The following is a 40,610-nucleotide window of genomic DNA, read 5'->3' on the forward strand; positions in this document are numbered from 1 at the left end:
CTCTGGGAGGGAAGCCCCGCCGTTCACGGCGGGGAGGATGTCACTTTGAGCTGGTAGCGGCCTGTGAGGAGTGAGGGTCGGTGTCGTTGATATATTAACCCGCCAATATTTGCTCGGCATAGATGTATACTGTAGTGGCATGGCAAGGAAGCACATATCCCGCCGCCAAGCGCTGCGTCTCCTTGGCACGACCGGGATCACTGGTCTTGCGGGCTGCACGGGCGGGGACTCCGAACGGGCAGACTCGGGCAGCGGGGGATCGTCCTCGGGAACAGTTAGCATCGGCGTCCTGCAGCCGATATCGGGCGATCTTAAATACTACGGCGAGCAGGCACTGTGGGGCTTTTACTCCGGGCTCGCTTACAAGGGAGAGACAGATCCCATCGAGAAAGCCAGCACAGGAACGCGGAGTGTAACGATCGGAGACACCACCTACGAGTTGCACGTTCGAGACACGCAGTTCGACACCGACACGGCCCAAACGTTAGCGACGAACCTCGTGCAAAATGAGGACGTGGATCTTCTGTTTGGGTGTGCCTCATCGGGGGCAGCAACGCGCGTCATCAAGACAGTCTCAAAGCAGACGGGGATTCCGACGCTCATCGGTCCCGCAGCCTCAGCGTCAATCACTGCAGACTCAGAAACCTGTGCGGCGAACGTCTTCCGAGCGAGCGAGAACACAGCGATGGACGCCCGCAGCGGCGGAACGTACGTTGCCCAACAGACAGACGTCGACTCGGTGTATCTGTTCGGTGCCGACTACAGCTTTGGCAAGGCCGTCGTGAACAACTACCGGGCTGTTCTTGAAGCAGAAGGGATCGAAATCCTCGGTGAGAAGTTCGTTCCACAGGGCTATTCGGAGTGGGAGGGACTGCTCAAGAACGCAGAAGACGCCGGTGCTGCGGGCATCGTCGGTGGATTCACCGTTTCCACGCTCCCACAACTGTTCACGGCGTTTCTCAACGGCGACTACTCTTATCGGGTTTTCGGTGGATTCGCCACCCGGATCACGAACGCAGCCATGGGCCAGACGCTACAAAAGGAACTCGGAAGCCTCACCAAAAACGCGGTGAAGAAGACGAAACTCGGCCCGTTCACCACGCGCTACCACTGGAACCAGTACGACAACGAGATCAACAACGAATTCGTCAATATGTACACCAAGACGTACGGAGTGGTTCCCGATCTGTTCACCGCCGGAACGTTCACCGCCGCGTCAGCGATCGTACAAGCCGTCGAAGAGGCCGGTTCGACAGACGGATCCGATATTGGGGCGGCACTGGGGGGGATGACCGTCGTTGACACGCCCAAAGGACCGGACGGCTACACGTTTCAGGGATACAACAACCAGGCCCGCTCGGAAATGACCGTCGCGGCTCCTGTTCCAACCGGTGATGCATGGACGGACAGTTGGGACGCCCCTGTTCGGCCGAGCGACCCTGTTGCCCGCATTGACGCTGACACTGTAACGATTCCAAAGGGAGCCGACAGCATGGCCTGTACCCTCTGAATGATGATGCTTCGTACACGGGGACTGACCAAGCAGTTCGGTGGCCTGACTGCGGTCGATGGCGTGGACATAGATCTCGCGGCCGACGAATGCTGCTCGCTCATCGGTCCCAACGGTGCGGGCAAGACGACGTTTTTCGATCTGCTAACTGGGAAGCTGACACCCACCGCTGGCACGGTTGAGTTGTGGGGAGAGGATGACTGGATCGATATTACTCACACACCACCCCATCGGACGGCAGAAGTCGGTCTCCACCGATCCTACCAGATAACGAACCTCTTTAACAAGAACACAGTTCGCGAGAACGTCCGAATCGCGGCCCAAGCAGCCGGTGATGACGCGATGAACTGTTGGCACAACACCGGTGCATTCGAAGAGTACATTACGGAGGCAGAGGCGATACTCGACCGGGTCGGACTGGCCGAAGACGCCGACGAGTCCGCTGGATCGCTGAGCCACGGCGCAAAGCGCCAGCTGGAAATCGCCGTCGCACTGGCTGGCGATCCGGACGTGCTCCTGCTGGACGAACCGAACGCGGGTGTTTCCTCGGAGTCGGTGGAGGACATCGTGGCACTCATCGAGGACGTCGCAACCGATCACGCTGTGTTGCTAGTCGAACACAACATGGACATCGTGATGACCGTCTCAGACCGGATCGTCGTGCTGAATCAGGGTGCAGTGATTGCCGACGACGAACCGGCGGCTGTTCGGTCCGACGAGACGGTCCAGCAGGCATATCTCGGCGGGTATGAGCGCGGCGATGTCGATGACGATCGCACGGGAGAAACAGCGGGAGGGAGGGCGTGAGTCTCCTCTCACTCGAAGCGGTCCACACGTACTACGGCGACAGCCACATCCTCGAAGGCGTTTCTCTCGAAGTCGACCGGGGGGAAGTCGTCGCACTCGTCGGTCGCAACGGCGTCGGCAAGACGACCACTCTTCGGACGATCCTGCAGCTGACGCCGCCAAGCGAGGGACAGGTGTGGCTTCGTGGCGAGGATATCACGGGAGCCGACACCCACGAGGTCGCGGATGCTGGTGTCGGTTGGATCCCCGAGAACCGACGGATCTTCTCACGACTCACCGTCGAGGAGAACATCCATGTCGCCGTTCCGGAGGGACGCAACATCGATGCAGCCCGAGAACGCGCCTACGAGACGTTCCCTGATCTGCGCGAGCACCGTCACCGCGATGCTGGCACCCTCTCGGGAGGACAACAGCAGATGCTCGCCATCGTGCGCGGATTGGTCGGTGACAACGATCTCCTGCTGGTCGACGAACCGTCCGAGGGGCTAGCCCCGCTCATCGTTTCAGCTGTCGCCGACGCATTGGCGGCCACAGCGACCGAAACGACCGTGCTCCTCGTCGAGCAGAACCTCCCGCTTGCGCTCGATCTGGCCGATCGGTTTTATGTTCTCGATGATGGGCAGGTCGTCGATTCGGGCGACACGAACGAGGTTGATGACGATGATGAACGGTTCCGGAGGTATCTGTCCGCATGAGTGGTGTCCTCGCGCTGTCGCCGTTTGCGGATAGTGTTCCGCTGTTTGTCGACACGCTCGGCGCGTTTTTCCGGCCCCGTACGCTGTTTGGCGTGCTCGTCGACGGAGTGGCAAAAGCAGCGCTGTACATCATGATCGCAAGCGGACTCACCCTCATCTTCGGACTGATGGGCGTGTTGAACTTCGCCCACGGGTCGATGACGATGGTGGGTGCGTATCTGGGTGGTCTCCTCATGGTGTTGGTAGTGGGTCAGGAAACCGGTGATCCGACGCGTTTGCTCGTGTTCGGCCTTGGCGTTGTCGTCGTGTTCGCAGTGCTGGCCGCGTTCGGCGGCCTGCTCGAAATTGGTCTTATCCGACCGATCTACGACCGGCCGCCGCTCTCTCAGATCCTGCTGACGTTCGGCCTGACGCTGATACTCGACGAGCTCGCGCGAATCGTCGTCTCGTTCTATGGCCTTCAGCCGATCTCCGAGTGGCAGGCAGCGATGGCGACTAAACCCGACGTATTGGGTCAGCAACACGATCTTGTGGTAGCGTCGGTATCGGGACTGAAACTGTTCGAGATCGCGTGTGGCATCCTCGCCGTGGTCGTCATCTGGGTGTTTCTCACTCGAACGCGCTACGGTCTGTACGTCCGCGCTGGCAGCGAGGACTCGGAGATGGCGGCGGCGCTCGGCGTCGACGTTCGTCGGGTGTTCACTGTCGTCTTCGCGCTCGGGACCGGGCTTGGGGGTGTCGCGGGGATCCTGCTTGCATGGGACCCGTCGTGGGGTGCGAGCGTTCCCCTTGCCGTCGAGACGCTGTTGCCCGCGTTCGTCGTCGTCATCATCGGCGGACTCGGCACGTTTCGCGGAACCGTCGCTGCCGGTCTCCTCGTTGGGCTCATCGACGCGACGATGACGTGGTGGTTTCAGAACGCCATCGCGTTCACTGGTCTCCCCGAGATGACGATCTTCCTCATCCTTGTAATCGTACTAGTGGTCAGGCCACAGGGCCTGTTCGGCGTCGAGGAGGTGGGTGGCCATTAGCCCCTCCGATTCCGCCGACCTAACAGCCTCGCTGCTCCTCAGCTACGCCCGCGACCACGTCGTCCACCTGCTCGTCATCGCGGTGCTCGCGGCCTACCCGGGCATCTACGCTATCGCGGTGAACTCACCACTATCTGCACAAGCAGTAGCGGTGTTACCGCGAGTTGAAACCATGGTCGCCGTCCTCTATTTCGGACTCTTTGCCATCTCCTTTGACTTCGTCTCGGGCTACACCGGCTACCTGTCGTTCGGCCATACCATGTTTTACGGCGCAGGTGCCTATCTCGTCGTCCTCACGGCGAACGGAAAGATACCATTTCTCTCGGCATCGACGCCGTTCGTCCTTCTGCTCGTGCTCTGTGGCCTTCTCGCGGTTATTCTCGCGTTGCTCGTCGGCGTTGTCTCCTTTCGGCTTTCGGGCGTCTACTTTGCGATGATTACGCTCGGTTTTTCTCAGGTGCTGTACGTCTTCGTTCGCGACTGGAACTATCTCGGATCGAACCCCCGCGACGGTGTCGCTGTCACTGGACGGACTGCAGGGTTCGAGATCGGCATCCCCGGCGTCGACTCAGCGTCGCTCGCCATCGGTCAGCTGACCGGCGACACTGCCGAACTGCTCGGCGTCGTCACCCTCACAACCGCGGAGGTGTCCTACTACATGGTCGGGCTAGTCGTGCTCATCTGTTATTTTGCAATGCAACGCGTCATCCACTCGCCCTTCGGACGGACGCTAATCGCCATTCGGGAAAACGAGGAACGCGCTCGCGCGATCGGCTACAACACCTTCTACTACAAGCTCGGAGCGTTCGCTATCTCGGCGTTCTTCGCGGGGACCGCTGGGGGACTCTTCGCGGGATATCGTCGCTCGGTGACGCCCGAAAGCGGGTTCTATTTCCTCACCACGGGGGATGCCCTCCTGGCGAGCATCATTGGTGGCTTTGGTACACTCGCCGGGCCGCTGTACGGTCACCTCTTCGATGAGAGTGTGCGTGAATTCCTCTCAAAGGCAGGAAGCGGAGGCGGACTCCTGCCGTATCTCCGGTCGAATCTCGGCCAAGGAACACTGGAAACGGTTATCTACAACGGAATGACGATCGGCGAGTCCATCGACGTCTTCCTCAACGGGCGGGCGGCGCTGTACGTCGGCATCGTTTTCGTCCTGTTCGTGCTGTACGTGCCAAACGGACTGCTCGGGACCGTCCGCGGCCGCCTGAACGGTACGGTCGCAAAAGGATTTCCGATGTGGTTCAGACAACGACTACCAGACCGCGACAGCGATCAGTCCCGGTGAGCGTCGACGTGGCTCTGTCCGACAGTATCAGATCCCCTGTCCCATCAGGTGGCTCCGGAGTAGATCCGCGTCTTTCTCCGCGCTCGCAGTGTTGATGAGAACGACCGTATCGTCTTCGTCGAACCGTTCGCGCAACTCCCACGCCGCGCTCGCGGCGGCACCCGTCGCAACACTCACACCGATCCCTTCGTGGCTGGCAACGGTGACCGCGCTTTCGAGAAGGGTGTCATCGCTGCTGGCGACCGCACCGCCACCGGTTTCACGCAGCGCATCAAGAACGAGCGCGCTGCCGTTGGGATCCGGTCGTTCGAGCGCACCACAGACAGTGTCGGGCACGTCCCACGGTTCGTGTGCGTCGGCTCCGGACTCAAACGCCTCGACGATCGGTGCACACGCCGTCGATTGGGCGGCGTACACCGCTGGCAGTGAGTCGGTCACGCCCAACTCCCGGAGTTCCCGAGCGGCCTTTGCCATACCGACGATCGGCCCACCCCCAACAAACGGACAGAACACGGCGTCTGGCACCTGCCACTCCAACTGTTCGAGGAGTTCGTACACCACTGGTTTCATTCCTTCGTGGCGATATGGTGTTTCGAACGGCTGGAGGGAATACCAGTCTTCGTCGCTCGCGTGAAACGCTTCGTTCGCGTCGTCCAATCGCCCACCAACAACGTTCATATCGCCGCCGTGGACGTTTATCATCGCTTTCGTGAGAAACGACGCCCGGGAGGGAACGAAGACGTGGCTCGTGATTCCGGCACGGGCGGCGTAGGCGGCAACCGACTGGCCGCTGTCGCCCGGCGTTGAGAGGGCCACGTCGTTCGCACCGTGCTGACGGGCCGCAGAAACAGCGAGCGCGCTCGCTCGATCCGCGATCGTTCCCGTCGGATTCGCGCTTTCGTCTTTAATCACCACGCGACCAACACCGAGTTCCTCAGCCAGTGACGGACAATCGACGAGCGGCGTGCCGCCTTCACCTAGTGACACCCGTGCGTCGGCCGGGATCGGGAGAAGTTCTTCGTACTTGCCCGGGCCGAACTGCCGGCGTTCGATCTCCGCTCTGGACAACTCGATCGCGTCGTATTCGTACGCCGAGTCGAGCGGTTTGCCATCCGGATGGTGGCTCGTCGTCGCGTCGAATCGTTCATCGGTTTCAGGACACCGCAGCCCCGCGAACGTTGGCGTCGTCTTCATGCGTTGGCTATCTAGGCCCGCGACTAAGCACTGTTGGGTCTGATCAGCCGATGTACCGGAGGTCGTCGTCGGTCGGCGCTGCACTTTGTTCCATCTCGCGAATCTTCGTGACGACTTCTTCCATCTCCTCGGCCCGCTCTTCCAAGGAGTCGTATCCAACTTCGAAATCGAGAATCGTTTCGAGGGCTTCGAGAACGGCACGAGCGCTTTTCGGATCCACAAGATAGCCGCTCGTTTCACCCATGAGACAGGCTGCGCGTAGTCCTCGCCGGCCACCCAATCCGAGTAGAAGTCCGCTCACTCCGACGATCCCCCCGGCTGGCTCGTTCTCACGGAATTCGATGATGTCCGATAGTTCCTCGACAAGCGACGCTGAGGACGCCGCACCGATGACGCTGTACTCCTCGATCAGTTCGCCAGTCGGAACGCCGCCCAGAGTGAACACGCGCTCAACGCCGTATCCCTCCGCAACGTCGAGGATGGTGTCCGTCAGTTGGTAGTGGCCGGACGGATCCTGTGCCTGGTGATCGCCGGTCAAAACGATCAGATCGTTGGATGGATCCTGATCAGCCGGAGCTTCCTCGGCGTCGGTGGGCGCGGAGAGATCCACTTTGTGGAATTCGAGGCAAGCTAGTTGAGAGGTTCCCTCGTCGATGGTCACCTGTGGCGGGAAGTGCTCGGAGTACAACCGACAGAGAAGCGTCGTCTCGAATTCTTCGAGAAGGTGCTCGGCAGCGAGCTTCCCGACGTGCCCGACGCCGGGAAGCCCTTCGATGAGAATCGGAGCGTGGAGATCAGGTTCTGCAACCGTCTCGATATCGAACTCGTCCATGCAGCCTACTCCTGTGCTCGCTGCTTAAGTGCACGTCGGTACTCGCCGTATCGGTCCGTCGGGTCGTACGGGGCTGGGGCGCTGTTGACGGCGTTACCGCCGCATTCCGGACAGCGAGTGGTAAGCGTGTACACCGGTCGATCGTGGCGGTCGGACCACGATTCACACACGCGGATGTCAGAATGCATCGAACGGTCGTTAGCTGTTCTCGCCTTCAGTCTGCTGTTCGCGGTGGAACTGTGCGGTTCCGCCTCGGTCCTCGATGGCCGACCGCGCGCGGTCGACGGTTGCGGTGAGTTCGTCCTCTGCGAGTTTGTACGACGGCGCGCGGACTTTGATCCGGTATTCGGGTGCACCCACGTAAGTCACATCGAGATCCGTCTCGTCCCCGATCTCTCCGTTACCGGCTGCCGTTTCGAGAGCCGCTCGAACGTCGTCGACGCCGTTGGGGTTGGGTGATTCGAGGTGAATGTACCCCGTAACGGTAACGTAGGGCACCGAAACGTTTGCGCGAGCGGTTTCGACAATCGCGTCGACCTCCTCGTCGGTTAGATCAGTCTCAGAAAGCGCCTCCGTTCCACGGATCGCCGCCTGCTCGAAGCCCTCATACAGCGTGCCGAACGCTCCGAGCAGTTCGTTTGCGACCGTACCGTACTGTTCGTCGGACACGTCCTCACCGAACGCCAGCGTCATCCACTTGTCGGCTTTCTGTTCGTTTTTCCACTCTTGGATCTTCTCAGATCGCTGGTGATCGTTGACATCCTTGAGCGAGAGATCGATTTGTTGGGTGCTTTGATCAACGTCGAGGACCTTACAAACGACCGTCTCACCCGTCCCTACGTGGTCACGGATGTTTTTAATCCACCCGCTTGCAACCTCGCTGATGTGCACTAGTCCGCGTCGGTCGGTGTACTCCAGAAGATCCACGAACACCCCGAAATCCTCAATCTCATCGATCCGGCCGACAACGAGATCTCCCGGGTCAGGCCAGCCTGTGTATTTCATGCTCGTCAGTTGTGGACTGACGGGAATAAAGGCACCGTATACCGGATGCACTCCCAGAATGGAGCGTCACCGACTACTCAGGCGTGATTTTGACGAGTGATCGTTTCGGTAACGTCACCCTCAAAGACGGCCTTGCCGCCCGTCGGACGGGCGAGGACGTGGCCACAGACCGCACACGCAACATCACTCGCGGCTTTTCCGTAAATGAGCTGTTCGTTTTCACAGTCCGGGCATGTCACCCGGTAGAACTGTCCCGCCATGATTACTCCTGAAACTCCAATCGACCGGCTCGCCATCCCTCACGGAGGTGAGCGTTACCGCACTCGCTACACCTGTAGGTCAGGTTGGTCTTTTTCGTCGGCTTGTTCCCCGCCGGTACTTTCGAGAACTTTCCGGCGTTCCCGATACCGGATTTCTGGCGCTCGCGCTGGCGGCCCTGTACCTCTGTCATTCCCGAAGGACGACCTGAACGAACTTTCTCGACCTCGTGCTCCTCATGGGAGTCACAGTTCGGACAGTACGTCCTGAATCGGCGTGGCATCTGCATGGTTACTGAGTCTATCTTATCGACGCCGCATTAAAACCCGTTTGGTTCGGACCAGAACGGTCTGAGGACACGCGAATGCTGCATCCTCACTCCATAGACCCTGCTGTCGGAAGTTTCGATCGTGCTCGTGGCGTCAGTTCGTACCCTAACACGGGGTCGGAGGTGGACGCGACGAGACCCCCAACTCGAAGTTCGGTGAGCAGTCCGTTGAGATCGCTCTCACACAGTTCCGTACATTCAATCAGATCGATGGCTGCGATCGGCTCAGTGCGTGCGAGCACAACCAACAGCCCGAGGGCGCGATCGTCCTGGACACCGATATCCGCGCCAGTGTCTGCAGACACTGTCGTCCCGATCGTTTCTAAGGGTGCGGTCTCCGCTTGGAGTTCAAGCCGATCGGGATCGATATATCGCTCCTCGCCGGTGACCGGATCAGCCACGAGCCACGCGTCCGAAGCGCGTTTCCGGAGAAGATACCGAGAGCCATCGTCAGCCCGAACGGTGCGCATACCGTCGGTACTGGCCGACAGCAGTTATCCATTCCGGTGGTTTCGGTATCGGAGGTAGCCAATCAACAACGCAGCCACACCGATCACGGTAAGGCTCCCTCCAAACTGGAGTCGGCCCCGAAACACCACGAACAGCACCCCGAGACTGAGAGCGAACAGCCCGACGTTGGCCATCAGAACCAGCAACCAAAACGTGCGTTGGAGTTCGGGCGGAGCGTTGGTGTCGCTCGGACCGGGAGCCTCAGGAATATCGATTTGAGGCCCGACTGCGTCGGGATCAAACTCCTCTGGCTCAACGGACATGGGATCGAACCCATCCGGTTCTGTCGGCCACGAACTGTCGTCCTCTCGGGATGGAGCCACACTGACTGTTCTCCAGTCAGCCACAAAAGATTCTCGTTGCTGTGTGGCTACTGTTGGATCAGTTCGCTCCGGATCAAACGGCGTCGTCAAGCCTGATAGCGCGACAGGCCTGAATCCAGGCCAAGGGGTTGCCAGCGTCGTAGAACACGACACCCTCTTCAACCTCATACGCCTCCGTCGTCTCGATAGCGTCGGAACCTGGTGACTCGGCGCGTTGTGCGTCCATCGACACTAGGGTGTCATTGTCTGACATACCGTACTCCACGGTGATGGCTGTCACGACATAGGCTTTCGGAACCCACCCAAAGATTGCCGGATCGATTGTTGGGAGCGAGGGATGGCGCGATGATTGGCAGGGACGGGATCAGGAGACTGCGTGTGAACTCACAGCCAGCCTTGTTTGTGGAGGAGTTCGCCGTTCAGAACGCTCGCACCGGCCGCTCCACGAATGGTGTTATGGGCCAAACAGTTGTACTGGACGCCATCCGTGGTCTCTTGGAAACCGCCTGCAGTCACAGCCATTCCATCACCACGGAGCCGATCGAGTCGGGGCTGGGGCCGATCCGGTTCATCGTCGAACACGTGGATGAGTGGGTCGGGGGAGCTGTAGAGATCGATCGAGGAGTACGACTGCATTGCAGCCCGAGCGTCTGCTGGGGTGATCGACTCGCGGGTGTCGGCCCAGACGTTTTCGAGGTGTCCATCAAGCGTCGGGATGCGATTACACGACGCCGCCACGTCGACACCGTGCCAATCGATTTCTGCCCCATCAAACGTGCCGAGGAGCTTGCACGCTTCTTGTTCCATCTTGCGTTCCTCGCCGCCGATGTGGGGGATGGCGTTGTCGATGATCTCCATTGAACTCACTCCCGAGTAGCCTGCTCCCGACACCGCCTGAAGCGTGGAGACAGTGACTCGTTCGAGACCGAACGAGTCGAGCGCTGCGAGTGTCGGAACCATCGTGATCGTTGAACAGTTTGGATTTTTCACCAGCGCCCCATCCCAACCGCGTTCGTCTTGTTGGACTTCGAGTACGCCGAGATGGTCGGGATTCACTTCGGGTATCGTGAGCGGAACATCGGGCGCAGTCCGGTGGTTCGAGGAGTTCGAGGAGACGACGTAGCCCGCCTCACAGAACGCCGGCTCGACGCGCTCACCGACGCTAGAGGGCAACGAGGAAAACAATAGATCGATGTCATCGGGTACCGCGTCGGGTTCAGTTCGACGGACGGTCGTTTCTGCGACCGATTCTGGAATCGGCGCGTCGATTCGCCATTTCGCAACGTCGCGGTAGGGATGGCCTGCGCTCGCGTTGCTCGCAGTGAGCGCAGCCAGTTCGAAATCAGGGTGTGGTTCGAGCAGTTGAATGAGTCGTTGACCGACAGCTCCGGTCGCACCGAGGATTCCAGCAGTGACAGTCATTACCGAAGATGGGCCGTGACGCACAAAAACGATTGTGATACGCACAATTGACGCGCTGTCGCGTCGTGCACCGTTTAACTAGCGCTTTCGAGGGTTATACACGAACAGAATGTAAAATAAAATACTTTTTTCTTAGATCACGACGGGTTCCGTCCACTGCGATCGGTAGAGGTGACAGGGTCATCCAATCGCCTCGTTGGCACAGCGATTCGATCGATTCGGTTCCGAGCGGTGGTTACTGCGCGGGACTGCCTTGCTTTCGCGTGATGTAGCCAGCGATCCGGTTGCGGACGGATTTCGACTCGATGTTGGTGAGTTCCATGACGAGATCCTTGTTCCGATCGAAGTCGTCGTCGAACGCCTCGGAGTATCGGTCTAGCAGCACTGTCGCCGTTTTCTTGACGTAGGCGGGTTTGATGGCCATGCGGTGATTTTCCGACGGCGAGGCTAAAAGGATTCGTTTCATGGTCCACGACGAAACCGACGTCACTCCACCAGTTCCTCAAACCGCTCCCATGCCGCTCGTTCCCGTTTCCCGCCACAGCGGTCGACCACGGTTCCGGCTCGATCGATCCGCGCCCGGAGTTTGTCGGTGTCGTACTCGGGCACGTCGAGGCGCGAGGCGGCGACAGTAGCCTCGATGATCGCGTAGTAGCCCCGGTTCGTCGTTGGTACCACGCGTTGTTCGATAGCCGATTCGACGGGCGTGAGCACCCACTCCTCCCAGTGGCCTTCATTACCTGTTCCGATCGATTCGACGGCGACCCGAACCCACGCGTCGGCGCTGTCGAGGATCGGCGTTTCTTCTTCGCGGATCGAACACGCGGCTTCAACGAAATCCACGGGATCACGGGTGAACTGGACGTACCCCTCGGCGCGCTCGTGGAGATTATGACGTGTGCGCGTACGCCCCCACGTCCGGGCGGTGATCACCGCTTCATCCCCACCAGCGAACAGGCCGAGCACGGCGACGTTCCACCGATCGTTCGGCCCCAGCGTCGTGATGATTGATTCGGTGACACCCGACAGTTCGAGAGGCCAGTCGGATTCTGTCACACCGACACCCCCTGTTCGAGTGCGAGAAACAGCGCGGCCGCAGTGATGTCTGCGGTCGTTCCGGGGTTGATCTCGCGGCGAATGAACTCCGTTGCGAGGTCATCGGCTGTGATCGTTCCGTCGAGTGCCGCCTGTGCGCGTTCGACCACCTCCTCGGCCGTCGCGTGGTCGTGTCGTTTCACGACGAACGTGTCCGGTTCGGACGCGAGCAACCGGAGATACGCGTCTGCTGCCCGATCGGAAATCGGGCCGTCGCCCGCTTCGATCCAGTCGGCGGCACGAAACGATCGGGGGAACGCTTCCGTCCACTCCCGAGCGACGCCATCTACGTCCGCGCTTAGCTCCATCACGTCGAACAGCGTGAGACCACGTTCTCGCAGCGTCGACGCAGCGCGGGCCCCCCGCCGGACATCGAGCGCAGTGAGTTCCGGCGGTGGATCATCGACACCCACATCCACGTGTTCAAACGCCCGGTAGAAATCACAAGCATCCTCGACGGTGGTCGCGTGAACGATCTCCTCGATCGGTTCTGGCGTGAGGGCGGTCTCAGAATCTGCGCTTGCGGCTTGGACGAGCGGAACCAGCAGCAACAGCGCCCCGAACTGGGTGTTTCCACCCCGCTGTTCTGCCATCCCAACAACGCCACGCTCGAAGGCACGACCAACCGCAGCACCCTGCTGTGCCAACAACAGCCCCGGCGTGCTCCCAACGGCACCGGCCATGAAATGCTCGAACCGGAGATCGTTGTACTCGTGGCGTCGATCCACGTTGCCGGGCTTTGGCGTTCCAGACAGTTCGAGCAACAGCGCCAGCTGGGCGTTCTGTGCCGGCGATCTCACGCGTCAACCCTCCGATCGAGACCGAACCACTCTACCGTCGCGTCGTGAACGCGAGCGAGCACGCGTGGATCGTCGCTCGGTCTGCCGACGCTCACCGCGTCTGCGCCGTAGTCGAAGTATTCCCGTACCGTTTCGCGATCGCGGACACCGTTGTTTGCAATGAGGAACGCGTCGGTGTGTGCAGCCACCGCCTCAATCACCGGTTCTGAGTCCATTGCGTCGATGTGGAGGATGTCCGCACCCGCCTGACTCGCCTGTCGCGCTGTTTCGAGGAGATCGACGCCCGGAACCGCAGCGCGCAGTTTCACGCTGGTCGTCGCGCCCGTCTCGCTCGCACCGCGGACGTACGTACAGAGCCGGTCGAGATCAGCCAACAGCGTTTCACCGGCACCCGCTGTACACATCTCTTCCTGTCTGCAATGGGCGTTGATCTCGACGATCGCGTCGTGTTCGTGGCAGACTGTGGCCGCGTTCCGAAGCGGTTCGAGGGAGCTGCTTCGGACGTTGAACCCGGCCGTGATCGGTAGCTCGGACAGCTCGGACAGTTGGGTGTCGATAAACGCGAGCGGATCGGTGGGCAGAAACTCCTCACGGTCGCGCTCTGTGAGCGCGCGGGCAGCCTCGCGCGTCGGTCGATCGAGCGCGATCCCACCGAGAAACGCACAGCCGGCGTAGGGAGCGGCTCGCCGTGCCCACGCCGCGTCCGACGCCCCGCTCAGACTCGCTACCGCAACCCTAGGAGTGAAGGCCACGGGATCGGAGCCACCCATCACCGATCACCGCCCGTCTCGGACTGGGGGACACTGGGCGTTGCTGTGTGCTCGCTCAGTTCGAGCGCGTCGCGGACCGCACGGGCAACCCGCTCCGCGTCGGCGTCGGCGTCGAGCGTCGTGTCGGTTCGCACCACCGGCCGGTCGAGCGCTGTTGGATCTTCAGAATCGAGCACGAACGCGTCCACGAAGGGGTAGGTCTCAGCGACGCCAGCGGTGCTAGCTTCATAGCCCATTGCGCGCATGAGCTTGGCTGCCGGGCCGGAAAAGACCCGATCACCGATGAACGGCGAGACTGCGACGACCGTCGTCTCGAACAGTGCGCGCTCGAATCGTTCCATCGACAGCATCGGGCCGATGCTCGTCACGGGGTTCGACGGACCGATTACGACCGGTTGGGACAGCGCATCGAGCACCTGCTCAGTTGGCTCGGCGTCGACTGCGCCACGGAACTCCACCGTCTCGACCGGTGGCTCTCCGTCGTGGCCGACCCAAAACGCCTGAAAATGCATCGGTCCGTCCGGCGTGTGAACGATCGTCGCCACCGGATCGTCGCTCATCGGCAACAGGGTCCGGTCCAGTCCGAACGCGTCAGCCAGCGTTTCCGTCGCCTCAGTCAGCGTCGCACCCGCATCCAAGAGGCTCGTTCGGGTCACGTGAACCGCACGATCCCGGTCACCGATCTGCATGAACTCACCCACGCCGGAAAACCGTCGCCACTGGGCGATCGCGCGGCCAGCAGTCTGTCGATCCGCGGGAAGATAGCGCGGTTCGGAATTGAGTCCCGTTCGGTCAGCGATCCGAACGAGTTCGTCGTGAGTGGTGGTCGGATCGTCGTCGATCCCCCACCACGTTTCACGGTCGAGCACACCGCCATCGAGAAAGAGTACCGTATCGAGATCCGGCGAGACGAGGACGCCGCCGAGTTCGATGTCATCTCCCGTGTTCCCCACAACAACTGTTTCGGACGAAGGAAACACGGTGTCGCTCCCGGCGAGCAGTTTCGGGGTGCCGGTTCCACCAGCGAGGAACGTCGTCATACTCCCAACCGGGAGATGTACGAAGATAAGTGCTTGTGGTTGTACCTGTGCTTGTGCTTGTCTTGTATTTGTACACCCAGTTGCTACCACGGGCAGCACCGAGCACGGCCCGTTTTTATCGACCGGCGGCAAAGTAGGCTCGTGACGACGATCAAAGACAGTGTTCACGACCACATCGAGGTCGAGGGCGTCGCCGCCGCCCTGCTCGATACGCCCCCTGTTCAGCGGTTACGTCGGATCGGTCAGCTCGGGACAGTTAATCTCGTGTATCCCTCGGCCAACCACACCCGGTTCGAACACAGCCTTGGCGTCTACCACATCGCCAATCAAGCCCTCTCGAAGCTCGGGATCGCGGGACAGAACGCCGATCGGATCCGAGCGGCGGCGTTGCTTCACGACGTGGGACACTGCCCGTACAGCCATAATATCGAGTCGCTCATTCACCGCCACACGGGGAAATACCACGACGACGTACACGAGCTGCTCGAATCGTCATCGATCGCGGCGGTACTCGAACGCCACGACATCGACCCGGAGACCGTGGCGGCACTCATCGCTGGTGAGGGACAGTACGGACAGCTCGTTTCGGGCGAACTCGACGTGGATCGGATGGATTATCTCGTCCGGGATGCCCACCACACGGGCGTCCCCTACGGCACGATCGATCACGAGCGCTTCGTCCGCGAGCTACGATTCATCGACGGCGAGCTCGTGCTCGACGCTGGCAACGTCCAGACGGCTGAAAGCCTACTACTCGCGCGGGCACTGATGAACCGCGCCGTGTACAAACATCCAACCGTTCAGATCGGGCGAGCGATACTCCAACGGGGAACTGAACGGCTGTTAGCAGTCGACGCCACCGATCCCGAAACGCTACGTCGGATGGACGATCACGACCTCCTCGCTGCGCTCCGCTCGTGCCCGTCAACGACCGAGCACGCCCGCCGTCTCGACACCCGAACGCTGTACAAACGCGCGGTGTGGGCGGAACTGGGTGATGTCCCCGACGAGCTACTCGAAATGAGTTACGAGCAAACACGAACACTCGAAGCAGACGTAGCCGACGCGGCCGGTGTCGATACCGAAGCCGTTATCTTCGATATTCCCGGAGAGCCGTCGATGCCCGAATCGACGAGCCGCGTCGTTGTCAACGGAGAGATCAGGACGCTCGCGGGTGAATCGACGCTTGTCCGCGCGCTCATGGCAGCCCACCGCGATCGGTGGCGGTTTGGCGTGTACGCGCCCGAGGCGTCGGTTGACGCCGTTGGCCACGCGACCGAACAGGTGCTCGGACTGGAACTTGACGCGCTGGTCAACGACCTCCAGCTCGGTCGACCCGCAACGCTCGATGAGTTCACCAATGAGGGGCAATCGTGAGTACGCAGCTCACCGGAACGATCCTCCGAGGCCGTGAATTCGAGCCGGTCGAGGGACGGGTCGTCATTGAGGACGGCCACATCGCTGCCGTCGAGGAGACGACGACCGACTCGACGGACATCATCCTCCCGGCGTTCGTCAACGCCCACACCCACATCGGGGATTCGATCGCAAAGGAAGCCGGTGGGGGGCTGTCGCTGGACGAGCTCGTTGCGCCGCCCGACGGTCTCAAACACCGCCTGCTCCGAGCGGCGAGCGACGAGGAGCTGACACGCGCGATGGCCCGGTCACTGCGATTCATGCAACGAGGCGGCACCGGTGCGTTCCTCGAATTCCGCGAGGGCGGCGTTGCGGGCGTGCAGGCGATCGAACGCGCGCTAGCCAACGACGATCTCGATCTGCGAGCTGTCGTGTTCGGCCGTGAGTCGATCGAAGCGATGGAGGCAAGCGATGGGTTTGGGGCCAGCGGTGCGCGCGACAGCGATTTCGAAGCGGAGCGAAACGCCACCCGCAACGCTGACAAACCCTTTGCCATCCACGCCGGAGAGCGTGATCCCCACGACATCGATCCGGCCTTCGAGCTTGATCCGGAGCTACTCGTCCACATGGTCCACGCCCAGTCCGACCACCTCGCACGTCTCGAAGAAACTGAGACGCCGGTCGCCGTCTGTCCCCGGTCGAACCTCGTAACTGGCGTCGGGCTGCCACCCATCAGACAACTCCTCGATCACACCACCGTCGCACTCGGAACGGACAACGTCATGCTGAACAGCCCCTCGATGTTCCGGGAGATGGAGTTTGCCTGTAAATTCGCGGATGTCACCGCCCGCGAGACGCTGCGGATGGCGACGGTCGCTGGTGCCGACGCCATGGGTCTGAACTGTGGTCTCATCGAGGAGGACAGGGACGCCCGGCTGCTGGTACTCGATGGTGATTCGGACAACCTCGTGGGCGCGCGGGATCCCGTGCGGGCGGTGGTCCGCCGGGCGGGCGTGAGCGATGTGAAACGTGTTGTATTGTTGTGACTGACATCCGCTCATCGCCAGCGTTCACGATTCATCGAATTGACGACGCAGCGTTCGACGCGACGTGTGAGCAGTTCGAACGGCATAACGATCACATCATCTCGGTCATCGACTATTCGAGCGCCGTGCTTGCCCGCGAACACGAGATCGATCACGCGTTCACGTTCGACGGCCGAAGTGCCGAATAATCCTCACTCGATCAGTTCGGAACTCCGTTCGTGTCGGTTTGCCAGTTCTGCGTAGTGTTCACCAGCGTAGGTCCACGGCGAATCCGGAACGTGCTCGCGGACCTCTGCGGGCGTACCGACGGCGATGTGTTCCGGCGGGATCTCAGTGTCCTCGGTGACAACGCTGCCGGCGGCCACGAGGCTCCGCGCGCCGACGTCCGCACCATCGAGCACCGTTGCGCCCATCCCGACGGTGGCGCGTTCACCGACGGTTGCGGCGTGCACGATCGCGGTGTGGCCGACCGTGGCGTACGGACCGATCTCACACCCCTCGTGACAGACAGCGTTATCCTGAACGTTCGCGCCCTCTCTGAGCACGATCGCGCCCGAATCGCCCCGGAGCGTCGTGTTGGGCCAGACGCTCGCTTCGGCCTCGATCGTCACATCACCGATCACCACCGCCGTCTCATCGACGCGGGCCGTCTCGTGTACTGTCGGAGCTGTCCCTTCAAACGAACGTAACACCATACCAACTCGGTGTTCAGCAGATGGATAAACCCACCTCATCTACCGACACACCCCTGGTCACCGGCGTCAGCGGATTCGGATACAAACCACCAAGTCACTCGGGGATCGGTGGTGGGTATGGAGCTGTTCGATCCCCAGCCGATCATCGGAATGGTCCACCTCGATCCGCTGCCGGGTGCGCCGCAGTTCGATGGCGACCGTGCGGCGATCCGCCAGCGAGCGCTCGACGACGCCCGAGCGCTCACTGCCGGCGGCGTCGACGCCGTGATCGTCGAAAACTTCGGAGACGCACCGTTCTACCCAACGGATGTTCCGACCCACGTGGTTGCGGAGATGACGAGTCTCGTCGGGGCTGTGGCCGATGTTGTCGACGTACCGGTGGGCGTGAACGTGCTCCGCAACGACGCCGAGGCCGCGCTGTCGATCGCCGCCGCGACCGGGGCGTCGTTCGTCCGGATCAACGTCCATACCGGCGCGCGCGTCACCGATCAAGGAGTTCTCGAAGGACGAGCACACGAAACACTCCGATTGAGTGATCGGTTGGACGCCGATGTGCGAATCCTCGCTGACGTGGCGGTCAAACACAGTGAACCACTGGGACCCGAAAACGTGCGAAACGAAACACGGGACGCCGTCGAGCGCGGACTCGCTGACGCTGTGGTCGTCTCCGGCGCAGGCACCGGACGAGAAGTCCCCCGAGAGCGCCTCGACACCGTTGTTGCTGTTGCTCACGAGTGCGGCGTCCCGGCGTACGTCGGCAGCGGCGTGACCCACGACACTGCTGCGGAACTCCTCTCGATCGCTGACGGCGCGATCGTCGGCTCAGCACTGAAAACTGACGGCGCTGTCCACGCTCCTGTGGCACACGCCCGCGTCGAGGCACTCACCGACGCGGTCGATCGAGTGGATCGGTAGCAATTATTCATGGCACTTTAATATAGTGTGAAGTGCAATATTTGCCATCGAATGACGACACACAAAGAGCCGTTGTCGTCGGTGCTCGACACTGTAGGAGAAACGCCGTTGGTCGCTGTCCACACCGGTCCGTCATCGGTCGACGTGTACGCGAAGCTGGAATCGTTCAATCCCGGTGGGAGTGTGAAAGACCGGATCGGGGAGTACATGCTCGAACGGATGCTCGAACGGGGCGACATCGATCCCGGCGGCACGGTGATCGAACCGACGGCGGGAAACACAGGGATCGGCTTTGCGATCGCGGCCAAACAGCTTGGTCTCGAAGCGATCTGTGTGGTTCCCGAGCGGTTCAGCCGGGAGAAACAGCAGCTCATGCGCGCGCTGGGTGCGGAAGTGGTGAACACGCCCACTGAGGCCGAAATAGCGGGCGCGGTTGAGCGGGCGCACGAACTCGCTGCGGAGATCGACAACAGCGTGGTTCCACAGCAGTTCTCGAACCCGTTGAACGCTGAGGCCCACTACGAAACGACGGGCCCGGAGATCTACGAGGCGCTTGACGGCGAAGTCGGGGCGGTCGTCGCCGGGTGTGGCACGGCAGGCACCCTGATGGGGATCGGGCGGTACGCTCGTGAGCAACACCCTGACACCCACGTCTGTGCCGTCGAACCAGAAGGGTCGGTGTACACGCGATTTTTCGGGGCAGAAACCGACCACGAGGAGTATAAGACCGAAGGCATTGGGACGAGCGATCCGGCGACGAACGAACTGTTTGAGCCGGAGCTGGTCGATGACGTGCTGCAAGTGAGCGATCGGGCGGCACAGGCGGAGCTGAAACGGCTCGCCCGTGAGGAAGGCCATCTCGTCGGATCGAGCGCAGGGGCGGCCAGCGCCGCTACGCAACGCGTCGCTGAACGGATCAGCGACGGACAGTTGTCAGTGCCACACCCGACGGTAGTGACCGTCTTTCCGGATACGAGCGAGCGGTACCTCTCGAAAGGCATCTACGAAGCGTTTGCGGCGTGGGAAGGGTGACGAGCAACGATCACACGACCAACGACTCGCCAGTCATCGCCTCGGGCACCTCGATCCCCATGGCGGACAGCACCGTGGGCGCGATGTCTGGAAGCGTGCCGTCCTCGCGTACGTCGTGTGCTTCGTCTGTCACCGCAACGAACGGCACCGGATTGGTGGTGTGAGCGGTGTGGGGACTCTCGGGCGTACCCATTTCGTCGGCGTTGCCGTGGTCAGCAGTGACAAACACCTGCGCGCCAGCCCCGCGACACGCTTTGACGAGACGGTTGAGTTGCGTATCGACGGCTTCCACTGCCGCAACGGCCGCCTCGAAATCGCCGGTGTGACCGACCATATCCGGATTGGCGTAGTTGAGCACAAGCAACGCCGGGTCATCGCGGTCGATGGCGTCGATCGCGGCGTCGGTCACCTCGGGCGCACTCATCTCGGGTTGGTGGTCGTACGTCGGCACGTCGGGGCTGTCAACGATGGTTCTGTGTTCGCCCGCGAACTCCACTTCTCGGCCGCCGTTGAGGAAATACGTCACGTGGGCGTACTTCTCGGACTCAGCGAGTCGGAGCTGTGTCCGGTTGTGGGCAGCAACGACTTCCCCGAGTGTGTCGGTGGGTTCGGTGGGCGGAAACGCGACCGGGAGACCGAAGGTGGCGTCGTACTCCGTCATCGTCACGAAGAACGTGTCGGGTGGCGTCGTCTCGAACGACCACTCGGGACGAATGTCAGCGAGCATCCGGGTCAGTTGTCGCGCCCGATCGGCCCGAAAGTTACAGAAGATAACCGCATCGCCGTCGGTGAGCGCCGGCTCGCCCTCGATCAGCGTCGGTACGATGTACTCGTCGGTTTCCTCGCGGTCGTAGGCGTTTTCGACGCTTTCGACAGCGCCAGTCGCGGTGTGTTCTGCGCTCCGATTGACGATGGCGTCGTAGGCGAGTTTCGTTCGGTCCCAGTTCTCGTCTCGATCCATCGCGTAGTAGCGCCCGGACACCGTGGCGACGTGGCCGGTTCCGGCCGCCGAAGCGACCGCCTCCAACTCGCGGAGATACTCTATCCCGCTCGTCGGTGGAGTGTCACGACCGTCGGTGAACGCGTGGGTGACAGCCGGAACGTCGTGGTCTGCGACCAACTCGATGAGGGCGTGTAAGTGTGACTGCAAGGAGTGGACGCCGCCGTCACTGACCAATCCCATCAGGTGAACGCGTCCATCGTGTGCCCGTGCGTGCTCGATCGCGCCGGAGAGCGCTTCGTTCTCGGTGATCGAGCCATCAGCGATCGCGTCGGAGACGCGCGTTGAACTCTGAGCGACAACCCGACCCGCGCCGATGGTCAAGTGGCCGACTTCGCTGTTACCCATCTGACTAGTCGGCAGCCCAACCGACCGTCCGTGTGTCGTGAGCGTCCCCGAACCGTTCTCCGATCGGAGTCGATCGAACGTTGGCGTCCGCGCGGCAGCGACCGCGTCCCGTTCACTCGATCCGATACCCCATCCGTCGAGGACGATGAGCGCCGCGTCCATACCCAAACCCTCGCCACCAGCGGGTAACTAGCCTTCGTTTCAAACGCTCACCGATCCGTTGGGTAAGCCGACGAATGTGTCAAATATCCCGTCGGAGGTTTCTTGTTCGAATAACCACTATGCATCAATATGGTTGAGGATGTGCTCATCCCACACGATGGATCGGAGCCATCCGAACGCGCGCTCGCCCACGCCATGGAGATCGCTCCGGACGCACACCTAACGCTCCTGACGGTGATTGATCCGTCCTCAGGATTCGGAGCGGGGGCTGGTGCGCCGGGTGCTGCTGAGGTGTGGTATCGATCCGAGAAGAGTCAGGTTGAGGCCCGGCTTGCTGGCGCAAAGCAAACGGCAGAACAACAGGGGATGGTAGTCGAGACAGTGGTCGAGATGGGTCGTCCAGCCCGGACGATCATTGATCACGCCAACTCGAACGACATCGATCGGATCATCATGGGGAGTCACGGACGACGGGGCGTCTCTCGGTTGCTGTTGGGCAGCGTCGCTGAGACGGTTGTTCGGTGCTCATCGATACCGGTGACGGTCGTACCGTGAGCGTCAGTCGTCGGCCGGACCGGTATGCTCGGAACCGAATACAGGAAGTTCTTGCCGTATCGCGTCTCGTTTGATCAGGACGAACCCGGCCATAACGATACCAAATCCAGCGACCGTCGTGAGAGTGATGCGTTCTCCGAGGGCGAGAAAGCCAGTGACGGCAGCCACGGGCGGCGCGGTGTAGGAAACGAGATTGATCTCGATCGGGCCGAGGCGTTCGAGTAGCGCGAAGTAGATGAGAAAGCCGATGGCGCTCGCAAACACCGACAGATAGCCCAGCGCAAGAAGCGCCTCGGTCGTGAGCGTGATCGCTTGTGGGGACTCACCGAGTCCGATGCTGGCCGCGTGCATGAGCACGGCTCCACCGAGCATCGACCACGCTTCAAGCGATTCGATCGGGAGCGTAGCGTCGGCGCGACGGGTGAGCACGCTGCCCAACGCAAACGAGAGGGCGGCAACGAAGATCAGGAACGTCGCCACCACGTCCGAGGCGAACAGGTTTGAGGGATCTGGTCGTGCCAGAACGATCACGCCGAGGAAACCGAGCACCAGTCCACCCAGTCCAAGCGTTTCGAGGCGTTCGCTGGGGAGCATGAGACGCGCGAACGCGGTCGTCAACACCGGCGAGAGCGACACGACGATCGCCGCGGTGGCGCTGGTGACCCCTGGATCGGTTTCTCCGATGAACAACAGCGCGTGATACGTTCCGATCAGAAACACCGCGCCGATGGCGATGAGCCGCCACTCGCTGCGCGTGCGAGGGATGGGATCATCGAGTGCGTACCACGCGTAGCCGAGCATCAAGATCCCAGCGATGTCGTACCGCAACGCAGCGAACAACACCGGCGGAAAGTACGCTACTCCCGCCTTGATTGCCATGAATGCCGATCCCCACAGAACCGCGAGCACCAGAAACAAGAGGAGATTTCGATAGCGCACACAGAGACTCCACACGGATCGACAGTTTACGTTCCGATCCCGGCAAACGTCAGCCCGGCTACAAACCGATCACCGAGCCATCGCGTCGACCGTCTGCCACCCCGAAATACTCCTCGTCCCTGACGGCGATCGCCTGTACATTGCCCAGCGGCGTCGCTGTCTCCTCGATGTCGTGACCGAGCCGACCGAGCTGGCGGCGCGCCGTAGCGGGAACGGTCCCCTCCCAAACCACTGCCGGATCCACGTCGGCGTAAATGCGCGGCTCAGCAACGGCGTCCGGGAGGCTCATCCCGAACTCGGCAACGTTGAGAATGACCTGTAGAATCGTCGTAATGATCGTCTTGCCGCCGGGGGAGCCGATCGTCATGAGTGGCTCGCCGTCTTTGAAGACGATGGTCGGACTCGTGCTGCTGAGCGGTCGTTTGGTCGGCTCGACTTGGTTGGGTCCGCCCGGTTTGGCGTCGAAATCCGTCAGCTCGTTGTTCAGCATGAACCCGTGTTCGGGCACCATGATTCCGGTGCCGAAGAACTGTTCAATGGTGCTCGTCCAGGAGACGAGATTCCCCTCGCTGTCAGCAGTCGTGAAATGCGTAGTTTGGCCGAGATCGCTTTGGAACGGGCTTTTGAGCCGCTTTGAGCCGTCGGTCTCGCTACGCTTACGCGTCGAAACCCGGTAGGGGTCGCCGGGCTGGTACGCCCACGGATCACCGGGATCAGCCCCTGCAAGCTCGGCGCTGTCGGGATCGATCAGGCTGCGCCGTTGATCGACGTACTCCGCATCGAGCAGCCCCTGCCACGGCGCGTCGACGAGCGCCTTATCGCCCATGTACTCACCCCGATCCGCGTACGCCAAGTGGAAGGCTTCGATCAACCTGTGATACGTTTCGGCCGACCGACGTTCGTACTGACCGAGATCGAACGCCTCCAACAGCGCGAGGAGTTGTGCGATCGTCAACCCGCCGGAACTCGGAAGCGATTGGGTCCGAACAGTCAGGTCGCCGTACTCCCCGGCGTCCGGATGATCGATGGTGACGTTGTATCTGGCGAGATCGTCGACGGTCATGCTGCCGCCGTGTTTCTGAACGGCATCGGCGGTCGCTGTTGCGATCTCGCCGGTGTAAAACGAGCCGATCCCGTCGGCTCTGATCTGTCGGAACGTGTCAGCCAACGCCGGTTGTACCAGTTCGTCCCCCGCTTGAAGCGGTTCGCCATCGGGCACAAACACCGATCGGGCAGCGTCATTGAACTTCTCCCGTTCCGCTTCGATCACGCTTGCGAGATGTTCATCCACCGTGACGGAACACTCACCGCTCGCGAGTTCAATCCCCGGCGTGATCAATTCGGAAAGCTCGCAGGTTCCAAACCGCTTGAGAGCCACATCACACGCCCTGAGTGTGCCGGGAACGCCGACTGCCTCCCCGAGTGTGATCCGCTCTTTGAAGGGGATCGGTTCGCCCGCGTCGTCCAGAAACATCTCGGGGGTCGCGCCAAGGGGTGCTCGTTCGCGGTTGTCAATTGAGTAGAGTTCGTCTTCCTCGGCTATGTAAACGAGCATGAAGCCGCCGCCGCCGATCCCCGAGCCGTGGGGCTGTACCACGTTCAGCGCGAACTGCGCCGCAACCGCGGCGTCGATCGCATTGCCGCCGGTCCGAAGCACGTCTGCCCCCACTTCTGTCGCTCGTGGGTGGACGGTCGAAACCATGCCGTCCGATCCCGTGTCCGTCCGAACTTGCTGCTCGGATCGGTCCGCGCCCGTCTCGGACGCGCGAACGGCCGAAACCGGTAGTGTGCTCGCGCCGAGTGTTGCGGCCGATCCTTTCAAAAACGTTCGTCGATACGTCATCACCGGAATATCATCGGTTGCGTCTTCGGTCGACAGATCGCTCGGACCGTCTGCGCCATCCCCACTGTCGTCGTGCGTCATGGCCTACTCTACGATCACATTCCCCTGTAAACATATAGAAAACCAAACATCTTGCCGGTTGTCGCTCACCCTGACATTGGTCTGATATACAGGTTCCTTATTTGTTGTCGTACGATGTAGGAACTAATAATTGTGTCTATCGGCAGCAGATTTAAGGTGGGAGAGAAGTAGTGATAGATATGGCCGCATACGGCCGGCCGAGCTTGCGAGACCTGTTCGATGAATCGCCGACTCCTCACATTGCCCATCCGCCGCGAACGCACCACCGAGATTTTTACATCGCTAGCGATGGTTCGTTCAGCGACGCCGGTGGTGGGCTTGGCGTCATCATTGAAACCCGCGACGGCGAGCGCGTCGTCCGCCGGTCGCTCCCTGATGACGTTCCGAACAACAACGTCGCGGAGTACCGTGCGTTACACCTCGGGTTAGACATCCTCAGCGCCCGAGCACCCCGAGACACACGGGTTGGGGTGCTCATCGATCACGACAATCTGGCCGCGAACGTGAACCGGGCGACGATCGCAGCCAAGCAGCCCAGCATCGGTCCACCGCACCCGTTTCAGGTTCCTGGTCTGTCTCAACACCACTGGCGGGGGATCCGCGCTCGGATCGCGGGCTTTCAAGAGCTTCGTGCCGCTCGCATCGATAGCAGCGAGAATCCGGCGCACCCGCTTGCGAACACCCCCAAGCAGTACGCGCACGTCAACCAAGAACCGGACCGGTGTGTGCTGCCGTCACAGCCCGTCGACACCGATCCAACGGGACAGTTCCCCCCACCATCACGGGCCAATCGACCGCGTCACGCCAGCGACTGACGGCACTGGCTGCGATCAACTGTTTGTGATTTCTCACGCCAAAAAGACGTGTCGCGGCCGATCGGTGAGGATGTCACGGCCCCACTCGACCGTCTCACGGAACTCGTCCGACCGGAAAAACGCCATAGCGTCCTCTTTCGAGCGCCACTGGCTGGCGATGAACATGTCGTTTTCGGCCGCCGTATTGATCATGAGATCGGTTTCGCGGTGGCCGTCCATCCCCGCAAGCACGTCGTTGACCTCCTCAAACGCGCTGACGAATTCCTCGCGGTGCTCGGGTTTTACGGTGTAGAACATCCCCATCGTTCCGAACCCGTCCGTCTCGTCACCGGGGCGGGCGACGATCTCAGGGAGATCAGCGAGATATCCGCCCGCGGTTTCAGCGCCGCTTTCAGTGTCCCATAGACTCACCACAGCGGATCGCTCCTGATCGTGCGCCTGATAGACACTCGTGTCGACGTGTGTGTCGTACCGATCGAATCCGTCGCTGAGATCGCCAACAGCGTGTTCGAGTTCGTCGACGGGCGCCGTCGAGTAGAGCACGATCGCGTGAACGTCCTCGCCGTGGGGCTGTCCGGCGTAGATGTCGAGAGACGCAAGCTCGGATCGCAGATCCGACGACGTTGACGCCTGTTGTCCGTGATTCCCACCGCTATCGTCGTCACCGGTGCCGGTCGATCCGGTGAGCGTCTCGGTCGCGCCCGGAAGATCGTCGAGAAAGCCGGCGGCGGTATCGGCCGCGCGAGCGGTCGTCCACGTACTGATGACTGTCGGCTCGTCGCCGTCGTGAACGAACGTCTCGATATGACTGTCGTAATGCTCGAAGTTGCCCCGAAGATCGTTAACGGCGTTTGTGAGTTCCTCGACAGAGGAGTCACACGACACGAGAACGGCGTGTGGCTCTGTGTCTGCTGGTGCGTCGAGTGTCACACCGAGGCGATCGAGACGGGCAGACAGTTCGCTGGCGGCCGAGTCGTCCTCCGCGCGACCATCCCAGTCGACAGGATCGCCAGCCAAGACGGCGTCGAGATCCGACGGACCGAAGCGCCGTCCGAAATAAAACGAGCCGAACTCTGCGTACCGCGAGGAGGACGGATCAAAGCGCATCTCATAGAGGAGGTGTTTGATCTCGGTCGGATCGTCTGCGAACAGCGTCACCCCCCACTCATAATCGTCGAAGCCGATGCTCCCGGTGATGATCTGTGTCACTTTCCCCGCGTACTCCCGTCCGATCTCGCCGTGGTTCGACATGAGATCCGCGCGCTCCTCGAAGGGGAGATCGTACCAGTTGTCCTGTTCTCCACGGCGTTTGTCCATCGGATAGAAACAGACGTGCTCGGCGTCAGGGATCTCCGGCTCGATCCGCGAGCGGATGTAACGGGCCATCCCGCTGTCTTCGACGGTCTCGCCCTCGAAATACTCCTGTGACATGTAGCCCGAGACTTCCGTCACTGAGACGTACGAGGCGGTCTGCTCGGTGAATCGGGCGAACGCCGTTTGCTCGAACGTGCGTTCAGCGGTGTCGAGTTGGGCCGTAGTGGGTCGGAGATGGAGAATCAATAGATCAGCCGTGTGTCCCAACACGGTGAACACCGCAGATCCACCAGCCTCCTCATCGGTGTCAGAGAGCGCCTCGTGGGCCTGTAAATAGTCGATACCGGACTCGATGGCCCGGTCACGCTCGCGCTTGGTGGCGTCGCGCCACGCGTCCCAATCGACTGTGCGAAAGTCGTGTAACGCGTACCACCCCTCGTCGGTCTGTGGTGCTTCTGGCATACAGATCGTTCGTCTCCAGCGGACAAGGACCTTTGGAGTTATTTGTAGCGTGCCGATCGGTTCTTCCACGCTGGGATCCGTGACTTGAGAGCGCGAGCGCATACCTGCGTCTTCAGGCGCAGGTCGAGCGGACCATAGCGTACACAACCTCATTCGATAGCTGAACTGGATCTCTCTACGCTTTTCGGTGGTTTTATTTGAGAGCGCCACAGTGTGACCTTAGCACGGCGTGAAAAACTGTAGCATGGGAGTACCGTCGACGATGAACTGCGGGTTGCGTATCAGGCTTCGATCTCGTCTAACGGAAACTCGACGAGCCGTTCATCGCTGTCTGCACACGTCACGGCGAGGACGCTGTGGGATTGACAGCACGATTCGACGACTTCCTCATTGTACTCGATAGCACCGCCGTCACCGGGACAGTCCTCCAGAAACAGCCGAAGCCCGTTGAGGAGCTGGCCCTTCTGGTTGGGCGAGCGTTCGTCCCACTGGGGATCGAATTCCTCAAGGACTGCTGTCCCACTGACATCTGCGATCAGCGCAGCGTTCGACGGCCACTGCCCGATCATTCGCTGGCCCTGTCTGAGAATCCGGGCGTCGTCGTGGGATTCGATGGTGTACTCCTCGTCTTGCTCATCGATCCCGAACGCCGTGGCAACGTGGTCGGCACTCGCGTCCGCGCTCTCTACTCGCTCGATCTCCTCGGTCCACTTCGTCGAGAACTCCTCGGTCAAACAGAGGTCGTCGTGTTCCTCACACGGCGCGAGGACACCGATTTCGAGGAAATACTCGTCGGGATCAAGATCTGTAGTGGTGGCCGGTGCGTCGTCAGTCACCTCCGAACGCCCCTCCGATTCGGCGGGAGACGCCGCAGAAGAACCGTCCAGTTGTTCGTTCGGATCCCCGAATCCGCTCCGGACCGGAACGTCGTCGGGATCCTTGCCGAACCACCGGAGTACTTCTGCCGGCAGATACTGTTTGGTGAGCGTCGGAGTCCCCGGGACCAGATATCCGCGCAGATGGATACACGCAAGCGATCCGGCGAACGCAAGCCCGCCCCAGACGCGCGATTTACGCGACACGATGAGGCTCCCAACCGCTGCGATCACCACGTTCACAACTGTGCATGGCAGACATCGGTTCTCACCGGTGTGTTCCGGCTGCCGGAGTTTATCTACAATTTCCTTTCCCATTATATATGGACAGCTACCCAGCGAAGTATCTATCTTTCGGTTTTGTTATCAAATAGATAACTGATACCGACGATCAGTTAAACAGCTGTGGGCCAAACACCATCAGGATCAATCCAGCGCCCATACTCAGACCGACGAACGTGGTGATGGTGCGTGTGACGACCCGACCGTTTTCGATGGGTAGCCGCGAAACGACGGCTTCGGTGCCTGTTCGGAGGATATGCCCGCCGTCCAACGGATAGGCCGGGACGCAGTTGAAAAATCCGAGATTGATGTTGATCCAGCCGGTCCAAAACAGCAGGTTGGCCAGCAGGAACACCCACCCCCCGAGGAAGCCAAGCGGGCCGGTGACGGTGTAGAAGTTCGTTATCGGAGCGACGAACCCCGCGAAGTTGTACGAGGTGAGTCCGACAGCCCCCGCCAGCGGAAGGAATAGCACGCTGATCGAGTGACTGAGGAAGCCACGGATGCTGAGGGACGTACCACCACCAAGCATCGTGAGAAACTGCTGTGCTGGATACTCGAACACGCCGAAATCGTCCACGACGATTCCGCCGGTCCCGCGGTGGATGCCCACCCCGAGGTAGCCGTGGTTCTCAGGACCGTCCGTGAGCGTCGTGTTGTACTGGCGTTCCGTGCCGTTGACGTAGGCCGTCACGGAAACAGATTGGCCGGGCGAGGTGTTCGAGAGGCGCTGCTGGAGATCGGTGTCAGTCACGATCCGATCGCCGTTGATCTCGGTGATGATAATCTCCGCGTTGTTCGGAACGTCGTCAGCGAGCGGACTGTCATTGTTGACCCGACTGATGGAAGTCCCAGCGATCAACTCGAAGCTTCCGTTGTCGGTGGTCACCGTCGTCACCGGATTCGCTTCGAGCGTCTCGTAGAACTCCGCACGGGTAGAGACCTGACTTCCGTTAACGGACTGAATATGGGGCGGCGTGCCGTTCTCTGTGGTCGTATTTGCGTTCACGACGCCCGGAGCGGTGTGTGTTAGGAACAGCTCGCGATTCACCTGTTTGGTCTGTTGGTTCCCATCACTATCCTCGACGGTCACTGACACCTGTTGCGCCGGGGTCTCTGTGAGCGTCTCGTCGAGATCCGATCCGTTGGCGATCGGCTGGCCGTTGACCTTCGTGATGCGGTCGCCGCGATCGATGCCAGCGCTTGCGGCAGGGGAACCGGAGACGACATCGCCAACAGGAGCGCCCGGCGCAACGGCGATCGAGCCGACCACGGGACCGAACAACAACACGAAGACGAGGATTGAGAGCGCGAAGTTGTTCGTCACACCCGCGGCGAACATCCGCGTTTGGCTCCCTCGGTCGGCTTCAAGTCGGCTTTTTTCTTCTGGCTCCACGAACGCACCCATCGGGATGATCGCCAACAGCGCAACCCCCATCGACTCGATGTCGATGTCTCCGACGCGACAGAACAGGCCGTGGCCTCCTTCGTGAACGATCAATCCGATGAGCAATCCGAAGACAATCTCCGGAGCGACCGAAAGTGGGAGGAAGTCGTTGACACCGGGGATCACTAACACGTTCTGGGGCTCGTTGACAGCGGTGGGTTGGGGATTCGACACCGCCACGATGCCGGAGTAGAGCACCATCCCGAACATACCGGCGATCACGACGAGCGACACGCCGACGCCGAAGTTGCCCCACGCACGCCAGAACCGCTTTGGCCGGGAGAGTCGATCGAGAAGTACCTTTCCGTATTGGGTGTGGATCGTCGTGATCGGCCCTTGGGCCCGGACTTGGTCGGGGAGCCATCCGCGCTGTTGGGCGACCGTTACGACGAGCCAATAGAGCATCAGCCCACCAAGAGCCAACCAGAGCGTATCAACCATCGTTCGTCTCAAACAGTGGTACTCGTATGAGCCTTATCTTCTTTCACGTCGTGATGTTTCAGTATCGTTGGCTATCCCTGATCAGATACGTCGTACACACTATTCCATTGGCGTCCGTTCTCGACGGAGCCGACGAACGACGAATGACTGACTCACGGCCGCCAAGAACGGTCCCAGTCGAGGACCTTGTGGTTGCTCGAGAAACAGCCGATACCCCAACTCGAAGAAGTCCCCCACCTCGATCCCGTGCTCGCGGGCAATGTCGTAGATGTGCTGTTGGAGCGTCTCCCCATCGGGATTCTCGCGCTCGATGAAATCAGCGAGCGAATCGAGCGCTGCAGCTTCGTTTTCGGAAACAGAGATGTCGGGCAGCGACTCAGCAAGGCGGTAGTTGTACTCGTTGTCCGTTTGTACCGCCCACGTGCGCGCCTTCTCGACGCGTGCGAGCGCGTCGTCAACAACCCACTCCGGCGCGTCATCGGGAAGGTGACCGCTGCGGCGAGCCATCGACGCGCGAAGTTTTCTGTCATCTGTCATTCCGAGCACGGCAGCGAACGTGTAGGGAATACGAACCCGGTCTTCGCGGACTGAATCCACGACCATCGGATACGCACGCTCTGCGATGGCGCGTTCGCGGTCGGTTACGTCGACTCGATCGAAGTACGTCGATTCGAAGCGGTCGAACTCATCGACGAGCTGATCGAGCCGTTGTACGTCGAAATCACGCGCGCGCTTTGGATCCTTCGTGAAAAAATAGCGGAACACCTCGGGTTCGAGCATCGAGAGCACTTCGTTGACGGTGATGACGTGGCCAGAAGAGGAAGACAGCGCGGCCCCGTTGTACGTAAACCATTCGTACACCATCGGCACGGGCGGCTCGGTTGTAAGTAACTCCTGACAGATCTCTGTGCCGCTGGGCCACGAACCACTGGCATGGTCCTTCCCGAACGGCTCGAAGTCGACGCCGAGTATCGTCCACTGAGCCGGCCATTCGAACCGCCACGGAAGTTTGCCTTCACGGAGGGTTGCCGTTCCTTCGTGACCACAGCCGTCGATGACACGGTCGCCGGCCGTGACGGCGTCACAAACGTAGTCGACTGTTCCCTCCGCCAGATCGATCGCGGTCACGGTTTCGGTCAGATGTCCACACGATTCACACTGCGGGATGAACGGGACGTACGTGTCGTCGACCTTCTCTTGATAGTCAGTGAGGATTTCACGCGCGCGTTCGCGGTGTTCGAGTACTGTCCGGGTGACAGCCTCGAACGCGCCCTCGGCGTACAGTTCGGTGTTCGAAACGACGTTGATCGGTACACCCATCGCTTCGGCACTCTTGCGCAGCAGTTCGGTCTGGTGGGCACCGAACGACGAACAGCAGCCGAACGGATCCGGGATGTCGGTCAACGGCTTGCCGAGATTCTGTCCGAGTGCGCCGGCGTCTACGTCATCGAGACCGACGATCTCCCCGTCCAGCGATGCGAGCGTCCGGGGCATCTTGCGCAATCGATCCTTGTCGTCGCTCGTAAACACCTGCTCGACCGTATACCCCCGGTCGCGGAGCGCTTCAGCCACGAAATACCCTCGCAGAATCTCGTTCAAATGGCCGATGTGGGGGACGCCGGAGGGGGAAACGCCGCCCTTGATGGTGATCGGCTCCGCAGGATCGCGGGTCTCAATCTTGTCGGCAACCTCGTCAGCCCAAAACGCACGGTGGTCCGTCCCGGTGTCGTCGACCGCGTCGGACTGCACGGAGGCATCGTTCTCAGTCATGGGACGATCTCCGTGCCATCGTGCTCGCTCGCCCCGATCGCCCGGTACACGTCGTCCGGATCGGTGCCATCCAACACGATCGTTCGGGTTCCAGAACGCTGAATGAGCTTCGCCGCGAGGAGATCGACGGGCGCGTTGCTCCCCGCGTTCATTTCGATGTCCCCGATGATGTCGACAAGATCGGTCGTCGCAAGCTCGTCATAGCGTTTCGCGTCCGGATTATCCTCGGGGTCCTCGCTGTACACACCCGAAACGCTCGTGGCGTAAACGAGTAGATCCGCGTCGACAGTTTCCGCGAGTGCCGCGCTCACAGCGTCCGTGGTCTGTCCGGGCACCATCCCACCCATCACGGGGATCTCCGACCGCCGGAGCGCAGCAGCAGCGGTCTCATAACACTCCGGCGGCGTCGGCACGGCCGCCTCACCGAGCGCAGCGATGAGCAACCGCGCGTTGAGTCGCGTGACTCTGATTCCGAGTTGGTCGAGCGCCATCTCGTTCGCCCCCAGATTGCGGCCTGTTTCAATGTACTCACGGGCGACCCGCCCCCCACCGACGACGAGACCGATCTCATGGCCCGCCGAACGAAGTGTTTCGACGCAGTCGGCGTACGCCCTCACGCGCTCACTGTCGAGATCCGGCGCAAGAACGCTCCCACCGACGGAAACGATTACTCTCATTGCCACGCCGTAACCCTGTTACCCGTTTAAGAGTTATTAACGCGATATCGAGGCTATTTCGCTCAGCGTCACAAAATACCTAAACCGTGCCGTCGGATACAAGTGGTATGCACACCGTCACCGTCGTCGGTCCCCACGCATCGGATCTTGTCGAACGGTTGGTTGGCGAACTTGCGACCGACGGATCGGTTGCAACCGTTTCCTCGCTTCCGGTCGCCCCAGCACCGGGGTTCGAGGACGCCATCGGGTACACTGCGGTGGGCGCTGGCGTCTCCGTCGGACGCAGTTCCGATGGATGGACCGCATACAACGATAGCGACGACCGACCGGTGTCCGATATCCTCGACGAACTCGCGCCGAACCACGACTACTGTCTGCTTGACGGCGTCGCTGAGGTGACGCTACCAACTATCACCATCAACGACGCCGATCACGCTGGTGAGTCGATCGCAACCGTTACAGATCCGAACGATTGTGCGCTCGAACCGCTGCTTGCTGCCATTGAGGGCACAGATCCCCACGAAACGCTCGGATCGCTCGTCGAACGCGTGAAACGATCTCCCCATGCCGACAGAGCGGGAGCGATCGCCACGTTCACCGGTCGCGTGCGCGTGAAAAATGATCCTGACGACGCGCCGACCAAACAACTGGAGTTCGAAGCCTACGAGGATGTCGCAGCCGAACGGCTACGAACCATCAGATCCGAACTCGAAGACCGCGACGGCGTCTATGACGTGTGTCTCCACCACCGAACCGGCGTCATCGAACGAGGAGAGGACATCGTCTTCGTGGTTGTGCTCGCCGGCCACCGAGAGGAGGCGTTTCGAACCGTCCAAGACGGCATCAATCGCCTCAAAGACGAGGTGCCGTTCTTCAAAAAGGAGGTGACGACTGATGATGAGTTCTGGGTCCACGAACGGTCACAAACGCCGTGAGCCGCGCGGGCGCAGCACCCCAACCACTCACCGTCAAACAATAGGTTATATTTTCCGCTTCCAAAGCAGGGAGACCGAACGCTGACCAAGGGACGTGCAGGTACAAGAGGGAATCCGAAGATTCGAAACGACGGCCTCAGCCCCGGTTTTAAAACGTTTGCAGTCGTTTGAGGCAGTCGTGAATGGTACATTTTAGCGACATTCAGGCGGCTTTGCGGCTCCAGAACGTGAATTAGCCCTAGCGTTCCTCCCCTTATATGCCGGTGTCTCTCAACAGGAGATATGTGAAAAAGCATGAGCGCAATCCCCTCTCAACGCAACGCTGAATCCCTCCCAGCAAACAAAGAAGAGCGGCTTCTCGCATATCTTCACCAGCAGGCCGTGGAGGATAACGGTGAGGTGTACTTTAAGAGCAAATTCATCGCTGACGATGTTGGTCTCTCTCCCAAGGAGATCGGCGCGTTGATGTGCAAGCTCCGTGATTCGGCCACAGATCTCTCAATCGAGAAGTGGTCGTACACGAGCGCCACGACGTGGCGCGTCACGACAGACGGCTAGGTCCCCCCCGTCTGTTCCCCTTCTGGCTAGTCCATTGCCCTCCGTTTGGTACTCCCCGTATGAGCCGTGCGTTTTGAAACACGGCGGCGTCACTCACGGGGTTTATTTTTGCTGAGACCGTGATGTCGGTAATGGCCGGTACCGACGAACCAGTTGGTGGACCTCCTGCCGAAGCGTTCTCGTCGGTTTTCGATGTCACCGAAATTCGGAGAGAGGACGATCGGCTGTTGTATTTCGGAGAGCCAACCGTCTCCCCAGCAGTGCTTGAACAGCACGTCTGGCCCCTGTTTCGAGAGCACGGCTATGAAGTGCAGTTAGCGACCGTCAGCGACGACGAAACCGATCCCATCACTGGCGTCGAGATCAGCACGGAACGTCAGGCGCTCGTCGCTGAACAGCGATCGATCGGCGTCGATGGAGTACCGTGGTACAATCTCCTCTTCGGACTGCTCACGATCGTAACGACGCTGTATGCAGGGCTACAGTGGTACGGACTCGATGGAAGCGATCCGACCACTATCCTCAACGCGTGGCCGTTCGCACTCGCTGTTCTCGGCGTCCTCGGGATCCACGAACTCGGTCACTACGTGATGAGTCGATATCACCGGGTGAGCGCGAGTCTGCCGTATTTTATTCCTGTCCCGACAATTTTCGGAACGATGGGAGCAGTCATAAAAATGAAAGGACGGATCCCGAGTCGGAAGGCGCTGTTCGACATCGGCGTTGCCGGGCCGCTGGCCGGACTCATCGCCGCCGTCGTCGTAACAACGGTGGGGTTACAGCTCAATCCGGTCACTGTGGAGGGACCGATCTACCAGATCCAGAACTTGAACTACCCGCCGCTCATCCAGATCATCGCTGTGGCCACCGACTCACAACTGACGTTCGCTGAAAGCGGCCAACGGGTCAACCCCGTTGTCGTCGGTGGCTGGGTCGGAATGTTCGTCACGTTTCTCAATCTCCTTCCGGTCGGTCAACTGGACGGGGGGCATCTCCTGCGTGCGATGCTCGGCAAGCGACAGGAAACCGTCGCGGCACTCGTCCCTGCCGTGCTGTTCGTGCTCGGTTCGTATCTACTGTTCGTGCGTGAGTTCGCGCTCGAATCCGTCTTCCTCTGGTTTTTTTGGGGACTCATCACCATCGGTTTTGCGTACGCTGGCCCGGCGCACCCGATCCGCGACGAACCACTCGACTCGCGGCGAATAGCGATCGGCGTGATCACGTTCGTGCTCGGGCTACTCTGTTTCACACCCGTTCCGTTCCAGCTGGTGTGAGTCAGCGCGCTAATGACTGTATCCGCGGTCTGCGAGCGGTTCGCCATCGATCGTCACGTTGCGTTCGGTAACGGTACCGATCGGCGTCACTGAGACAGACGCAGCCGCTTGGACCGCCGCAACGTCGTCAGTCGTGAACACGAGCTCGAAATCCTCACCGAAATGAACGGCGTGTTCGAACGCTTCGGCAGCGTCTGTCGTGGTGTCGTAAACCCGCTCGTCGATCGGGAGCGAATCACGCTCCACGTCGAACCCACAGCCGCTTGCGTCTGCGAGTTGGTGAAGCGACCGCGCAAGTCCGTCGCTTGAGTCCATCATCGCGCCCGCGTGGGCTGCGATCGCCTGCCCGGTCGTCACACGCGGCTCGAACCGAAACAGTGCGTTCGCCAGCTCCGGTTCGTGCTCAAACAGTTCGAGTGCGGCCGCACTGCGTCCCAGCGTGCCGGTCACACAGAGGGTTTCGCCCGGCGTTGCCCCCGACCGGGAAACCGGAGCGGTGCCGCTGCCGATGGCGGTTGTCGCAACAGTAAACTCGGCGTGTTCGTCGAGATCGCCCCCGACGTACGCCGCGTTGCACAGTTCACACACCGCTCGTGCGCCGTCGATGAAATCTCGTAGCGCGTTCTCTTCGAAGGACGGTGATCCGTACACCGCGACCGCTGCCGTCGCCTCAACGCCCATGGCAGCGATGTCGGACAGCGACGCGCCGACCGACCGCCACCCGGCCGTGTATCGCGTTGTTCCGATCGGAAAATCTGTCGTCTCGTGGAGCATATCCGTCGAGATCACGAGATCGTCCACGACCGCTCCGTCGTCACCCGCGGCCGGAAGCCACGAATCGATGAGGGAAAGCGCAGCCCGTTCGTGCATCGTCATCACCACTACACGATCCGCCACTGTAAACCACCACGGGTTCGTTATAGGCTTGCGAAGATCGACTCCGACGGTGAACGAAAGGGCACATCGATGTGTTTAAACAGCGCGCGAGAGGATAGATCCGTAATGACGACGTTTTACGACGTGCCGGCCGACGCGCTCATCGAAGCGGTCGCCGAGGAACTCGACATCGAAGCACCGGAGTGGGCGGCCTACACGAAATCGGGCGTCTCCCGCGAACTGCCCCCAGAAGAAGAAAACTTTTGGCAACGTCGTGGTGCCAGCCTCCTGCGACGGGTAGCGATCGACGGCCCGGTCGGGATCAAGCGACTTCGGACGCAGTACGGTGGCTCGAAACAAGGATCAACGCGGTACCGCGTTCGTCCCGACATGAAAGCCGACGCCAGCGGTAACGTCATCCGTACGATCCTCCAACAGCTTGAATCAGAGGGCCTCGTTAAGATCGCAGAGGGCGAAGGTCGGCGAATTAGCGGTGACGGTCGCTCGCTTCTCGACGAGACCGCCTCCGACGTGCTTGCGGATCTCGACCGGCCCGAGCTGGAACGGTACGCCTAATCATCCCGACGACCGATCCGTCGTCGGTTCACTAACCACCTCAGCTTGGCCCGTCACGGTTTTGTGTCGTCCTCTCTAATCGATGGGCATGTCGAACGAGGACGATCTTGAGGAACTCCGAGAGAAAAAAATGGAACAGCTCAAAGAGCAACAGCAACAGCAGGATGTCGACGAAGAGGCACTCCAAGCACAACAGGAGCAGGCTGAAGCGCAAAAGAAGGCAGTGCTTCGTCAGAATCTCACCGACGGTGCTCGAAAACGCCTCAACACGGTGAAGATGTCAAAGCCAGAACACGGCGAGCAGATTGAGCGCCAAGTGATCGCTCTCGCACAGAGCGGTCGTGTTCAGGGCAAGATCGACGAGAACCAGATGAAACAGCTTCTTCAGGAGTTGACGCCGGATTCACAGAGTTTCAACATTCGCAGACGCTGAGGCAGATGGTCGGCATCGTGCTCACGTTACCGCACAGTTGAAGTGTACTCTCCGAGAGTGTCGCGTATGTACGAGAATATCAAGGGATTTCGCGATTTCTACCCCGAGGGGATGGGTGCGCGACGGTCAGTTATTGACACCCTAGAGCGCGTTGCCCGTCGATACGGCTTCCGAGAGGTCGGAACGCCAGCACTTGAACGCACGCAGTTGTACATCGATAAAAGCGGCGAGGAAATCGTCGAGGAACTGTACTCGTTCACTGATCAGGGCGGGCGGGAACTCGCACTCACCCCGGAGTTGACGCCGACCGTTGCACGCATGGTCGTCGCCAAACAGCAAGCACTCACGAAACCGATCAAATGGTTCTCGACGCGTCCGTTCTGGCGGTACGAAGAGCCACAGCAGGGTCGCTTCCGGGAATTTTATCAGACGAACATCGATTGCTTTGGTTCGTCAGATCCAGCAGCTGACGCCGAGATCCTCGCGTTCACAGCGGACGCGCTCACTGAACTCGGACTCACGGGCGAGGAGTTCGAGTTCCGGGTTAGTCACCGAGACATCCTCGGTGGACTACTCGAAACGTTCGACGCCGATGTCGACGTGGCTAGGGCGATTCGTGCGGTCGACAAGCGCGAGAAAATTGAACGAACGGCGTATTACGATCTGTTGGTCGAGAGCGGCTTGACGGACGCACAAGCCAGAACGTTCGATGAACTGCTGTCGGCCGACGACCTGTCGGAGCTGACATCGTTTTCGGACAACGAACGACTGACCGACGCCGTCACGAATCTTCGTGCGGTGCTGGCGGCCACCGAGGACTTCGGCGCGAGGGAATACTGCACGATTTCGTTGGATACGGCCCGTGGATTGGATTATTACACCGGGACCGTGTTCGAGTGTTTCGACTCAACGGGGGATGTCTCCCGATCGGTGTTCGGCGGCGGGCGATACGACGAACTGATCGAGGAATATGGGGGACAGCCGACGCCGGCGGTCGGGGTCGCGCTGGGCCACTCGACGCTTTCTCTGTTGCTCGAACGGGCGGGCGTCTGGCCCGAGGAATCGCTCACAACCGACTACTACGTGTTGCAGGTCGGTGAGACGCGTGGTGTTGCCGCCGAGATCGTGCAGTCGTTGCGTGGGCTTGGCCACACCGTCGAAACCGACGTTTCGGGGCGGAGTTTCGGGGCACAGATGGGGTACGCCGACAGCATCAACGCTCAAACAGTGATCATCGTAGGCGAGCAGGATCTCGAATCCGATCAGGTGACGATCAAAGACATGCAGAGCGGTGAACAGACGACGGCACCGCTCGATTCGTTCCCACCAGAGCAGGGACGACCGACGTACGACGACTACGCTTGATGGGACACCGTGCGTTCCGAGTGGCCTACGACGGCAGCCGCTACCACGGCTTTCAGCGCCAACCCGACGTACCGACCGTTGAGGGCGAGCTGTTCTGTGCACTCCAAGCTCTCGGCGTCTTCGATGGTGATCACCGTCCGACAGGGTACGCCGCTGCCGGACGGACAGACAGGGGAGTGTCCGCTGTCGCCCAGACGGTTTCTTTTGACTGTCCGGCGTGGCTCTCACCGCGGGCGCTCAACAGCGAACTCCCGTCTGCCATTCGGGCATGGGCGAGTGCGGAGGCGTCGCCAGCGTTTCACGCGACCCACGACGCCACTCACCGCGAATACACGTATCACCTTCATGCGCCGAATGTGGCACTCCATCGGGTACGCGAAACGCTGTCCGCACTCGATGGAACCCACGATTTCCACAATCTCACCCCTGACACGGACCGTACTCGGCGGACGCTTGAGACAAAACTCGAAACGGCTGGTCCGTATCTCCGCATCACGCTCCGGGCGTCTGGGTTTGCTCGGCAACTCGTCCGCCGCGTCGTCGGACTCCTCACCGCAGTCGCACACGGCGACCGCGATGATGTCGATCGCGTGCTCTCCGCCGAACGACTCTCCGGTCCCGACGGCGTGGGTGCTGCCCCGCCCGAGCCACTAGTGTTGACACACGTCGAATACCCGATGCTGGACTTCGAACGGGATGTTCAGGCAGCGGCGAGCGCCACGGAACTGTTCGAGACCAAACGGATCGAGCGAGAAACACGATCACGAGTGGCTGGAACGATCCATAGAATGATCGATGAACCACCCAACTATCAGTAGTGACTTGACTATATTTTATATAATAAATTCCATAGGCATAATTTTATTTGGATATGAAGACAATCGGTGTTACTACTAGATATCGTAATGAAACTCATAACACGTCTCTATAAAATACAAATCAATACAAGAACTCTATAACAAAACGGAAACGGCCTCTCAGGGACTACTGCGTCATGCCGAAAGACAGCAGGAAGCGCGACGGAATTGGACGAAGAGACCTGGTAAAAATGCTCGGTGCAACTGGCGTTACGCTCGGGACGCTCGGGACGGGGATCACCGTCGCGTCAGCCAGTGACGGTCGAAGGGACGGGAAACACCACAAACGGAAAACTCCGAAAGACCTCAATATTGCATACACGCGCAAATACGGGGAGTGGTGGCCCGACACGTACGACGACATCGGAAAGGAAGTCGACCCGGACAAATTCTACATCAAAGGCGACAAACGGAAGGTGATGATCTGTGCTCCCTTCCCGTTCTCGGTTACCTTCGCCACTCGGAAAAAGAAGCACAAGAAACGCAAGAAGCACAAGAAACGCGACGAGAACAACAACGAGAACCGAAAGGAGCACCACCGGAGAGGTCGGTCGCGCGGTCGCTTCAAGGGCTGTAAGAAACAAAAAACGGTTCGCTCCAAAAAGGACAGAGGGCATCACCGCGTTAAGATCGAGTGCCCCAAGAAAAAGAAGATCTGTTGGTTCCGTGTCCACCATCCGGACAAAAAGGACCGTCGCGATAATCACGATCACCACCGTGGCCGCCATGGCCGAGATGGTCGAGACGGTCACGATGGTCACGATGGCCGA

The 40,610-nt window shown here is 60.6% G+C and carries 45 protein-coding genes; 20 read left to right on the top strand and 25 right to left on the bottom strand.

The features are described 5' to 3' along the window. The first annotated feature begins 139 nt into the window (after nucleotides 1-139). The 5 genes from EIK79_RS06330 to EIK79_RS06350 all read left to right on the top strand — a co-directional run bounded on the left by EIK79_RS06330 (nucleotide 140) and on the right by EIK79_RS06350 (nucleotide 5,334). On the top strand, nucleotides 140-1,510 hold the full coding sequence (locus EIK79_RS06330) for an ABC transporter substrate-binding protein (protein ID WP_124954288.1): 1,371 nt from the start codon (nucleotides 140-142) through the stop codon (nucleotides 1,508-1,510). 6 nt (nucleotides 1,511-1,516) lie between these two features. Continuing rightward, nucleotides 1,517-2,317 (top strand): ABC transporter ATP-binding protein, encoded by an 801-nt coding sequence (locus tag EIK79_RS06335; protein WP_124954289.1) that lies wholly within the window; start codon nucleotides 1,517-1,519, stop codon nucleotides 2,315-2,317. Further along, entirely contained in the window at nucleotides 2,314-3,012 is a 699-nt protein-coding gene (locus tag EIK79_RS06340; RefSeq protein ID WP_124954290.1) for an ABC transporter ATP-binding protein, read from the top strand. Before EIK79_RS06335 ends, EIK79_RS06340 begins: the two co-directional genes overlap by 4 nt. Then, nucleotides 3,009-4,043 carry a branched-chain amino acid ABC transporter permease gene (locus tag EIK79_RS06345; RefSeq protein WP_124954291.1) on the top strand — a complete coding sequence of 345 codons (1,035 nt, stop codon included), beginning with the start codon at nucleotides 3,009-3,011 and terminating at the stop codon, nucleotides 4,041-4,043. Before EIK79_RS06340 ends, EIK79_RS06345 begins: the two co-directional genes overlap by 4 nt. 172 nt (nucleotides 4,044-4,215) lie before the next feature. Next, nucleotides 4,216-5,334, top strand: a complete 1,119-nt coding sequence (locus tag EIK79_RS06350; RefSeq protein WP_394337775.1) for a branched-chain amino acid ABC transporter permease — start codon at nucleotides 4,216-4,218, stop codon at nucleotides 5,332-5,334. Nucleotides 5,335-5,361: 27 nt separating this feature from the next. On the opposite strand, the gene EIK79_RS06355 is transcribed toward EIK79_RS06350, so the two are convergent. From EIK79_RS06355 to cofD, 15 genes are all read right to left on the bottom strand, one after another. Continuing rightward, the gene (locus EIK79_RS06355; protein ID WP_124954292.1) at nucleotides 5,362-6,528 is read right to left on the bottom strand and encodes a threonine synthase; all 1,167 of its coding nucleotides are present in this window, start codon (nucleotides 6,526-6,528) and stop codon (nucleotides 5,362-5,364) included. Nucleotides 6,529-6,571: 43 nt separating this feature from the next. Further along, nucleotides 6,572-7,360 (bottom strand): proteasome assembly chaperone family protein, encoded by a 789-nt coding sequence (locus tag EIK79_RS06360; RefSeq protein WP_124954293.1) that lies wholly within the window; start codon nucleotides 7,358-7,360, stop codon nucleotides 6,572-6,574. Between the two features lie 5 nt (nucleotides 7,361-7,365). Continuing rightward, entirely contained in the window at nucleotides 7,366-7,548 is a 183-nt protein-coding gene (locus EIK79_RS06365; RefSeq protein WP_124954294.1) for an RNA-protein complex protein Nop10, read from the bottom strand. A 10-nt stretch (nucleotides 7,549-7,558) separates the two neighbouring features. After that, nucleotides 7,559-8,365: a translation initiation factor IF-2 subunit alpha gene (locus tag EIK79_RS06370; RefSeq protein ID WP_124954295.1), complete on the bottom strand. Its 807-nt coding sequence runs from the start codon at nucleotides 8,363-8,365 to the stop codon at nucleotides 7,559-7,561. Nucleotides 8,366-8,442: 77 nt separating this feature from the next. After that, the gene (locus EIK79_RS06375) at nucleotides 8,443-8,625 is read right to left on the bottom strand and encodes a 30S ribosomal protein S27e (RefSeq protein WP_124954296.1); all 183 of its coding nucleotides are present in this window, start codon (nucleotides 8,623-8,625) and stop codon (nucleotides 8,443-8,445) included. Nucleotides 8,626-8,627: 2 nt separating this feature from the next. Beyond that, a complete protein-coding gene (locus EIK79_RS06380) occupies nucleotides 8,628-8,912 on the bottom strand; it encodes a 50S ribosomal protein L44e (RefSeq protein ID WP_124954297.1) in 285 nt (94 codons plus the stop codon). Between the two features lie 86 nt (nucleotides 8,913-8,998). Then, entirely contained in the window at nucleotides 8,999-9,421 is a 423-nt protein-coding gene (locus tag EIK79_RS06385) for a DUF7346 family protein (RefSeq protein WP_124954298.1), read from the bottom strand. Between the two features lie 24 nt (nucleotides 9,422-9,445). Further along, nucleotides 9,446-9,784 (bottom strand): DUF7322 domain-containing protein, encoded by a 339-nt coding sequence (locus EIK79_RS06390; RefSeq protein WP_233737995.1) that lies wholly within the window; start codon nucleotides 9,782-9,784, stop codon nucleotides 9,446-9,448. Between the two features lie 73 nt (nucleotides 9,785-9,857). Beyond that, entirely contained in the window at nucleotides 9,858-10,037 is a 180-nt protein-coding gene (locus EIK79_RS06395; protein ID WP_124954299.1) for a DUF7331 family protein, read from the bottom strand. Nucleotides 10,038-10,168: 131 nt separating this feature from the next. After that, nucleotides 10,169-11,206: an aspartate-semialdehyde dehydrogenase gene (gene asd / locus EIK79_RS06400; RefSeq protein ID WP_124954300.1), complete on the bottom strand. Its 1,038-nt coding sequence runs from the start codon at nucleotides 11,204-11,206 to the stop codon at nucleotides 10,169-10,171. 235 nt (nucleotides 11,207-11,441) lie between these two features. Continuing rightward, on the bottom strand, nucleotides 11,442-11,630 hold the full coding sequence (locus EIK79_RS06405; RefSeq protein WP_124954301.1) for a 30S ribosomal protein S17e: 189 nt from the start codon (nucleotides 11,628-11,630) through the stop codon (nucleotides 11,442-11,444). Nucleotides 11,631-11,692: 62 nt separating this feature from the next. Further along, nucleotides 11,693-12,262, bottom strand: a complete 570-nt coding sequence (locus EIK79_RS06410; RefSeq protein WP_124954302.1) for a DUF447 domain-containing protein — start codon at nucleotides 12,260-12,262, stop codon at nucleotides 11,693-11,695. Continuing rightward, nucleotides 12,259-13,101, bottom strand: a complete 843-nt coding sequence (locus EIK79_RS06415) for a triphosphoribosyl-dephospho-CoA synthase (RefSeq protein ID WP_124954303.1) — start codon at nucleotides 13,099-13,101, stop codon at nucleotides 12,259-12,261. The genes EIK79_RS06410 and EIK79_RS06415 overlap by 4 nt, the downstream gene beginning before the upstream one ends. Then, entirely contained in the window at nucleotides 13,098-13,871 is a 774-nt protein-coding gene (locus tag EIK79_RS06420; RefSeq protein ID WP_124954304.1) for a tRNA-dihydrouridine synthase, read from the bottom strand. The genes EIK79_RS06415 and EIK79_RS06420 overlap by 4 nt, the downstream gene beginning before the upstream one ends. Next, nucleotides 13,871-14,911, bottom strand: coding sequence for a 2-phospho-L-lactate transferase (cofD, locus tag EIK79_RS06425; RefSeq protein ID WP_124954305.1), 1,041 nt, complete (start codon nucleotides 14,909-14,911; stop codon nucleotides 13,871-13,873). The genes EIK79_RS06420 and cofD overlap by 1 nt, the downstream gene beginning before the upstream one ends. Nucleotides 14,912-15,052: 141 nt before the next feature. On the opposite strand from cofD, the gene EIK79_RS06430 reads away from it, so the two are divergent. From EIK79_RS06430 to EIK79_RS06440, 3 genes are read left to right on the top strand one after another with little or no spacing between them, the layout of a single operon-like run. Continuing rightward, nucleotides 15,053-16,288, top strand: a complete 1,236-nt coding sequence (locus EIK79_RS06430; RefSeq protein ID WP_124954306.1) for an HD domain-containing protein — start codon at nucleotides 15,053-15,055, stop codon at nucleotides 16,286-16,288. Beyond that, nucleotides 16,285-17,313, top strand: coding sequence for an amidohydrolase family protein (locus EIK79_RS06435; protein WP_124954307.1), 1,029 nt, complete (start codon nucleotides 16,285-16,287; stop codon nucleotides 17,311-17,313). The genes EIK79_RS06430 and EIK79_RS06435 overlap by 4 nt, the downstream gene beginning before the upstream one ends. After that, on the top strand, nucleotides 17,310-17,501 hold the full coding sequence (locus tag EIK79_RS06440) for a hypothetical protein (RefSeq protein WP_124954308.1): 192 nt from the start codon (nucleotides 17,310-17,312) through the stop codon (nucleotides 17,499-17,501). The genes EIK79_RS06435 and EIK79_RS06440 overlap by 4 nt, the downstream gene beginning before the upstream one ends. Nucleotides 17,502-17,504: 3 nt before the next feature. Here the strand turns inward: EIK79_RS06440 and EIK79_RS06445 are convergent, their stop codons facing one another. Beyond that, entirely contained in the window at nucleotides 17,505-18,008 is a 504-nt protein-coding gene (locus tag EIK79_RS06445; RefSeq protein WP_124954309.1) for a gamma carbonic anhydrase family protein, read from the bottom strand. A gap of 117 nt (nucleotides 18,009-18,125) precedes the next feature. On the opposite strand from EIK79_RS06445, the gene EIK79_RS06450 reads away from it, so the two are divergent. Beyond that, nucleotides 18,126-18,923 carry a BtpA/SgcQ family protein gene (locus EIK79_RS06450; protein ID WP_124954310.1) on the top strand — a complete coding sequence of 266 codons (798 nt, stop codon included), beginning with the start codon at nucleotides 18,126-18,128 and terminating at the stop codon, nucleotides 18,921-18,923. Nucleotides 18,924-18,974: 51 nt separating this feature from the next. Continuing rightward, a complete protein-coding gene (locus tag EIK79_RS06455) occupies nucleotides 18,975-19,955 on the top strand; it encodes a PLP-dependent cysteine synthase family protein (protein WP_124954311.1) in 981 nt (326 codons plus the stop codon). Between the two features lie 10 nt (nucleotides 19,956-19,965). Here EIK79_RS06455 and gpmI read toward each other — a convergent pair whose 3' ends face one another. Then, nucleotides 19,966-21,465 (bottom strand): 2,3-bisphosphoglycerate-independent phosphoglycerate mutase, encoded by a 1,500-nt coding sequence (gene gpmI / locus EIK79_RS06460; RefSeq protein ID WP_124954312.1) that lies wholly within the window; start codon nucleotides 21,463-21,465, stop codon nucleotides 19,966-19,968. A 129-nt stretch (nucleotides 21,466-21,594) separates the two neighbouring features. Here gpmI and EIK79_RS06465 point away from each other — a divergent pair, with 129 nt between their 5' ends. Beyond that, a complete protein-coding gene (locus EIK79_RS06465; protein WP_124954313.1) occupies nucleotides 21,595-22,020 on the top strand; it encodes a universal stress protein in 426 nt (141 codons plus the stop codon). A 3-nt stretch (nucleotides 22,021-22,023) separates the two neighbouring features. On the opposite strand, the gene EIK79_RS06470 is transcribed toward EIK79_RS06465, so the two are convergent. Beyond that, nucleotides 22,024-22,959 carry a DMT family transporter gene (locus tag EIK79_RS06470; protein ID WP_221621698.1) on the bottom strand — a complete coding sequence of 312 codons (936 nt, stop codon included), beginning with the start codon at nucleotides 22,957-22,959 and terminating at the stop codon, nucleotides 22,024-22,026. Nucleotides 22,960-23,017: 58 nt separating this feature from the next. Beyond that, a complete protein-coding gene (gene ggt / locus EIK79_RS06475) occupies nucleotides 23,018-24,883 on the bottom strand; it encodes a gamma-glutamyltransferase (RefSeq protein ID WP_233737996.1) in 1,866 nt (621 codons plus the stop codon). A gap of 179 nt (nucleotides 24,884-25,062) precedes the next feature. On the opposite strand from ggt, the gene EIK79_RS06480 reads away from it, so the two are divergent. Then, on the top strand, nucleotides 25,063-25,698 hold the full coding sequence (locus EIK79_RS06480; RefSeq protein WP_124954314.1) for a ribonuclease H family protein: 636 nt from the start codon (nucleotides 25,063-25,065) through the stop codon (nucleotides 25,696-25,698). A gap of 33 nt (nucleotides 25,699-25,731) precedes the next feature. Here the strand turns inward: EIK79_RS06480 and EIK79_RS06485 are convergent, their stop codons facing one another. The 5 genes from EIK79_RS06485 to pyrH all read right to left on the bottom strand — a co-directional run bounded on the left by EIK79_RS06485 (nucleotide 25,732) and on the right by pyrH (nucleotide 32,966). After that, a complete protein-coding gene (locus tag EIK79_RS06485; RefSeq protein WP_124954315.1) occupies nucleotides 25,732-27,474 on the bottom strand; it encodes a heme-binding protein in 1,743 nt (580 codons plus the stop codon). Between the two features lie 281 nt (nucleotides 27,475-27,755). Then, nucleotides 27,756-28,667, bottom strand: a complete 912-nt coding sequence (locus EIK79_RS06490) for a hypothetical protein (RefSeq protein WP_124954316.1) — start codon at nucleotides 28,665-28,667, stop codon at nucleotides 27,756-27,758. Nucleotides 28,668-28,740: 73 nt separating this feature from the next. Further along, entirely contained in the window at nucleotides 28,741-30,519 is a 1,779-nt protein-coding gene (locus EIK79_RS06495; protein WP_124954317.1) for a site-2 protease family protein, read from the bottom strand. Between the two features lie 99 nt (nucleotides 30,520-30,618). Beyond that, complete coding sequence (gene lysS / locus EIK79_RS06500) at nucleotides 30,619-32,289, bottom strand: lysine--tRNA ligase (protein ID WP_124954318.1); 1,671 nt, start codon at nucleotides 32,287-32,289, stop codon at nucleotides 30,619-30,621. Beyond that, nucleotides 32,286-32,966 (bottom strand): UMP kinase, encoded by a 681-nt coding sequence (gene pyrH, locus EIK79_RS06505; RefSeq protein WP_124954319.1) that lies wholly within the window; start codon nucleotides 32,964-32,966, stop codon nucleotides 32,286-32,288. The genes lysS and pyrH overlap by 4 nt, the downstream gene beginning before the upstream one ends. Before the next feature lie 107 nt (nucleotides 32,967-33,073). On the opposite strand from pyrH, the gene EIK79_RS06510 reads away from it, so the two are divergent. The 3 genes from EIK79_RS06510 to EIK79_RS06520 all read left to right on the top strand — a co-directional run bounded on the left by EIK79_RS06510 (nucleotide 33,074) and on the right by EIK79_RS06520 (nucleotide 35,733). Beyond that, complete coding sequence (locus EIK79_RS06510) at nucleotides 33,074-33,901, top strand: molybdopterin synthase (RefSeq protein ID WP_124954320.1); 828 nt, start codon at nucleotides 33,074-33,076, stop codon at nucleotides 33,899-33,901. A 294-nt stretch (nucleotides 33,902-34,195) separates the two neighbouring features. After that, on the top strand, nucleotides 34,196-34,459 hold the full coding sequence (locus EIK79_RS06515) for a DUF7123 family protein (protein WP_124954321.1): 264 nt from the start codon (nucleotides 34,196-34,198) through the stop codon (nucleotides 34,457-34,459). A gap of 131 nt (nucleotides 34,460-34,590) precedes the next feature. Next, complete coding sequence (locus EIK79_RS06520; protein ID WP_124954322.1) at nucleotides 34,591-35,733, top strand: site-2 protease family protein; 1,143 nt, start codon at nucleotides 34,591-34,593, stop codon at nucleotides 35,731-35,733. A 9-nt stretch (nucleotides 35,734-35,742) separates the two neighbouring features. Here EIK79_RS06520 and thiL read toward each other — a convergent pair whose 3' ends face one another. Then, nucleotides 35,743-36,603 carry a thiamine-phosphate kinase gene (gene thiL, locus EIK79_RS06525; protein WP_124954331.1) on the bottom strand — a complete coding sequence of 287 codons (861 nt, stop codon included), beginning with the start codon at nucleotides 36,601-36,603 and terminating at the stop codon, nucleotides 35,743-35,745. Nucleotides 36,604-36,735: 132 nt separating this feature from the next. Here thiL and EIK79_RS06530 point away from each other — a divergent pair, with 132 nt between their 5' ends. The 5 genes from EIK79_RS06530 to EIK79_RS06550 form a co-directional block, all read left to right on the top strand. Beyond that, complete coding sequence (locus EIK79_RS06530) at nucleotides 36,736-37,185, top strand: 30S ribosomal protein S19e (protein WP_124954323.1); 450 nt, start codon at nucleotides 36,736-36,738, stop codon at nucleotides 37,183-37,185. An 82-nt stretch (nucleotides 37,186-37,267) separates the two neighbouring features. Continuing rightward, entirely contained in the window at nucleotides 37,268-37,618 is a 351-nt protein-coding gene (locus EIK79_RS06535) for a DNA-binding protein (protein WP_233737997.1), read from the top strand. 66 nt (nucleotides 37,619-37,684) lie between these two features. Further along, complete coding sequence (hisS, locus tag EIK79_RS06540) at nucleotides 37,685-38,983, top strand: histidine--tRNA ligase (protein ID WP_124954325.1); 1,299 nt, start codon at nucleotides 37,685-37,687, stop codon at nucleotides 38,981-38,983. Beyond that, nucleotides 38,983-39,801 carry a tRNA pseudouridine(38-40) synthase TruA gene (gene truA, locus EIK79_RS06545; protein WP_124954326.1) on the top strand — a complete coding sequence of 273 codons (819 nt, stop codon included), beginning with the start codon at nucleotides 38,983-38,985 and terminating at the stop codon, nucleotides 39,799-39,801. The genes hisS and truA overlap by 1 nt, the downstream gene beginning before the upstream one ends. A 230-nt stretch (nucleotides 39,802-40,031) precedes the next feature. Continuing rightward, on the top strand, nucleotides 40,032-40,610 hold a 579-nt coding region (locus EIK79_RS06550), incomplete at its 3' end, for a hypothetical protein (protein ID WP_148094132.1).

The organism is Halocatena pleomorpha, from assembly GCF_003862495.1.
GTDB classification, from domain to species: domain Archaea; phylum Halobacteriota; class Halobacteria; order Halobacteriales; family Haloarculaceae; genus Halocatena; species Halocatena pleomorpha.

What these genes read in the sequence shown, in the direction of transcription:
- EIK79_RS06335 (WP_124954289.1), top strand. Translation starts at nt 1,517, where the DNA reads ATGCTTCGTACACGGGGACTGACCAAGCAGTTCGGTGGCCTGACTGCG.
- EIK79_RS06380 (WP_124954297.1), bottom strand. Translation starts at nt 8,912, where the DNA reads ATGCAGATGCCACGCCGATTCAGGACGTACTGTCCGAACTGTGACTCC.
- EIK79_RS06395 (WP_124954299.1), bottom strand. Translation starts at nt 10,037, where the DNA reads ATGTCAGACAATGACACCCTAGTGTCGATGGACGCACAACGCGCCGAG.
- EIK79_RS06485 (WP_124954315.1), bottom strand. Translation starts at nt 27,474, where the DNA reads ATGCCAGAAGCACCACAGACCGACGAGGGGTGGTACGCGTTACACGAC.
- EIK79_RS06360 (WP_124954293.1), bottom strand. Translation starts at nt 7,360, where the DNA reads ATGGACGAGTTCGATATCGAGACGGTTGCAGAACCTGATCTCCACGCT.
- EIK79_RS06370 (WP_124954295.1), bottom strand. Translation starts at nt 8,365, where the DNA reads ATGAAATACACAGGCTGGCCTGACCCGGGAGATCTCGTTGTCGGCCGG.
- lysS (WP_124954318.1), bottom strand. Translation starts at nt 32,289, where the DNA reads ATGACTGAGAACGATGCCTCCGTGCAGTCCGACGCGGTCGACGACACC.
- EIK79_RS06405 (WP_124954301.1), bottom strand. Translation starts at nt 11,630, where the DNA reads ATGGCCATCAAACCCGCCTACGTCAAGAAAACGGCGACAGTGCTGCTA.
- EIK79_RS06450 (WP_124954310.1), top strand. Translation starts at nt 18,126, where the DNA reads ATGGAGCTGTTCGATCCCCAGCCGATCATCGGAATGGTCCACCTCGAT.
- EIK79_RS06495 (WP_124954317.1), bottom strand. Translation starts at nt 30,519, where the DNA reads ATGGTTGATACGCTCTGGTTGGCTCTTGGTGGGCTGATGCTCTATTGG.
- EIK79_RS06375 (WP_124954296.1), bottom strand. Translation starts at nt 8,625, where the DNA reads ATGGCGGGACAGTTCTACCGGGTGACATGCCCGGACTGTGAAAACGAA.
- EIK79_RS06535 (WP_233737997.1), top strand. Translation starts at nt 37,268, where the DNA reads ATGGGCATGTCGAACGAGGACGATCTTGAGGAACTCCGAGAGAAAAAA.
- EIK79_RS06515 (WP_124954321.1), top strand. Translation starts at nt 34,196, where the DNA reads ATGAGCGCAATCCCCTCTCAACGCAACGCTGAATCCCTCCCAGCAAAC.
- hisS (WP_124954325.1), top strand. Translation starts at nt 37,685, where the DNA reads ATGTACGAGAATATCAAGGGATTTCGCGATTTCTACCCCGAGGGGATG.
- EIK79_RS06420 (WP_124954304.1), bottom strand. Translation starts at nt 13,871, where the DNA reads ATGGGTGGCTCCGATCCCGTGGCCTTCACTCCTAGGGTTGCGGTAGCG.
- EIK79_RS06345 (WP_124954291.1), top strand. Translation starts at nt 3,009, where the DNA reads ATGAGTGGTGTCCTCGCGCTGTCGCCGTTTGCGGATAGTGTTCCGCTG.
- EIK79_RS06330 (WP_124954288.1), top strand. Translation starts at nt 140, where the DNA reads ATGGCAAGGAAGCACATATCCCGCCGCCAAGCGCTGCGTCTCCTTGGC.
- EIK79_RS06445 (WP_124954309.1), bottom strand. Translation starts at nt 18,008, where the DNA reads ATGGTGTTACGTTCGTTTGAAGGGACAGCTCCGACAGTACACGAGACG.
- EIK79_RS06510 (WP_124954320.1), top strand. Translation starts at nt 33,074, where the DNA reads ATGCACACCGTCACCGTCGTCGGTCCCCACGCATCGGATCTTGTCGAA.
- EIK79_RS06455 (WP_124954311.1), top strand. Translation starts at nt 18,975, where the DNA reads ATGACGACACACAAAGAGCCGTTGTCGTCGGTGCTCGACACTGTAGGA.
- EIK79_RS06365 (WP_124954294.1), bottom strand. Translation starts at nt 7,548, where the DNA reads ATGCATTCTGACATCCGCGTGTGTGAATCGTGGTCCGACCGCCACGAT.
- EIK79_RS06355 (WP_124954292.1), bottom strand. Translation starts at nt 6,528, where the DNA reads ATGAAGACGACGCCAACGTTCGCGGGGCTGCGGTGTCCTGAAACCGAT.
- EIK79_RS06520 (WP_124954322.1), top strand. Translation starts at nt 34,591, where the DNA reads ATGGCCGGTACCGACGAACCAGTTGGTGGACCTCCTGCCGAAGCGTTC.
- truA (WP_124954326.1), top strand. Translation starts at nt 38,983, where the DNA reads ATGGGACACCGTGCGTTCCGAGTGGCCTACGACGGCAGCCGCTACCAC.
- EIK79_RS06465 (WP_124954313.1), top strand. Translation starts at nt 21,595, where the DNA reads ATGGTTGAGGATGTGCTCATCCCACACGATGGATCGGAGCCATCCGAA.
- EIK79_RS06480 (WP_124954314.1), top strand. Translation starts at nt 25,063, where the DNA reads ATGGCCGCATACGGCCGGCCGAGCTTGCGAGACCTGTTCGATGAATCG.
- EIK79_RS06385 (WP_124954298.1), bottom strand. Translation starts at nt 9,421, where the DNA reads ATGCGCACCGTTCGGGCTGACGATGGCTCTCGGTATCTTCTCCGGAAA.
- thiL (WP_124954331.1), bottom strand. Translation starts at nt 36,603, where the DNA reads ATGCACGAACGGGCTGCGCTTTCCCTCATCGATTCGTGGCTTCCGGCC.
- pyrH (WP_124954319.1), bottom strand. Translation starts at nt 32,966, where the DNA reads ATGAGAGTAATCGTTTCCGTCGGTGGGAGCGTTCTTGCGCCGGATCTC.
- EIK79_RS06530 (WP_124954323.1), top strand. Translation starts at nt 36,736, where the DNA reads ATGACGACGTTTTACGACGTGCCGGCCGACGCGCTCATCGAAGCGGTC.
- cofD (WP_124954305.1), bottom strand. Translation starts at nt 14,911, where the DNA reads ATGACGACGTTCCTCGCTGGTGGAACCGGCACCCCGAAACTGCTCGCC.
- EIK79_RS06490 (WP_124954316.1), bottom strand. Translation starts at nt 28,667, where the DNA reads ATGGGAAAGGAAATTGTAGATAAACTCCGGCAGCCGGAACACACCGGT.
- ggt (WP_233737996.1), bottom strand. Translation starts at nt 24,883, where the DNA reads ATGACGCACGACGACAGTGGGGATGGCGCAGACGGTCCGAGCGATCTG.
- asd (WP_124954300.1), bottom strand. Translation starts at nt 11,206, where the DNA reads ATGACTGTCACTGCTGGAATCCTCGGTGCGACCGGAGCTGTCGGTCAA.
- EIK79_RS06350 (WP_394337775.1), top strand. Translation starts at nt 4,216, where the DNA reads ATGGTCGCCGTCCTCTATTTCGGACTCTTTGCCATCTCCTTTGACTTC.
- gpmI (WP_124954312.1), bottom strand. Translation starts at nt 21,465, where the DNA reads ATGGACGCGGCGCTCATCGTCCTCGACGGATGGGGTATCGGATCGAGT.